Source organism: Arthrobacter sp. TMN-49 (genome assembly GCF_054511095.1).
Window position 1 is genome coordinate 1 of record NZ_JBTNDH010000023.1, and the last position, 57,671, is coordinate 57,671.

49 protein-coding genes and 1 riboswitch (1 of these 50 running past the window's edge) are annotated in these 57,671 nt (G+C 63.1%); of the genes, 23 read left to right on the forward strand and 26 right to left on the reverse strand.

Annotated elements, in window-relative coordinates:
• Nucleotides 1-170: 170 nt before the first annotated feature.
• Entirely contained in the window at nt 171-485 is a 315-nt protein-coding gene (locus ACX80E_RS11625) for a DMT family transporter (protein WP_459302114.1), read from the reverse strand.
• 12 nt (nt 486-497) lie between these two features.
• Nucleotides 498-559, reverse strand: a riboswitch (guanidine-III (ykkC-III) riboswitch).
• Between the two features lie 136 nt (nt 560-695).
• Between ACX80E_RS11625 and ACX80E_RS11630 the strand changes: the two genes are divergently transcribed.
• Nucleotides 696-881: an antitoxin gene (locus tag ACX80E_RS11630; protein WP_459302115.1), complete on the forward strand. Its 186-nt coding sequence runs from the start codon at nt 696-698 to the stop codon at nt 879-881.
• Between the two features lie 86 nt (nt 882-967).
• Here ACX80E_RS11630 and zapE read toward each other — a convergent pair whose 3' ends face one another.
• On the reverse strand, nt 968-2,023 hold the full coding sequence (gene zapE, locus ACX80E_RS11635) for a cell division protein ZapE (protein WP_459302116.1): 1,056 nt from the start codon (nt 2,021-2,023) through the stop codon (nt 968-970).
• Nucleotides 2,024-2,216: 193 nt separating this feature from the next.
• On the opposite strand from zapE, the gene ACX80E_RS11640 reads away from it, so the two are divergent.
• Nucleotides 2,217-3,137, forward strand: coding sequence for a sulfurtransferase (locus tag ACX80E_RS11640; RefSeq protein WP_459302117.1), 921 nt, complete (start codon nt 2,217-2,219; stop codon nt 3,135-3,137).
• A gap of 51 nt (nt 3,138-3,188) precedes the next feature.
• A complete protein-coding gene (locus ACX80E_RS11645; protein WP_459302119.1) occupies nt 3,189-3,647 on the forward strand; it encodes a SufE family protein in 459 nt (152 codons plus the stop codon).
• 21 nt (nt 3,648-3,668) lie between these two features.
• On the opposite strand, the gene ACX80E_RS11650 is transcribed toward ACX80E_RS11645, so the two are convergent.
• Nucleotides 3,669-4,913 carry an alpha/beta hydrolase gene (locus tag ACX80E_RS11650; RefSeq protein ID WP_459302120.1) on the reverse strand — a complete coding sequence of 415 codons (1,245 nt, stop codon included), beginning with the start codon at nt 4,911-4,913 and terminating at the stop codon, nt 3,669-3,671.
• Nucleotides 4,914-5,035: 122 nt separating this feature from the next.
• Between ACX80E_RS11650 and ACX80E_RS11655 the strand changes: the two genes are divergently transcribed.
• The 11 genes from ACX80E_RS11655 to ACX80E_RS11705 all read left to right on the forward strand — a co-directional run bounded on the left by ACX80E_RS11655 (nt 5,036) and on the right by ACX80E_RS11705 (nt 16,161).
• The gene (locus ACX80E_RS11655) at nt 5,036-5,527 is read left to right on the forward strand and encodes a hypothetical protein (RefSeq protein WP_459302121.1); all 492 of its coding nucleotides are present in this window, start codon (nt 5,036-5,038) and stop codon (nt 5,525-5,527) included.
• A gap of 14 nt (nt 5,528-5,541) precedes the next feature.
• Nucleotides 5,542-6,000: a peptide-methionine (R)-S-oxide reductase MsrB gene (gene msrB / locus ACX80E_RS11660; RefSeq protein ID WP_459302122.1), complete on the forward strand. Its 459-nt coding sequence runs from the start codon at nt 5,542-5,544 to the stop codon at nt 5,998-6,000.
• A gap of 115 nt (nt 6,001-6,115) precedes the next feature.
• Nucleotides 6,116-7,489, forward strand: coding sequence for a DUF6421 family protein (locus tag ACX80E_RS11665; RefSeq protein ID WP_459302175.1), 1,374 nt, complete (start codon nt 6,116-6,118; stop codon nt 7,487-7,489).
• An 18-nt stretch (nt 7,490-7,507) separates the two neighbouring features.
• The gene (locus tag ACX80E_RS11670) at nt 7,508-8,245 is read left to right on the forward strand and encodes an SDR family NAD(P)-dependent oxidoreductase (RefSeq protein WP_459302123.1); all 738 of its coding nucleotides are present in this window, start codon (nt 7,508-7,510) and stop codon (nt 8,243-8,245) included.
• A gap of 11 nt (nt 8,246-8,256) precedes the next feature.
• Nucleotides 8,257-9,318, forward strand: a complete 1,062-nt coding sequence (locus ACX80E_RS11675; protein WP_459302124.1) for a threonine aldolase family protein — start codon at nt 8,257-8,259, stop codon at nt 9,316-9,318.
• Between the two features lie 62 nt (nt 9,319-9,380).
• Nucleotides 9,381-9,959 carry a DUF3000 domain-containing protein gene (locus ACX80E_RS11680; protein ID WP_459302125.1) on the forward strand — a complete coding sequence of 193 codons (579 nt, stop codon included), beginning with the start codon at nt 9,381-9,383 and terminating at the stop codon, nt 9,957-9,959.
• 80 nt (nt 9,960-10,039) lie between these two features.
• Nucleotides 10,040-11,467 (forward strand): HRDC domain-containing protein, encoded by a 1,428-nt coding sequence (locus tag ACX80E_RS11685; protein ID WP_459302126.1) that lies wholly within the window; start codon nt 10,040-10,042, stop codon nt 11,465-11,467.
• Between the two features lie 155 nt (nt 11,468-11,622).
• On the forward strand, nt 11,623-12,852 hold the full coding sequence (locus ACX80E_RS11690) for a thiolase family protein (RefSeq protein ID WP_459302127.1): 1,230 nt from the start codon (nt 11,623-11,625) through the stop codon (nt 12,850-12,852).
• A complete protein-coding gene (locus ACX80E_RS11695; protein WP_459302128.1) occupies nt 12,849-14,990 on the forward strand; it encodes a 3-hydroxyacyl-CoA dehydrogenase NAD-binding domain-containing protein in 2,142 nt (713 codons plus the stop codon). The genes ACX80E_RS11690 and ACX80E_RS11695 overlap by 4 nt, the downstream gene beginning before the upstream one ends.
• 162 nt (nt 14,991-15,152) lie before the next feature.
• Nucleotides 15,153-15,605, forward strand: a complete 453-nt coding sequence (locus tag ACX80E_RS11700) for a Rieske (2Fe-2S) protein (protein ID WP_459302129.1) — start codon at nt 15,153-15,155, stop codon at nt 15,603-15,605.
• Nucleotides 15,598-16,161: a GNAT family N-acetyltransferase gene (locus ACX80E_RS11705; RefSeq protein WP_459302130.1), complete on the forward strand. Its 564-nt coding sequence runs from the start codon at nt 15,598-15,600 to the stop codon at nt 16,159-16,161. The genes ACX80E_RS11700 and ACX80E_RS11705 overlap by 8 nt, the downstream gene beginning before the upstream one ends.
• A gap of 96 nt (nt 16,162-16,257) precedes the next feature.
• Here ACX80E_RS11705 and ACX80E_RS11710 read toward each other — a convergent pair whose 3' ends face one another.
• From ACX80E_RS11710 to ACX80E_RS11745, 8 genes are all read right to left on the reverse strand, one after another.
• Entirely contained in the window at nt 16,258-17,247 is a 990-nt protein-coding gene (locus ACX80E_RS11710; protein WP_459302131.1) for an aldo/keto reductase, read from the reverse strand.
• A gap of 159 nt (nt 17,248-17,406) precedes the next feature.
• Nucleotides 17,407-18,066, reverse strand: a complete 660-nt coding sequence (locus ACX80E_RS11715) for a hypothetical protein (RefSeq protein WP_459302132.1) — start codon at nt 18,064-18,066, stop codon at nt 17,407-17,409.
• A complete protein-coding gene (locus ACX80E_RS11720) occupies nt 18,063-18,599 on the reverse strand; it encodes a DUF402 domain-containing protein (RefSeq protein WP_459302133.1) in 537 nt (178 codons plus the stop codon). Before ACX80E_RS11720 ends, ACX80E_RS11715 begins: the two co-directional genes overlap by 4 nt.
• Nucleotides 18,600-18,628: 29 nt before the next feature.
• On the reverse strand, nt 18,629-20,620 hold the full coding sequence (gene dxs / locus ACX80E_RS11725; RefSeq protein ID WP_459302134.1) for a 1-deoxy-D-xylulose-5-phosphate synthase: 1,992 nt from the start codon (nt 20,618-20,620) through the stop codon (nt 18,629-18,631).
• Nucleotides 20,621-20,790: 170 nt separating this feature from the next.
• A complete protein-coding gene (locus tag ACX80E_RS11730) occupies nt 20,791-23,619 on the reverse strand; it encodes an aconitate hydratase (RefSeq protein WP_459302135.1) in 2,829 nt (942 codons plus the stop codon).
• 68 nt (nt 23,620-23,687) lie between these two features.
• Entirely contained in the window at nt 23,688-26,264 is a 2,577-nt protein-coding gene (locus ACX80E_RS11735) for an HAD-IC family P-type ATPase (protein WP_459302136.1), read from the reverse strand.
• A gap of 47 nt (nt 26,265-26,311) precedes the next feature.
• The gene (locus ACX80E_RS11740; protein ID WP_459302137.1) at nt 26,312-27,739 is read right to left on the reverse strand and encodes a class I SAM-dependent RNA methyltransferase; all 1,428 of its coding nucleotides are present in this window, start codon (nt 27,737-27,739) and stop codon (nt 26,312-26,314) included.
• 15 nt (nt 27,740-27,754) lie between these two features.
• Nucleotides 27,755-29,725: an APC family permease gene (locus ACX80E_RS11745; protein WP_459302176.1), complete on the reverse strand. Its 1,971-nt coding sequence runs from the start codon at nt 29,723-29,725 to the stop codon at nt 27,755-27,757.
• 226 nt (nt 29,726-29,951) lie between these two features.
• On the opposite strand from ACX80E_RS11745, the gene ACX80E_RS11750 reads away from it, so the two are divergent.
• Nucleotides 29,952-30,629 carry a potassium channel family protein gene (locus ACX80E_RS11750; RefSeq protein ID WP_459302138.1) on the forward strand — a complete coding sequence of 226 codons (678 nt, stop codon included), beginning with the start codon at nt 29,952-29,954 and terminating at the stop codon, nt 30,627-30,629.
• Nucleotides 30,626-31,294, forward strand: coding sequence for a potassium channel family protein (locus tag ACX80E_RS11755; protein ID WP_459302139.1), 669 nt, complete (start codon nt 30,626-30,628; stop codon nt 31,292-31,294). The genes ACX80E_RS11750 and ACX80E_RS11755 overlap by 4 nt, the downstream gene beginning before the upstream one ends.
• Before the next feature lie 87 nt (nt 31,295-31,381).
• On the opposite strand, the gene ACX80E_RS11760 is transcribed toward ACX80E_RS11755, so the two are convergent.
• From ACX80E_RS11760 to dut, 4 genes are read right to left on the reverse strand one after another with little or no spacing between them, the layout of a single operon-like run.
• Nucleotides 31,382-32,080 carry a DUF3159 domain-containing protein gene (locus ACX80E_RS11760; protein ID WP_459302140.1) on the reverse strand — a complete coding sequence of 233 codons (699 nt, stop codon included), beginning with the start codon at nt 32,078-32,080 and terminating at the stop codon, nt 31,382-31,384.
• Entirely contained in the window at nt 32,081-32,416 is a 336-nt protein-coding gene (locus ACX80E_RS11765) for a single stranded DNA-binding domain-containing protein (protein ID WP_459302141.1), read from the reverse strand.
• A gap of 4 nt (nt 32,417-32,420) precedes the next feature.
• Nucleotides 32,421-33,215: a DUF3710 domain-containing protein gene (locus tag ACX80E_RS11770; RefSeq protein ID WP_459302143.1), complete on the reverse strand. Its 795-nt coding sequence runs from the start codon at nt 33,213-33,215 to the stop codon at nt 32,421-32,423.
• A gap of 36 nt (nt 33,216-33,251) precedes the next feature.
• Nucleotides 33,252-33,785 (reverse strand): dUTP diphosphatase, encoded by a 534-nt coding sequence (gene dut / locus ACX80E_RS11775; protein ID WP_459302144.1) that lies wholly within the window; start codon nt 33,783-33,785, stop codon nt 33,252-33,254.
• Nucleotides 33,786-33,879: 94 nt separating this feature from the next.
• On the opposite strand from dut, the gene ACX80E_RS11780 reads away from it, so the two are divergent.
• Nucleotides 33,880-34,371, forward strand: a complete 492-nt coding sequence (locus tag ACX80E_RS11780) for a DUF3093 domain-containing protein (RefSeq protein WP_459302145.1) — start codon at nt 33,880-33,882, stop codon at nt 34,369-34,371.
• Nucleotides 34,372-34,431: 60 nt separating this feature from the next.
• Here the strand turns inward: ACX80E_RS11780 and ACX80E_RS11785 are convergent, their stop codons facing one another.
• Nucleotides 34,432-34,689: a DUF4193 family protein gene (locus ACX80E_RS11785; RefSeq protein ID WP_459302146.1), complete on the reverse strand. Its 258-nt coding sequence runs from the start codon at nt 34,687-34,689 to the stop codon at nt 34,432-34,434.
• A gap of 277 nt (nt 34,690-34,966) precedes the next feature.
• On the opposite strand from ACX80E_RS11785, the gene sepH reads away from it, so the two are divergent.
• Nucleotides 34,967-36,238 carry a septation protein SepH gene (sepH, locus tag ACX80E_RS11790; RefSeq protein WP_459302147.1) on the forward strand — a complete coding sequence of 424 codons (1,272 nt, stop codon included), beginning with the start codon at nt 34,967-34,969 and terminating at the stop codon, nt 36,236-36,238.
• A 135-nt stretch (nt 36,239-36,373) separates the two neighbouring features.
• On the opposite strand, the gene ACX80E_RS11795 is transcribed toward sepH, so the two are convergent.
• The 3 genes from ACX80E_RS11795 to ACX80E_RS11805 all read right to left on the reverse strand — a co-directional run bounded on the left by ACX80E_RS11795 (nt 36,374) and on the right by ACX80E_RS11805 (nt 41,051).
• Entirely contained in the window at nt 36,374-37,678 is a 1,305-nt protein-coding gene (locus ACX80E_RS11795; protein ID WP_459302148.1) for an alkaline phosphatase family protein, read from the reverse strand.
• Nucleotides 37,608-38,297, reverse strand: coding sequence for a DUF5998 family protein (locus tag ACX80E_RS11800; protein WP_459302149.1), 690 nt, complete (start codon nt 38,295-38,297; stop codon nt 37,608-37,610). The genes ACX80E_RS11795 and ACX80E_RS11800 overlap by 71 nt, the downstream gene beginning before the upstream one ends.
• A gap of 78 nt (nt 38,298-38,375) precedes the next feature.
• Nucleotides 38,376-41,051 carry a bifunctional acetate--CoA ligase family protein/GNAT family N-acetyltransferase gene (locus tag ACX80E_RS11805; protein ID WP_459302150.1) on the reverse strand — a complete coding sequence of 892 codons (2,676 nt, stop codon included), beginning with the start codon at nt 41,049-41,051 and terminating at the stop codon, nt 38,376-38,378.
• A gap of 85 nt (nt 41,052-41,136) precedes the next feature.
• Between ACX80E_RS11805 and ACX80E_RS11810 the strand changes: the two genes are divergently transcribed.
• Together ACX80E_RS11810 and ACX80E_RS11815 are read left to right on the forward strand one after the other, a co-directional pair.
• On the forward strand, nt 41,137-43,806 hold the full coding sequence (locus ACX80E_RS11810) for a DNA gyrase/topoisomerase IV subunit A (RefSeq protein ID WP_459302152.1): 2,670 nt from the start codon (nt 41,137-41,139) through the stop codon (nt 43,804-43,806).
• 145 nt (nt 43,807-43,951) lie between these two features.
• A complete protein-coding gene (locus ACX80E_RS11815) occupies nt 43,952-44,470 on the forward strand; it encodes a DinB family protein (protein ID WP_459302153.1) in 519 nt (172 codons plus the stop codon).
• A 5-nt stretch (nt 44,471-44,475) separates the two neighbouring features.
• On the opposite strand, the gene ACX80E_RS11820 is transcribed toward ACX80E_RS11815, so the two are convergent.
• The 4 genes from ACX80E_RS11820 to ACX80E_RS11835 all read right to left on the reverse strand — a co-directional run bounded on the left by ACX80E_RS11820 (nt 44,476) and on the right by ACX80E_RS11835 (nt 51,591).
• Nucleotides 44,476-45,465, reverse strand: coding sequence for a GNAT family N-acetyltransferase (locus ACX80E_RS11820; protein WP_459302154.1), 990 nt, complete (start codon nt 45,463-45,465; stop codon nt 44,476-44,478).
• Nucleotides 45,462-48,872, reverse strand: a complete 3,411-nt coding sequence (cydC, locus tag ACX80E_RS11825; protein WP_459302155.1) for a thiol reductant ABC exporter subunit CydC — start codon at nt 48,870-48,872, stop codon at nt 45,462-45,464. The genes ACX80E_RS11820 and cydC overlap by 4 nt, the downstream gene beginning before the upstream one ends.
• 1 nt (nt 48,873) lies before the next feature.
• A complete protein-coding gene (gene cydB / locus ACX80E_RS11830) occupies nt 48,874-49,935 on the reverse strand; it encodes a cytochrome d ubiquinol oxidase subunit II (RefSeq protein ID WP_459302178.1) in 1,062 nt (353 codons plus the stop codon).
• 63 nt (nt 49,936-49,998) lie between these two features.
• The gene (locus tag ACX80E_RS11835; protein ID WP_459302157.1) at nt 49,999-51,591 is read right to left on the reverse strand and encodes a cytochrome ubiquinol oxidase subunit I; all 1,593 of its coding nucleotides are present in this window, start codon (nt 51,589-51,591) and stop codon (nt 49,999-50,001) included.
• A gap of 168 nt (nt 51,592-51,759) precedes the next feature.
• On the opposite strand from ACX80E_RS11835, the gene ACX80E_RS11840 reads away from it, so the two are divergent.
• Together ACX80E_RS11840 and ACX80E_RS11845 are read left to right on the forward strand one after the other, a co-directional pair.
• Entirely contained in the window at nt 51,760-52,137 is a 378-nt protein-coding gene (locus tag ACX80E_RS11840; RefSeq protein WP_459302159.1) for a BlaI/MecI/CopY family transcriptional regulator, read from the forward strand.
• A 66-nt stretch (nt 52,138-52,203) separates the two neighbouring features.
• A complete protein-coding gene (locus ACX80E_RS11845) occupies nt 52,204-53,157 on the forward strand; it encodes a M56 family metallopeptidase (protein ID WP_459302161.1) in 954 nt (317 codons plus the stop codon).
• 12 nt (nt 53,158-53,169) lie between these two features.
• Here the strand turns inward: ACX80E_RS11845 and ACX80E_RS11850 are convergent, their stop codons facing one another.
• Nucleotides 53,170-55,281, reverse strand: a complete 2,112-nt coding sequence (locus tag ACX80E_RS11850; protein WP_459302163.1) for a DNA gyrase/topoisomerase IV subunit B — start codon at nt 55,279-55,281, stop codon at nt 53,170-53,172.
• 214 nt (nt 55,282-55,495) lie between these two features.
• Here ACX80E_RS11850 and ACX80E_RS11855 point away from each other — a divergent pair, with 214 nt between their 5' ends.
• The gene (locus ACX80E_RS11855; RefSeq protein WP_459302164.1) at nt 55,496-55,720 is read left to right on the forward strand and encodes a DUF7455 domain-containing protein; all 225 of its coding nucleotides are present in this window, start codon (nt 55,496-55,498) and stop codon (nt 55,718-55,720) included.
• Between the two features lie 203 nt (nt 55,721-55,923).
• On the opposite strand, the gene ACX80E_RS11860 is transcribed toward ACX80E_RS11855, so the two are convergent.
• Both ACX80E_RS11860 and ACX80E_RS11865 read right to left on the reverse strand, forming a co-directional pair.
• Nucleotides 55,924-57,192: an RNA polymerase sigma factor gene (locus ACX80E_RS11860; RefSeq protein ID WP_459302166.1), complete on the reverse strand. Its 1,269-nt coding sequence runs from the start codon at nt 57,190-57,192 to the stop codon at nt 55,924-55,926.
• Nucleotides 57,193-57,529: 337 nt separating this feature from the next.
• Nucleotides 57,530-57,671, reverse strand: partial view of a DUF4192 domain-containing protein gene (locus tag ACX80E_RS11865; RefSeq protein ID WP_459302167.1) — the 3' end only. Its footprint extends 1,136 nt past the window's final position; only the last 142 of its 1,278 coding nucleotides appear in the window; the start codon falls outside the window, past its right edge; it ends in the stop codon at nt 57,530-57,532.

The window sequence follows — 57,671 nt, forward strand, 5'->3', positions numbered from 1 at the left end:
GCCCACGCGCCCGAGGGACCCGCCACGAGCGTGCGAGCGGTGGGAGGGCGCGGGTGGGCCCACGCGCCCGAGGGACCCGCCACGAGCGTGCGAGCGGTGGGAGGGCGCGGGTGGGCCCACGCGCCCGAGGGACCCGCCACGAGCGTGCGAGCGGTGGGAGGGCGCGGGGACTAGTGGGCTAGCTTGAGCCCCACGATGCAGCCAACAAGGCCCAGCAACAGCAGGATCTTCACGACCGAGACGGCTTCTGCGCCGGTGACCATGGCGTAGGTGACGGTGAGTGTGGCACCGATGCCCACCCACACGGCGTACGACGTCCCGATGGGCAGGGTCCGCATGGCCCAGGCAAGCCCGGCCATGCTGGCAATCAGGGCCACCCCAAAAACAATGCTGGGGGTTAGTTTAGTAAAACCTTCACTCTTGCCCAGGGCCGTGGCCCACACAGCTTCGAGCAGTCCCGAGACGATCAAGATAATCCAGGCCATGACAATTTCTCCTAGACGCCGTCTTGTCGCTGGCCGGGTACGGCGCACCTCGTCCGGGTGCCATCTGGCATCTTCCAGTCTGGCACAATCCGCGCAAGGGCAAAAATACGGCAAACTGCCAGCAACAAATACGGTTGACAACATGATCTGAGCTACTAGGCTGAAGAAAGTTGGGGCGCAAAAGACCCCAGGAGCGAAGGGAGGTGCCTATTGTCTATTTTTGACGATATCAAGGGCAAGGCTGAGGGATTTATCAGCGGCAAGGAAGATGCCATCAAGGGTGGCATTGACAAGGTCGGTGATTTTGTCGATGAGAAGACTGGTGACAAGTTCAAGGACCAGATTGACTCAGCACAACAGGCAGCGTCGAGCTTTGTAGACGGCGCAGCAAAGTAACTCACCTTTCGCTCTTGATCGGAGCGTCAAGAAGGCGTCGGTTCCGTCGAGAGACGGAACCGACGCTTTTCGCGTTCAATGAGGACTTAGCCGACGGGCGCGGGCACGCTCAGTTCCTGGGCTTCACGCGCCAACGCCGTCAACCGTGACACTGCACGGAAGTACTTCTTCTGGTAACCACCGCTCATCATCTCGGGTGTGAACAGCTGATCCAGCGGCACCCCGCTGGCCAAGATCGGCACATCCTTGTCGTAGAGCCTGTCCGCCAGCACCACAAAGCGCAACGCCACGGACTGCTCGGTGATGGTGTGCACATTGCGCCACACAACAGCGTCAATGCCCCCCAGCATTTGGCGGTAGCGGGAGGGGTGCACACCGGCCAGATGGTCCACCAGGGTGCCAAAGTCATCCACGGCCACAGTTTGCCCGGCAAAGTCCTGGCGCATCCGCGCGTCCAAATCACTGTTGGCAATGGGCTCAGGCGGGGTGGGCAGGCCGCGATGACGGAAATCCTCACCGTCGATGTGCAGGATCTCAAATTGATCGGCGAGCACCTGAATCTCGCGCTGGAAGTCGACAGCCGCGAAGCGCCCGTCACCTAAGGAACCCGGCAGGGTGTTGGAGGTGGCAGCCAACTTCACTCCGGCGTCGGCCAGTTCACGCATGAGCCGGGACATCAGCACCGTGTCGCCGGGATCGTCCAGCTCAAACTCGTCAATGCAGACCAGCTTGTACGCGCTGAGCGCCTCCACCGTCTTACGGAAAGACAGGGCGCCCACCAGGTTGGTGTACTCCACAAAGGTGCCGATGGCCTTGGGACCCTCCACCTGATGCCACAGCGAGGAGAGCAGGTGGGTCTTGCCCACACCAAAACCGCCGTCGAGGTAGATCCCGGCACGGCCAGTGGCCACCTTGGGCTTTCCGCCGAAGAGTTTCCGCAGCCCCGTGGCCGGCTTATGCGCCGCGCCGGCGGCAAACTCGGCCAGCATTGTCACGGCCTGCGCCTGGGAGGGCTGCGCAGGATCCGGGCGGTAGGTGTCGAAGGAAACGCCGTCAAAGCGCGGCGACGGGACAAACCCCGCCAGCAGTTCCTCCACCGAAACTGCCGGGCGGCGGGTGGAAAGTTGCTCAACGTGTACCAAGGATGTTTCCGATCATCAAGAATTTTCAGGCGTTCGTGCTAAGCGCGGCGCAGCTCACGGGTACAAGAATACCCACGGCATATTGCCTTGCGTTAACGCTCGGGAAGTAAACGGTGCCGCAGCTGGTTACGCTAATAGTCAGGAATAGCTGCTGCGCCTTCAATCCGCGGAGCAGTTTATACGAAGGAGCACCATGCCTGTTGCAGTTGAAACAAATGAAAAGTTCGCAGCCTACGCCCACCCGGAGCGTCTGGTTTCCACGCAGTGGCTCGCCGATGCGCTGGCCCATGGCTCGGCAAACAACGGCAGTCTTGTGGTGGTGGAGTCCGACGAGGACGTGCTGCTGTACGAGACGGGCCACATTCCCGGTTCGGTCAAGATTGACTGGCACACGGACCTGAACGACGACGTCACCCGGGACTACATTGACGGCGCGGCTTTTGCCCTGCTCGCCACGGCCAAGGGCATCTCGCGGGACACAACTGTTGTTGTTTACGGCGACAAGTCCAACTGGTGGGCCGCCTACGCGCTGTGGGTGTTCACCTTGTTCGGCCATGAAGACGTTCGCCTGCTCGACGGCGGCCGCGACAAGTGGATTGCCGAGGGCCGCGAACTGACCACCGAGGCCACGCCCACCACGCCGTCCGACGGCTACCCGGTGGTGGAGCGCAACGACGCACCCATCCGCGCCTACAAGGATGACGTGCTGGCCCATCTGGGCAAGCCGCTCATTGATGTCCGCTCCACCGAGGAGTACACGGGCGAACGCACCCACATGCCCGCCTACCCTCAGGAAGGCACTCTGCGCGGGGGCCACATCCCCACCGCCGCATCCATCCCGTGGGCTCGCGCCGCCGCAGAAGATGGCAGCTACCGTTCCCGGGAAGAACTCGAGGCTCTGTACCTGGGCGAGGCCGGTTTGCTGCCCGGCGACGACGTTGTGGCGTACTGCCGCATCGGTGAGCGCTCCAGCCACACGTGGTTCGCGTTGAAGTACTTGCTCGGCTTTGACACTGTGCGCAACTACGACGGTTCCTGGACCGAGTGGGGCAACGCCGTCCGCGTGCCCATCGCCGTTGGGCCCGACCGTGGCGCACTGCCCAGCGCACCCTGACGTCCTCCCACGAGTTTCCAGGCAACAAGAAAGAATCGTACGATTTAAGCAATGACTACTTCACAAGCACTTCCGCCGGCACTGGCCGAGATCGTCAATGATTTCCAGGAACTTGAGGAGCGCGATCGTTTGACGCTGCTCCTGGAGTTCTCGCGGTCCCTGCCCGACTTGCCCGAACGTCTAACAAACCATCCCGAGCTGCTGGAACAGGTGATGGAATGTCAGTCGCCACTGTTCTTAACTGTTGAGTCCGAAGTGACCGAGCGGGGCGAGGTCATGCGGCTCTTCTTCAAGGCGCCCCGTGAAGCCCCCACAACACGCGGCTTTGCCTCGGTCCTGTTTGAGGGGCTGGATGGTTTGACTGCTGCGGAGATTCTGGCAGTGCCCGATGACATGCCCGAGCAGTTGGGCCTGACACGCGCCATCTCGCCGCTGCGCATGCGCGGCATGTCAGCCATGCTGGGCCGCGTCAAGCGCAAGATCGTAGCCGGGGCTCACCCGGCGGCGTAAACCGGCTGTCAGCCGCCGCGGCTAGGCCTCCGTGGTGGGCCCGGCAGCTGATTCGCGCGGCAGGCCGTGCCGGCCCAGGCGGGGGCGCAGCCAGGTTTCCACCACGTTGACCCACCGTTGCGGATCCACATTCCACTCCTTGGTGTGCCGGGCCTTGCTGAACGGCTCGAACGTGACCATTTCCGGGTTGCGCCTGGCCAGTTCGGCTGTGGGCTCATACGGGACAAAGTCGTCGTCGATGCTGTGCAGAATCAACGACGGCGTCCGCAGCTCGATGGCCCGGGTCACCCAGTCCATGCTCTTGAAATCCATCGGCGCAGCCAACCCGGTGATGCGCCTGCCCAGTGGATGGCTGAGCATGAGTTGGCCATACCGGCCAATGTAGTCCGGGATCCGGTTCATCTGGGCTTGGTGGGCAAGAACGTTGACCCAGCTGATCACCGGGGCATCCAGCACCATGGCCAGCACATGTTTGCGGTTGCGGGCTTGATCGGCCGTTTGCAAACTGATGGCCCCGCCCATGGAATTCCCAAACAAGACCACATCCTTGGCGCCGCGGGAGACGGCATAGTCAATGGCCACCTCCACATCCTGCCACTCGGTGATGCCCAGACCGTACCTGCCGTCGGGCGTTGCCGGGGCGTCGCCGTCGTTCCGATAAGAGATCAACAGCGAGTTCATGCCCAGCTTCTGCGCCGTGGGAACAGCGCGCAAACCCTCGATGCGGGTGGCGCCGCGGCCATGAACCATGATGGCCCAGGTGGGTCCGGGATTCAATGCTGGAATCAGCCAGGCCGGCGCCTGGCCCACCGGCAAATCAAGGGTGACATCCTCATAGGCCAGGTCCATCTGCTCGGGATGCGAGTGAAGGTTGCCCGACCACCAGCCGGCCGTGGCCGTGCGCAGGTCGCCACCGTAGACGGCGATGACCTCGCGGGTGACACTGCCTTCACGCGGCACATAGGAGATGATCGGGCCCACGATGGCATGCGCCGTGCTGCCATTGAAGTACAGCCCGTACGTTCCCTCGATGATGGTGTCAGGCGTTGCCTCAAGCACCACCTGCTGCTGGGGGCCCTTGGCGATGACAGCCAAGATGGCGATGTCGGCAAGACGCTGCTTCTCCGGTGTCACCACCCTGCGGGCAAAATAGGCCGCGAGCCCGGAGGTGGCTGTGACCACCACGGCGGCACCAACGCCCGCCGCACCGGCACCCAGGGCACCCCATTTGAGCCATTTGTTGGACTGCTGTAACGAGGTTGCCATATCACCATTGTCCCAACAGCTGCCGGGTGCGTCGAGCGGCGCACCGGCCGCGTCCGTAACTTTCTTCGCACAACTTGCCCGCGTGGCATTGTTTATAGTCCGCGGAAGCCTAAGCTGGTGCCATGAGCGATACGATCATCATCCTGACAGAAGAACCGCTAACAGCCGTGGACGTGGCCAACATTACTGACCTGTACGGCCCGGACGACGACGTCGAACTGGTGCTGCTGGTGCCGGCCGACACCAAACGGAACTTGTTTGTGGATGTCATTGACCAGCTGACCATGCTGGACTTGCCGGGGGCCCTGCGCGAGCTCCGCGAGAAGCCCGACGCCGACACTGTGCGTGCCGAGGCCAACGAAACCTTGGCGGCGTCCTTGGCCGTGCTGGAAACATCCGGGGCCAAGTTCAGCGGCAGCGTTGCCGTGGGCGACGCCGTTGCCTCCCTGGTGGCCAGGGTCAACGACTCTGGCGCCCGGCAGGCGGTGGTGGTTACCCGCCCCCATGCCGTGGCCGATACGTTCCGACAGGACTGGGCTCATCAGGCACAACGCAAACTCGGTTTGCCAGTTTTGCATTTGTACTCGGGCTCGGGATTTATTGGCGACTCCTAAGCGTTGACATAGTCATGACTACCTCCGAAGGTTCGCCAGAACCGGCAATAGTAAAAACCGATGAGCAATGGCGCAAGGAACTGACACCGCAGGAGTATCAGGTGTTGCGCCAGGCCGGAACCGAAAGGCCCTACACCGGCGAGTATTGGGACGCCACGCAGGAAGGCGTGTACGAATGCCGAGCCTGTGGGGCCGAACTATTCACCTCCAAGGAAAAGTTCTCCGCCCATTGCGGCTGGCCGTCCTTCTTTGCGCCGCTGGCCGAGGGCACTGTGCGTTATTTGCATGACAACACCCTGGGGATGAAACGCGTGGAGGTCAGGTGCACCGCGTGCGACTCGCACCTTGGCCACCTCTTTGAGGGTGAAGGTTACGACACCCCCACGGATCAGCGTTTCTGCATCAACTCGGTGAGCCTGACGTTGCGTGAGAGGCCGCTGGAGCTGTCGCCAGACGCGCCAAAGAACACCTGAGCGCGAGAGTTTCTTATGCTCATGGCATTTTCACATTAGATTTACTGTTCCGTTGCTACGCTCGGGAAAAGCCCCGAACGCACAGTAGTAAAGGACAAATCTCATGACTCTCTCGATGGCACCAGCCGATGTCACCTCCGCCTTTGATTACGGCACACTGGCGGGTCACCCTGCCTGGTTGGCCCTGAAGGGTGCCGCCACCGAGCTGGCGTTGCTGCAGGTTAAGGACGGCTCGGTGCCCGAGCCTGCAGATCATGGCGCCGCCACGGACTTGATCGAAACCATCACGGATTCCATCAAGGACCTGGCGCCGCACTTCCCCCACGACGGCGAGTACCTGCGCCTTTTGGTGCACGACTTCACCACGTGGGTTGAGCGCGGCCTGGGTGTCCCGGACTTCCTGGATTCACTGCTGGCCTTCAACCCGCAGAACCACCGGATTAACGGTCTGGGCCACCTGGTGGTGTTCCCCATGTACACCCAAAACGGCTCAACCTCACGTCTGGTGGAGGCCGTTTTGGTGGAGGTCATCTGGCCCGAATTCATTGGCGAGCTCGAAGCCGGCAGCTACTCCAACAAGCTGTTCGTTCCGCTGCGCTTCATTGACTTCACCCCCGGGTATGACAGCAACTCCGCCGTGCTGTTCCCGGAGAGCGTCGCCGTGCGGGAGACACCGACGTTCACTTGGGGCGCCATCTTCCAGGACCGCGAGGCCGCCCGCTTCCGCCGCGTGGTGCGCGAGGCTGCCCACGTGACCCGGCTGGAATTGCCCGCTGACGCGCTGGAGCTCCTGGAGAATCAGGAACTTACGCAGGAAACCTTCGTCATGTGGGATTTGATCCACGACAGAACCCACATGCGCGGGGACCTGCCCTTTGACCCGTTCATGATCAAACAACGCATGCCGTACTTCCTGTACTCGTTGGAGGAGCTCCGCTGCGACTTGACGGCCTACCGCGAATCGGTGGCGATCGAGCATGACGAAACAGCCTCACCGGAGGCACGCCAGCACGCCAAGCTGGTCCAGTACGCGGTGATCTTTGACCGGATCTTCAGGTTCGCCATCACCGGTTCCCGCGTGCGCAACTACGACGGCCTGGGCGGGCAGCTGCTGTTCGCGTGGCTGCACCAGCACCACGTGCTGCACTGGACAGACACCCGGTTGACCATCGACTGGGACCAGGTCCCCGAGATGGTGATTGCGCTGGGGCGTGAGATCGAGGAGCTGTACTGGCGCTCCATCGACCGGCCCAAGCTGGCGCATTGGCTGGCCGCCTACCAACTGGTGGCAAGCACCGTGACACCCAATCCGGCGTCGACCTGGGCCAAGGGCCCCGACGCCCTGCCCTTGACCGCGCCGCTGCGTGAAATCACCGACCAGGTCATGGATGACGAATTCCCCCTCTCCATGTTTTACGAGGCCCTGAACAAGAAGATGGCCGCCGTCATCGAATCCACCGCCGGCATGACAGGTGCCAGTGCTGCCTAAGTGGGTACTCTAAGGACTATGACAACTCCCCTGGTACTGATTGCCGGCGGCAGCAGCGCAGCGGGCATTGCCGTGGCCGGCGAGCTGCGCCGTGCTGGCATGCGGGTGCTCACCGTGGGCTCCGACGCCGCACGCATCACCGCCGCCGCCCAGCTCACCGCTGGTGCCATCCCTCTGGTGTGTGACCTGGCGGATCCGGCGGCAGTGGCCGCCCTGGCCGACAGCGTCCACGCGGCTCATGGGCCCGTGGACGGGCTCATTCACCTGGTGGGCGGCTGGCGCGGCGGGGCCGATCTTGCCGCGCAGACTGATGCGGATTGGGACTTCCTGCACACCTCGGTGCTGACCACCTTGCGTAACAGCAGCAAGGCGTTCTTCGCCGATCTGGCAGCTTCGCCCGTGGGCCGGTTGGCCATCGTCTCCTCCACCTCCGTCACAGCACCCACGGCTGGCAACGCCAACTACGCGGCCGTCAAGGCTGCGGCCGAAACTTGGGTGCAGGCGGTGTCACAGGGCTTCGAGGCCGAAGCGGCCAAGGAATCCGAGGCCGTGCCCGCACAGGCGGGCGGGACGCCCAACTCCAGCGCCGCCGTCGTACTAGTGGTGAAGGCCCTGGTCGATGACAGCATGCGGGCCCGCTCCCCCGACCGTAAATTTCCCGGCTTCACCGATGTGGGCCTGCTGGGCCGCACCGTGGCGGAGCTGTTTTCCACCAACGCCAGCGAGCTTAACGGCGCGCGAATAATCCTGAGATAGAGAAGGCCCTTGTGATCAAGCAATCCATTCAACTCCACGACCCGTCGGTCACGAGTTTCGCCTCCGATAACTATTCGGGCATCCACCCGGAGGTTCTGGCCGCCGTGGCAGCCGCCAATGGCGGGCACCAGGTGGCCTACGGCGAGGACCAGTACACGGCCCGGCTGCGTCAGGAGATGGGGCTGCTCTTTGGCCGCGACGTTGAGGTTTTCCCGGTTTTCAATGGCACGGGTGCCAACGTGGTGGGGCTGCAGTCGCTCCTGCCTCGGTGGGGTGCTGTGGTGTGTGCGGCAACGGCCCACATCAACATGGATGAGAACGGCGCCCCTGAACGGGTGGGCGGGATGAAGCTGCTGGCGGTGCCCACCCCGAACGGCAAATTGACGCCCGATCTGATCGACAAGGAGGCCTGGGGTTTTGGTGACGAACACCGCGCTCAGCCGCTGGCAGTCTCCATCACCCAAACCACCGAGCTGGGCACCTGCTACACCCCGGCGGAGGTGCGTGCCATCTGCGATCACGCCCATTCCCTGGGCATGAAGGTTCACATGGACGGCGCCCGGCTGGCAAACGCGGCCGCCCACCTGGACGTTCCCGTCCGTGAGTTCACCTCCGACGCCGGAGTGGATGTCCTGTCCTTTGGCGGCACCAAGAACGGGATCATGTTTGGCGAGGCCGTGGTGGCTCTGAACCCTGACGCCACCGACGGGTTGATTTATCTGCGCAAAATGAACATGCAGCTGTCCTCAAAAATGCGTTTCATCTCAGCCCAGTTCCTTGCTCTGTTGACAGACGACCTGTGGCTGCGCTCGGCATCCCACGCCAACACCATGGCGGCACGGTTGCGGGCGGCCGCGGAAGTTTTGCCCGGGGTGCTTTGCACCCAAGCCACCGAATCCAATGGCGTCTTCGCCATTTTGCCCGACGGTGTGGCCGAACGGTTGCGCGAAAAGTTCCGTTTCTACGACTGGGACCAGGCCGCCCGGGAAGTGCGCTGGATGTGCTCCTTTGACACCCAGGAGTCAGATGTTGACGCTTTTGTGGCGGCGCTGCGTGCGGAACTGGCGCGCTAGGCCCGACTCTCAGTGCGGCGCGCCTGCCACGGTTTGGTCCGGCAACGCCATAATCTGCCACTGTGAGTCCTATCCCACAGCTTCCCGCTGACTTCGAAACAGCTTTGACGTCCTTGCGGCAGGCCCACAGCCGCATGGAATTGACGTTGTCAGAGGTCCCGGCCCCGGCGCGCCTGGCGCCCTTTGGCGTGGCGCTCGGGGCCGAGGTCTTGGTGGATGGAGAAGAACTTGCCACGGGCCGCTTCATCTTGCTGCACGATCCCGACGGCTCGGATCTTTGGGACGGCACCTTCCGCATTGTCACCTACATTCGGGCGCGTCTGGAGGCCGACATGGGCAATGATGCGCTGCTGGGCAACGTTGCGTGGGCGTGGCTGATGGAGGCCCTGGCGGAGGAAGGGGCCCGGTACAGCAGCACCGGCGGCACGGCCACCCGCATCCTTTCGGAAAGTTTTGGCACCCTGGTCGCCCGGCCCGACGCCATTGACATTGAGCTCCGCGCCTCGTGGACCCCTGACGGGCCCGACGTGCGTGCCCATCTTCAGGCGTGGAACAACGTGGTCTGCACCTTTGCCGGTTTGCCCCCCGTGCCCGACGGCGTGACCCAACTCGCACAGCGCCGCCCCCATCCCAGCCGGTAAGGGCCATTTTGCGTAGTGGCGCAAGCAATTTCGGCCCCCGCCAAACCTGTCCCTGCACCATTCGGTAGACTAAGGGCATCATGACCAACCCAGAATCTAGCGCACACAGCCGCGCCCGGTCCACAAAGTCCCTCTCGCACCATGGCCCCGGCACCCCGGCCAGCACCCCCGCGGGCGCCGCGACCAGCCTCGACGCCTCCACCACCGCCGTCGAACTGGCTCCCGCCCCGCTGACCTCAGTGGTCATTGACGGGGTCCGGGTGGAACTCGGTGACCTGCCAGAGCTGGTGGTGCTGGACATGCCCCAGGACGGGATTCCCGCCGTCGTGGAAACCCAGCCGGCCCTGGCTCGCTGTGCTGCGGCACTGGCGAGCGGTCACGGCCCGGCAGCTGTTGACACGGAGCGCGCCTCGGGTTTCCGGTATGGCCAGCGCGCCATGTTGGTGCAGATTCGCCGCGAAGGCGCCGGCACCTGGCTCATCGACCCTGAGGCCTTCGATGATTTGAGGATCATCGACGAAGCCCTGCACGGGGTCGAGTGGATACTGCACGCCGCCAGCCAGGATTTGCCGTGTTTGGCAGGTGTCGGCATGTGGCCCAGCTCCCTTTTCGACACTGAATTGGCTGCCCGCCTGGCCGGTCTGCCGCGCGTGGGTTTGGGCGCCGTCGTGGAGTCCTTGCTGGGCTACCATCTGGCCAAGGAGCATTCGGCCGCCGACTGGTCCAAGCGTCCCCTGCCCGAACCGTGGCTGCGTTATGCGGCCCTCGATGTGGAGGTCCTTGTTGACCTGCAGGAGGAGCTCGTGGCGTTGCTGGCCAAGGACGGCAAACTGCAGTACGCCGCCGAGGAGTTCGCGCACCTGGTCAACGCCGGCGTGCCAGCCCCGCGTATTGACCCGTGGCGGCGCACCTCCGGTGCACACACCATCCGCAACCGGGTGCAGCTGGCTGTTGCGCGTGAGCTTTGGTACACCCGGGAGAAACTGGCCGAACACCGTGATATTGCCCCCAGCCGGCTCATCCCCGATTCCGCCATTGTGGCAGCCGCCAAGGGCATGCCAACAACAGTTCCTGAGCTCTTGGGGCTGGCAGGTTTCCACGGACGCGCCGCCAAGCGCGACGCACCCAAGTGGCTCCATGCCATCCAAACGGGTAAGAACAGCACCGAGCCACCGCCCCTGCAGGTCTCCTCCAACACGCCGCCGCCGCCCCGGGTGTGGGCTGAGCGGGATCCCGAGGCTGCCGCCCGGTACGCCACGGCACGCCAACGGCTCTCCGATCTTGCCGAGCAGATCAACATTCCCGGTGAGAACGTGCTGACCCCTGACTTCCTGCGCCGCGTGTGCTGGCGCCCGCCGTCGATCATCACGGTGGAGAGCGTGTCAGCGCAACTGGCGGAACTGGGCGCCCGCCCCTGGCAGATTGAAAAGACTGCCGCCATGCTCGCCGACTCGCTACGTCACCCCGAGCCGCTGCCGCCCAAGGAACCCAAGTCCGTGGACGCCTAGCCTCCCCCTCCAGCAGATCTGCGTGGCAGTTGTTAACCGGGCGGGGCGTTGCAATTTTGACTCTAAGTTACTGGCGGGTAACATGATGTGTGACACAGTCGTCCCCACATCGCTTGGGTTGACGGCATCCGTTGAACGCACGCAAGGAGCAATAGGTGAGCCAGAATCGGCAGATCAGGGACGTGGTCTTTGTTGACGGCGTCCGCACACCCTTTGGACGAGCAGGGGAAAAGGGCATCTACGCCACCACCCGGGCAGATGACCTGGTGGTCAAGTGCATCCGCGAGCTCATGCGCCGCAACCCCTCCCTGCCGCCGGAGCGCATTGACGAGGTTGCCATCGCCGCCACCACACAGACCGGCGATCAGGGTTTGACCATCGGTCGCACGGCGGCACTGCTCGCGGGACTCCCCCAGTCTGTGCCGGGCTTTGCCATCGACAGGATGTGCGCCGGCGCCATGACAGCCGTGACCACCACCGCCTCGGGCATTGGTTTCGGCGCCTACGATGTGGTCCTCGCCGGCGGTGTGGAACACATGGGCCATCACCCCATGGGAGTCGGTGCCGACCCCAATCCGCGGTTCATGTCCGAACGGATCGTTGACCCGGCAGCCCTGAACATGGGCAACACGGCCGAGAACCTGCACGACCGCTTCCCTGCCATCACCAAGGACCGCACCGACGCGTACGCCGTCGCCAGCCAGAACAAGCTGGCCGCCGCCTACGTCAAGGAGCAGATCCAGCCCGACCTGGTGCCCGTGGCCACCCTCAAAGCGGAGCAGGGCTGGACCCTGAACACCGTCGATGAGCCCCCACGCCCCGGCACAACAGTTGCGGACCTCGCCGCGCTCAAGACACCCTTCCGCGCCCACGGCCGGGTCACCGCCGGCAACGCCGCTGGCCTGAACGACGGCGCCACCGTGGCACTGCTGGCCTCCGCAGACGCGGCCGAGGAGCTTGGCCTGCCGGTCAAGATGCGCCTGGTCAACTACGCTTTTGCCGGCGTGGCGGCCGAAGTCATGGGCATCGGCCCCATTCCGGCCACCGAGAAGGCCCTGAAGCTGGCCGGTTTGAGCATCGATGACATTGGCTTGTTCGAGATCAACGAGGCCTTCGCCGTCCAGGTTTTGTCCTTCCTTGACCACTATGGGATCGCCGACGACGACCCAAGGGTCAACAAGTACGGTGGCGCCATCGCCGTGGGTCACCCGCTGGCATCCTCCGGCGTTCGACTCATGACCCAGCTGGCCCGTCAATTCGCCGAAGACCCCTCGGTGCGCTACGGCCTCACCACCATGTGCATCGGCTTGGGCATGGGAGCCACAGTTATCTGGGAAAACCCGCACTTCGTCCCCACCACAGCCACCGAAGGGAGCGCAGCATGAGCGCCCAAGACTTTCACAAACTCGCGTTGCTGTTCCCCGACGAGGTAGTCACACACTCCTATGTCAAGGACATTGCCCTCCCGGGTGTTGACGGGGCTCCGAGCGCCGGCGTCTTTGCCTTGATCACTCTCGACAACGGCCTGGATCACCGCCGCCCCAGCACCCTAGGACCCAACACCTTAGTCGAGTTCGGCACGGTGCTCCAGGAACAACGTGAGCGCGCAGCACGCGGGGAAATTGTTGGCGTTGGCGTCACAGGGAAACCGTACTTCCTGGCCGCCGGCGCGGACCTTTCGGCCATCAAGAGCCTCAAGGACAGGGAAGCGGGGCTGTGGATGGCCCAGCTGGGTCACGACGTCTACTCCACACTGAACGACCTGGGTGTTCCCAGCTTTGTGTTCATCAACGGCCTGGCGCTTGGTGGTGGGCTCGAAATAGCGCTCAACGCCACCTACCGGACAGTCTCCACCGGCGCCGGCGCCCTGGCACTGCCCGAGGCGTTCCTTGGCCTGGTCCCCGGCTGGGGCGGGGTGTACCTGCTGCCCCGTCTGATCGGTCCGGCCAACGCCGTCAAGGTCATGCTGGAGAACCCCCTGAGCAACAACCGCACCCTCAGCGGCCCGGCGGCCTTCAAGCTCGGCATCGCCGATGCCTTGTTCGAACCGGCCGACTTCCTGGAACAGTCACTCGCCTGGGCCGCCCGGGTCATTGGCGGTGCGGACGTCAGCCGCCCCAACGCCGTCTCCGAGCCGCTCAGCGAGGAGAACAGCGCAGCCTGGGACGCCGCCGTCGAACGCGCCAAAACGTTTGTTGAGGCGAAAACCGCCAACGCCGCACCCGCCCCGGCCCGCGTCATCGAGTTGCTGGAGAAGGGCAAGCATTTCACGAAGGCACAATCCTTCGCCGCTGAAGATGAAGCACTTGCCGATCTCATGCAGACGCCCCAGTTCCGCGACACCGTCTACGCCTTCCTGGACCTGGTCCAAAAGCGCGCCAAACGGCCAGCCGGGGCACCCGATGCCAAACTGGCCCGCCCCGTCACGAAGGTTGGTGTGGTTGGCGCCGGGCTGATGGCCGGGCAGTTTGCGCTGCTCTTTGCCCGCCAGCTCAAGGTCCCTGTCGTCATGACTGACATTGATCAGGCGCGCGTGGACAAAGGCGTGTGGTACGTCCATGGCGAGGTGGACAAGCTGCTCGCCAAGGGCCGGCTGAGCCAGGACGCCGCCAACCGCACCAAGGCGCTGGTGACGGGGTCAGTGTCCAAGGAGGCATTCGCCGACGCCGACTTTGTGATTGAGGCAGTGTTTGAGGAACTCAGCGTCAAAAAGGCTGTGTTTGCCGAGGTGGAGGCCATTGTCTCGCCCGAATGCATCCTCGCCACGAACACCTCCTCACTGTCGGTGACGGCCATGGCCGAGGATTTGTTGCACCCCGAACGTCTGGTGGGCTTCCACTTCTTCAACCCCGTGGCAGTCATGCCGCTGCTGGAGATTGTCCGTGCGCCGAAGACCGACGACGCCGTACTGGCCACGGCGTTTGCCACCGCCAAGGCGCTGCGCAAGACAGCTGTGCTGGTCAAGGATGCGGCCGCGTTTGTGGTGAACAGGGTCCTGTTGCGCCTCATGGCTGAAGTCTCGGCGGCCTTCGATGAGGGCACCGACCCGCACGTTGCGGACAACGCCCTGCGTCCCATGGGCCTGCCCATGACGCCGTTCACCTTGCTGGCCATGGTCGGTATCCCGGTGGCGCAACACGTCACTGAATCACTTCACACGGCCTTCGGGGACAGGTTCCACGTCTCAGCCAACCAGCAGGCCCTCATCGACGCCGGCGTCAAGGCGCTGTGGGAGAGCACGCCCGACGGCGGTCTGTCCATCCCGGCGAGCACCCTGGCGTTGCTGAGCTTTGGCAACTCTCCTTCAACGGCTGAGGAGTTGCTGCGCAAAACCCAGGACGCCCTGGCCCAGGAGATCGGGCTGATGCTGGCCGAAGGAGTGGTGGCTGGTCCCGAGGACATCGACTTGTGCATGATTCTAGGGGCCGGCTGGCCCATGCACCTGGGCGGCATCACCCCGTACCTTGACCGGGTGGGCGCCTCGGCACGGGTCAACGGGAAGCCGTTCCACCGCACCGCGTAGCACCCGTCCCGCCGTGAACGGGTCCGTGAACGGGGAGTAGATGTTGATGTTTGCGCTCAACATCGACATCTACTCCCCGTTCACGGAGGTGGGAGGCGGGGAAGTGAGCGGAGGGGGCGCCGCGTTTGGCATTCCCCTCGCCGAAACTGACAGAATGGCTTCATGACTGTTGAACCGGCTTTGACCCGACGCACCGCCCTCCGCGCCACCACGGCAGCCTCCGGCGCCGGCTGCGTTTTGGCCCTGGTGGGCTGCGGCCCCAGTGGCCCGGCCACGCCCAGCAAGGGCAACGTTCCGGCCGCGATCCCCACCGGGGGAACTCCGCACCAGGTGGCCAAGGTCGCAGACCTTCCGGTGGGCAGCACGGCCGCCGGGGTGGCCAATGGGGTGGATGTGATGTTGTTTCGCCCCGATGAAACCACTGTGCTGGCCTACACCAACATTTGCACGCATGCCGGCTGCAAAGTGGCTCCCAACGGCGTGGACTTCAAGTGCCCCTGCCACGGCTCGGTGTTCAACGCCGCCGACGGAACAGTCGAATCCGGCCCGGCCCAGTTGCCGTTGCCCCGCTTTGGCGCAGCGATCGACGGCGAATGGATCACCGTCAGTGTCTGAGTCCCTACAGCCCGCGTCGCCGGGTTCAACGCCGCTCCAAGGTACCGTGCGCATCCGGGCAGTGGACGACGGCGACGCCGACGCACTGGCGGCTGCCCTGACCCGGCACCGCGACTACCTGAAGCCCTGGGAGCCGGTGCGGCCGGAATCCTTCTACACCCTGGACGGCCAGCGGAAGGTGATCGCCGACGCCAAGGAAGCCATGGCGGCCGGGCGCGGCCTCTTCTGGGTGCTGTACGACGGCGCCCAAGTGGTGGGCCGGATTTCACTCGCCGACATAGTGCGCGGGGCCTTCCAAAACGGACACCTTGGTTACTGGATAGCGCAGGACTATCAGGGCCGGGGCCTGGCCACCGCTGCCACCCGCTTCGCCTGCACAGCGGCTGCGGAGTTGGGCCTGCACAGGGTTCAGGCAGGCACCCTGCTTCACAATGTGGCGTCCCGGACAGTCCTTGCCCGTTGCGGATTCACCACGATTGGCGCGGCGGAAAACTATCTCAAGATCAACGGCAGCTGGCAGGACCATGTGCTGTTCCAAAAGATCCTAACCCCGTAACCCACACCGGACGCGCGGCATCCGTGCACGGTGCCGCCGGTGCGCCACGTCGAAAGTGGCGCACCGGCCGTCCCCGGCACTAGATCAGGCGGCGGGCTAGAAAAGCGCCACCTTAGGCGTGCGCGGGAAGATTAGATCCAGCTCGGCCAGGTCCTGCGCCGTTGGTTTCCAGGCCGCCGCCTGGGCATTTTGGCGCACTTGTTCGGGCTTGGTGGCTCCGGCAATGACACTGGCAACACAGGGTTGGGCGGCCAGCCAGGAGAACGCCACCTGCACCTCGGTGAGGCCGCGAGCCGCCGCGAAGGCACCAAACGCCGTAAACTGCTCCTGATCCGCCGCCGAGACTAAATGCTGGCGAGTATGGGAGAGCCGGCTCCCGGCAGGCACCACGCCACCACTGTACTTCCCCGTCAGTAGGCCGTTCGCCAGCGGGAAGTACGGCATGACGCCCAGCCCATACGCCCGCGCAGCCGGTATGACCTCTTGCTCGGCGCGGCGGTCAAGTAAGTTGTAGTGGTTTTGACTGGCCACAAACCGTTCAGTACCCAGGGCGCGGGCGGTGTATTCGGCATCAGCAATCTGCCACCCGGCCAGATTCGAATGCCCAATGTAGCGCACCTTGCCGGCGTGAACCAGGTCATCGAGCGCCGAGAGCGTCTCCGCCATGGGCGTGTGCCCGTCAGGGGTGTGGTAGTAATACAGGTCCAAATAGTCGGTATTCAGCCGGCGCAGGGAGGCCTCCACGGACTGCCGAATGTACGTCCGGGAGCCGCGCCGCCCCCAATCGACGCCATTGGCGCCCTGGGCGTCCATGCCAAATTTGGTGGCCACAATGACGTCCTGGCGGTGCGCACCCAACGCCTTGCCCAGGATGGTTTCGCTGAGGCCCGGCGTCATGCCGTACACGTCAGCCACGTCAAAGTGCGTGATTCCTGCCTCAAGGGCCGCATGCACGACGGCGTCACTGCCCTCCTGCGTGTGTGTCACAGTACCGCTGCGGCCCAGGTTGTTGCACCCCAGACCCACAGTGGAAACGGTCAGTCCGGAACGGCCTACTTCTCGGTACTCAATGTGGTTCTCAGTCATGGTTCAACAATAGCCAGTACCGCCCGCACGCACGCAAACAACCGAAGCCAAAAACGCTCTCGCAGCAATGGCTGGATTTTCTCGAACGCTATCGCAGGTATTGCGAGAGCGTTCGGGAAAATCCAGCCATTGCTGCGAGAGCGTCGGTATGAGAGGCGGTCAGAGGCTGAAGGCGGTGCTGCCGCTGGTGCTGTGCTTGGCTCGCAGTTCCGAAAGCTGATCAGCCGGCGCAACGGCAACACTCAACTTGGTGAAGTCAAGCTTCTCTTCGCGAATACACACCTTGATGTTGGCCACTGCGCGGGCAGGGTCGGGGGCCAGGATGTACACGTTGAGCTTGCCCGTGCTGTGCGGGCCCTTCGTGAATTCAACCTTCTCCACCAGTCCGCTGCCACGCCACGCCAAATGCCCCGTCAGGGCGGCCTTGGCACTTGCTGCCAGCGTTTTGTCCCGGTCGGTGATCCTGTCACTCTTCAAGGCAAATTGGGCCACCACGGTGAACTGCTCTTCACGGCTGAGCACGGAATAACCGTCCTCTGCGCACTGCTCCGCGAAAGCTGCCAGCATGCCACGGGCCTCCTCCAGCGAGGCTGCCGGGGCGTCCTTGGAGGTGCTTTGATGCCCCACGGTGCCGTGGTTGAGCACAAAGAAGACTGCCGCCGACTCGGCGGCGACTGCCTCGCCACCGTTCTCCTGCGGCATCCCGGCGTCAATCCAGGCTTCGCGGAAAGTCCAGGCTCCGGCGTCGTCGCGCTTGTACATGCGCGCAATATTGGGATCGTGGGAATCGGTGCTGTCGTGTACTTCTGTGCTGCTCATGGCAGTGTCCTTCCTAGCGTGAACCAGGCCGCTTCCCGGCCCTCAAAGGGTGCCTGACGGGCCGCGACGGCCTCCATCAAGGCGTCCGCTGATCGTTCCATGCGGGTGCACAGTTCGGGCGGATAATTCATGGTGTTGCTGTGGTGGGCAAACTCGTCTTCGTCATCAACATAGAGGCCCCGCGACTTGGTGCGCACAACATCCAAATCCATGTCGACCAGGTGAAATTCGATGACCGCCGGCCGGATGCGTCGCCAGGCCAGCTCAGTGGCCAGATCTATATAAAGTTCGACGCCGGACGGGTGGCTTTGATCGTAAAACGTCGCCACCCAATCGCCTTCGTGGGGAATTAAGAGCACGGCATCGGATTCCGCATAGAAAGCTGCACCGGGCCGGGACACAAATTCGCCCGTTCCCTGGAACACCCAGTGACCGAAATCGTCGACGCCCAGATAGCGCCCGGGCACCACCCAGTGGGCGGTGCCATCATACTTGCGGTTGCGGGCCACGACCAGATCCCCGGTCTGAGGCATCCCCGCCGACTGCGTGTCAGGAATTGCCGTCACAGGATGGGCAACTGACCTGTGCGGGGCGCCGGCTGCCCAGGCAAGGGGCGGGCAAAAGGTACTTTGGTGCCCAACACCTGCTCCACCACATCTTGTGCCACGCGCTGTGCCGTCAGCCCCACACGCTCGAGCACCTGCGAACGGGAGCCGTGCGCCAGGAACTCCACCGGCAAGCCGACCTCGTTCAGGGCCGTGTCGATCCCGGCCGAGCGCAGTTCCTGTCGGATGCGCGAGCCCACTCCCCCGGCCCGCACACCGTCCTCAATGACAATAACAATCCTGTGCTGTGAGGCCAGTTGCACGATGGAGCGCGGCACGGGCATCACCCAGCGCGGGTCAACCACCGTGGAGCTGATGCCCTGCTGGTCAATGCGCGCGGCAACATCGAGCGCCAATTCGCTCATGGCCCCCACGCTGACTATCAGCACATCCGTCTGCGGGTCCCCGCCAGCCTCGGGCATGTCGTGGTGGGTGCGGGCCAGGACGTCAACGCCGTCGTAGAGGCGCTCAAGGGCCACAATTTCCGGACCTACTGCACCCTTGGAATACCTGACCACGCTGGGCGCATCGGAAATCGCCACCGCTTCACGCAGTTCCTCGCGCAGGCGCACTGCATCGCGCGGGGCGGCCAGGTGCAGGCCCGGCACAATTTGCAGCATGGACATGTCCCACATGCCGTGGTGGCTGGGACCGTCGGGCCCCGTCACACCGGCCCGGTCAAGCACAATTGTCACTCCTGCCTTGTGCAGGGCGACATCCATCAACAACTGGTCAAAGGCCCTGTTCAGGAACGTGGCGTAAATGGCGACCACCGGGTGCAGGCCGCCAAAGGCCATGCCCGCGGCCATGGTGACTGCGTGCTGCTCGGCAATTCCGACGTCGATGACCCGGTCGGGGAACTTTTGCGCAAACTTTGCCAACCCCACAGGTATCAGCATGGCGCCTGTAATGGCCACAATGTCTGTACGTTCCTCGGCGATCTTGGTGATCTCGTCACCAAAAACACCCGTCCAGGACTTGCCGCTGGGCTCCTCCACGGACACTCCAGTCTCAGGGTTGATGACTCCCACAGCGTGGAACTGGTCATCCTTGTGCGCCCGGGCTGGCGCATAGCCGCGGCCCTTCTCGGTGTAGGCGTGCACAATGACCGGGCCGCCATAGTTTTTGGCCAGCAGCAACGCCGATTCCATGGCCTTCTCGTCGTGGCCGTCTACGGGTCCCACATACTTCATGCCCAGGTCGTCAAAGAGCCCCTGGGGAGCCCACCAGTCCTTCACACCCTTTTTGGCGGCGTGCAAGCTCTTGTAGACAAACTGGCCGGCCGCGTTACCGTCCTGCAGGCGTTTCTTACCCCAGGACATGGACGCTTCGTACTTTTTATGCGTACGCACATGGTCAATGGCCGGGCGCAGGGAGGCCAGATACTCGGCCACGCCGCCCACAGTCGGGGCGTAGGAGCGGCCGTTGTCGTTGACAACAATCACCACGCGGCGGTCCTTGTCGGCAGCAATGTTGTTCAACGCCTCCCAGGTCATGCCCCCGGTCAGTGCGCCGTCGCCAATGACAGCCACCACGTAGCGGTCGCCGTCACCGTTAAGTTGGCGTGCCCGGGATATTCCATCAGCCCAGGAAATGGACGACGATGCGTGCGAACTCTGCACAATGTCATGTTCGGATTCGGCCCGCTCAGGGTAGCCCGACAACCCGCCCTGCTGGCGCAGGGTGGAGAAGTCCTGGCGGCCTGTGACGAGTTTGTGCACGTAAGACTGGTGCCCGGTATCGAAGATGATGCTGTCGCGCGGTGAATCAAAAACCCTATGGATGGCCAGCGTCAGCTCAACAACGCCTAAATTGGGGCCGAGGTGGCCACCTGTCTGTGACACGTTGGAGATCAAGAAATCCCTGATCTCTTGGGCTAGGGTTCCCATCTGGCTCAAGCTGAGCTTACTGAGATCGCGCGGATGCGTGATGGTTTCTAAAAGTCCCATTGGTACCTCCCTGGGTCCACTATCAACGTCTAACAATATCGTGTCCAGCAGCCAAAACTGAGCGTATCGCGTGCTTTCGGTGGCGCAAAGCACATTAAACGCCGCAAGGGCGGACTCCCGGTTTCCCGGAAAGCCCGCCCTTGCGGAACGTGTTACACAAAACGGACGTGTTAGCTCGCTGCGGAGATCTGACGCAATACGTACTGCAAGATGCCGCCGTTACGGTAGTAATCGGCTTCACCGGGGGTGTCGATGCGCAGCACGGCGTCGAAGCTGACGGTGGTGCCGTCTTCTGCAACGGCCGTAACCTTCAACGTCTTGGGCGTGGTGCCGTTGTTCAGCACGGTGACGCCTTCCACGGAGAACGTTTCAGTACCTGTCAAGCCCAGCGAAGCAGCGTTCACTCCGGCCGGGTACTGCAGCGGAAGGACGCCCATGCCGATGAGGTTGGAGCGGTGAATACGCTCGTAGCTCTCGGCAACAACAGCCTTCACACCCAACAGCGCGGTACCCTTGGCGGCCCAGTCACGTGAGGATCCTGAACCGTATTCCTTGCCAGCCAAGACAACCAGCGGTGTGCCAGCAGCCTGGTAGTTGACCGAGGCGTCGTAGATGTACGCCTGCGGGCCACCGGCCTGGGTGAAGTCGCGGGTGAAGCCACCCTCGACGTTGTCCAGGACCTGGTTGCGGATGCGGATGTTCGCGAACGTGCCGCGAATCATGACCTCGTGGTTTCCGCGGCGTGAACCGTAGGAGTTGAAATCCTTGCGCTCAACACCGTTGGCCAACAAGTACTGGCCCGCGGGGGTCTCGGACTTGAAGGAACCAGCGGGGCTGATGTGGTCGGTCGTGACCGAATCGCCCAGCTTGAGCAGTACGCGTGCACCGGCAATGTCGGTGACGGGATCCGCTGCGGCCTTCATGCCCTCAAAGTACGGGGGCTTGCGGACGTACGTTGACTTGGGATCCCATTCGAAGGTGTTGCCCTCGGGGGTTTCCAACGACTTCCAGCGATCGTCACCGTCAAAGATGGTGGCGTAGGAGTTGGTGAACATCTCGCGGTCAATCGAGGCGTCCATGACTTCCTGGACCTCCACCGCGTTGGGCCAGATGTCCTTCAAGAAGACGTCGTTGCCGTCGCCGTCCTGACCCAGGGCGTCGGCCTCAAAGTCGAAGTCCATGGTGCCAGCCAGGGCGTAGGCGATGACCAACGGCGGTGAAGCCAGGTAGTTCATCTTCACGTCGGGGTTGATGCGGCCTTCGAAGTTACGGTTACCGGACAGAACGGCTGTCACGGACAGGTCGTTTTCTGCGATGGCCGCGGAGATTTCGGTGTCCAGCGGGCCTGAGTTACCAATGCAGGTAGCGCAACCGTAACCGACCGTGAAGAAGCCCAACGCCTCCAAGAACGGAACAAGTCCTGACTTCTCGTAGTAGTCGGTGACAACCTTCGAGCCCGGGGCAACGGAGGTCTTGACCCACGGCTTGGAGGACAATCCCTTGTTGACGGCGTTGCGGGCCAGCACGGCTGCGGCGAGCATCACTGAAGGGTTGGACGTGTTGGTGCAGGAGGTGATCGAGGCGATGGAAACCGCGCCGTGATCAAGCTCAAACTCAACACCTGATTCGTTCTTCACATGGATCGGTGCTGACGGGCGGCCGTTGGCACCGGTAGCGGCTGATGCGACCACGCGCTCGGTGTCGTGGGTGTGGCTGTCGGCATGGGTGAAAGACGGGGCGTCCGAGGCCGGGAAGGACTCCTCCAAGGACTCATCCACCGTGTTGCCGTCGGCGTGTGCGTCGCCGGCAATGTAGTTCTTCAGATCCGAACGGAACTGCGGCTTGGCGTTGGTCAGCTCAATGCGGTCCTGGGGACGCTTCGGGCCGGAGATCGAGGGAACCACTGTTGAGAGGTCCAACTCCAGGTACTCGGAGAAGGTGATCTCAACGCTGGGATCGTGCCACAGGCCCTGCTCCTTGGCGTACGCCTCAACCAATGCCAGCTGCTCTTCGCTGCGGCCCGTCAGGCGCAGGTAGTCAACGGTGACGCTGTCGATCGGGAACATGGCGGCCGTGGAACCGAACTCCGGGCTCATGTTGCCGATGGTGGCGCGGTTGGCCAACGGCACAGCCGCAACACCTTCGCCGTAGAATTCCACGAACTTGCCGACGACGCCGTGCTTACGCAGCTGCTCGGTGATGGTCAACACCACATCGGTTGCCGTGGCACCGGCCGGGATGGAACCTGTCAGTTTGAAACCGACGACACGCGGGATCAGCATGGAGACAGGCTGGCCCAACATGGCCGCCTCGGCCTCGATGCCGCCAACACCCCAACCCAGCACACCCAGGCCGTTGACCATGGTGGTGTGGGAGTCGGTGCCGACCAGCGTGTCGGGGTAGGCGCGCAAAACGCCGTCGACCGTGCGGGTCATGACGGTGCGGGCCAAGTACTCAATGTTGACCTGGTGCACAATGCCCATGCCCGGGGGAACAACCTTGAAGTCTTCAAAGGCTGTCTGGCCCCAGCGCAGGAACTGGTAACGCTCACCGTTGCGCTGGTATTCGATATCCATGTTTCGTTCGACGGCGTCGGAGTTACCGAACACGTCAATCTGCACCGAGTGGTCAATGACCATCTCGGCAGGAGCCAGTGGGTTCACCCGGCCGGGGTCCCCGCCGAGTTCCTTGACGGCTTCACGCATGGTGGCCAAGTCAACGATGCAGGGGACTCCCGTGAAGTCCTGCATGATGACCCGGGCCGGGGTGAACTGAATTTCGGTGTCGGGCTCCGCAGTGGGATCCCAACCCGCCAACGCACGGACGTGGTCGGCAGTAATATTCGCACCATCTTCGGTGCGCAGGAGGTTCTCAAGCAAAACCTTGAGGCTGAACGGAAGGCTTTTCGCGCCTTCAACCGAGTTCAGTCGGAAAATCTCGTATTCGGTCCCGGCAACATTAAGTACGCCTTTGGAACCAAAACTGTCCACATTAGTCATCGATGGACTCCTCTCGCCACTGCTTTTATCTTTGTCACGCAAGGGCACGGATGCCAGTTAGGCACACCTTACTCGCGCTCGGACACGGCACCCCGCCTCTTCAGGAAACGGTAGAGCAGCTCGATCGCCAAGCACCCTGCGACAGTTACGCCCATCGTAACCGCTAAGAGCGGGCCCGACGGAATATCGAGGGCAAAGAATTCCCGGGCGAACGGAATAGCCATCACCAGGACCAGGCCAAGGACCACGGCACCGACCAGCAGGGCCCGCCATTTGTCGAAGGGCCGGGCCAACGTGCCCAAAACCCACAGGGCAACCAACAGCACTGTCATGGTGGTGGCCGTCTGGGCCACGGTGATGGCTTCCTCGGCGCCCAGGGCAGGGTCCGGGAAGGCCCTGGCGAAGGCGTAGACGGCCATGATGCAGCCAGCCACAATGGTGCCCGAGGGGATGGCAAACATCAGTGTCCGGCGCAGGAAACCGGGCTGGTACCGCCGGGCATTAGGCAATAGCGCCAAGAAAAACGCCGGAATACCAATGGTCATGGAACTGACAATGGACAGCTGGCGCGGCAAGAACGGGTAGCGCCACATCAGCAGCCCGATGACCACCGAAATAATGATGGCGTAGGTGGTTTTTGTCAGGAACAGGTTCGCTACACGCTCCACATTGGCAATCACCCGGCGCCCCTGCGCCACCACCGAGGGGAGATGGCTGAACTGGCCATCGAGAAGCACCAGACGGGAGACGGCCTTGGTGGCTGCCGCGCCGCTGCCCATGGCAATGCCGATGTCGGCGTGCTTGAGCGCTAGGGCGTCATTGACGCCGTCGCCGGTCATGGCCACCACGTGGTCCCGGCTTTGCAGGGCCAGCACGATCGCCTTCTTTTGCTCGGGCGTGACCCTGCCCAGGACGTTTTCGCGTGCCAAAACATCAGCCATTTCGGCCATGTCTTCTGGCAGCTCACGCGCGTCATATCCGTCACCGGTGAACTCAAACCCCACATCCCGGGCCACAGCCGCCACCGTTCTGGGGTTGTCGCCGGAGATTATTTTCAGTTCAACACCCTGCTCACGGAAGTACTGAAGGGTCTGCGCGGCGTCGGGCCGGACCTTCTCGCGGAACAGCAGCAGGGCCACCGGCGTCACACCAGCGACGGAAAACTCCTCGTCCGGGTCCGGCGGTGTCGGCGGTGTCTTTCCACGGTGCGGTGTTTGTAGCGCCCTATGCGCCAGCACCACCGCCCGCATGCCGCGCCCTGCGGCCTCGTACGCGGCCGCCAGCGCCTCACCATGGCTGTGCGGCGCTAAGACCATCTCGGGGGCACCCAGCACCCACTCACCGGCAAGCGCACCGGGACCGAAGGTGACCGCACTGAACTTCCGTGCACTGCTGAAGGGTGTTTCCTGCACGGGCAGCTCCGCCGGCAGCCCCGCATAGCCGCCAGTGAGCGCAGCCGCCGTGGCGTTGGCGTTGGGGTGGGCACCCTGCCAGGCCAGGACCTGTTCCCAGCCGGAGACGGCGGCGAACTCCTTGGTGCTGGCCAGTTCCATCCTGCCCTCGGTGAGCGTCCCGGTCTTGTCCAGGCACACCATGTCCACCCGGGCCAGGCCCTCCACGGCCGGCAATTCCTGCACCAGCACCTGTTGCCGGGCCAGGCTCACGGCCGCCATGCCAAAGGAAATGCTTGTCAGCAGCACCAGGCCTTCGGGGATCATGGCCACAATACTGGCCACGGCACTGACCACGGCAATGCGCCAGTCGCCGGAGGCGATGGCCTGCGCCCAGCCGCCGTGGGCGCTCATCTGGCCGTTGATGACCAGCAAAATAATGGGAATCAAGGCCCACGCAATGTACAAGATGATCCGGTTGATGGAGTTGCGGATCTCCGAGTTGACCAGGGAGAACCGGCGGGCCTCGGCCGTCAGCTGCGATGCGTACGACTCCGCCCCCACCCGGTGCACCCTGGCCGTGCCGTAGCCTGCCACCACGGCAGAGCCCGACAACGTCATATCCCCGGGCAGCTTCGCCACAGGGTCAGACTCCCCCGTCAGCAACGATTCATCAATCTCCAAAGCATCGGCCTCAAGGACCATTGCGTCGGCGGGGATTTGGTCCCCCGTGCGCAACAGCAACACGTCGTCGTACACCACCTCGGCAACCGCCAGCTCAACTGCGCGCCCATCGCGGCGCACATGAGCGCGCGGTGCATGCAGCACCGCCAGCTTGTCCAGGGTCCGCTTGGCCCGGTACTCCTGAACCACACCGATGGCGGCGTTGGCCAGCACAATGAAGCCAAAGAGCGCATCACGCGGGTCCCCCACAACGAGCACCAGCACCAGGCAGCCGCCCAACACCGTGTTGAACAAGGTGAACACATTGGCCCGCACAATAGCCCAAATGCTGCGGCTGCTCTCATGCCGCACAGCATTGCTGAGCTCGGCATCCAGACGTTCGCGCACTTGCCCCGCAGTCAGCCCCGCACGCTCAAGCGCCGCACCATCGACAGGGGCCAGGTTGGCCCGGGCCGCCGCCATGGCCGCCTTGCGATGTTCATCGCGCCGCTCGGCAAGCACCGTGCCTTTGGGCTTGTTCCGTGTCAGATCCCGCCGTTGGGGCCGCACCTTCGGTGGTGTCTGGTTCACGAGTCGTCCTCGAAAGTTAGCTGACGTGCATCTGGGCTCAACGTGCTTTAGCTGGTGGCGATGGCTGCCGCGGGGACTAGCAGGGCCACGGTTTCCACGTGGTGCGTGTGCGGGTACAGGTCAAAGGCGCGCAACTTGGCCAGCCGCCAACCGGCGTTGGCAAAGTACTTCACATCCCTGGCAAACGCTGCCGGATCGCAGGAAACGTAGGCGATGGCCCGGGGCTGAGTGGCCACCAGGGCACGCACAACAGCCTTGCCGGCACCTGCGCGGGGCGGGTCAAGCACGACGGCGTCAAATCGCCTGCGCTGTCCGGCGGCGGACTGCGAGGCCCGCGACTGGGTGCCCAGAATCTTTTCCACCCGGCCCTGCAGGATTTCTACCTGCTCGCTGGCGTGGAGGTTCTTGCGGGCGTCGCGGCTTGTTCCCGGGGAACCTTCCACGGACAAGACACTGCCGTCGGAGCCCACAGCATCAGCCAGGGGCGCGGTGAACAGGCCGGCCCCGGCGTACAGGTCAGCAACGTCGGCGCCGTCGTCGAGGTAGCCGCCCTCAAGCAGGTAGCCTAGGGCAGCGTCGGTGAGAACCTTGGGGGCGTTGCGGTGGATCTGCCAGAACCCGTCCCCTGTCACCCTGAACTCGTGATCGGCAGTGGTTTCCTTGACCCAGCCACGGCCACTGACAACGTCGATGGCGCTGTTCTCGGGGTTCCAGCGGGCCACCGACGGCGGCGTTTCCAGGGCAGCCAGGGCCCGGGCAATCCGCTTGACCGCGTGGCCTGCAGCCTTTTCGCTGAGCCCGGGCGCCGGAGCCAACAGCACCAACACCCCGGAGCCGTTGGCGGGGGCAGCCACTTCAACGCGCTCAATGCCTGTGAAGTCCAGCTCCCAGAGGCGCAAATCGTCGACGGAGGGAACGGCCAGCGGCATCTGGGCGACGGGCAGGACCGTGTGCGAACGGTGGGCGTGCATGCCCAACTTCCCCGCCGGTGTGACGGCAAAGCCAACGCGTGTGCGCCAGCCCAAACCGGCCTGCTGGGCCTGCGTTCCCGAACCGTCCACGTCCTCAACACCTGCGGCGAAAAGCTCATCGAGGCGGTCGGTGGGAACGCCACCGAGCCGTTCCAGCTGCTCACGGACAACGTTCGTTTTGAGCTTCAGCTGGCCAGGACGGGAAATATGCCCAAATTCGGCGCCACCGATGGGCGCTACGCCGCGGGCACCTGCCCGCAGCGCGTCAGCTTCGGGCCAAAAGTGGTTCACGCGCTCGGTTGAGCCCTCCACCACCCGGGTGACATCCGCGCGCCAAAACTTGGCGTCGGCGTCGTTCTCGGTGAGAGCGATCTCCACGGTTTCCCCCGGAATGGCATGGCGGACAAAGATCACGCGGTTATCGTGCCGGGCTACACAGTGGCCGCCGTGGGCCACCGGACCAACCGTGACGGTGAGGCGGGGGGTACTAGTGGGCTCGCTCATATGCTCTATGCTCTTCTATTCTTGGTACTTCTTCGCGTCTGTGGAGGATTTCAGCTGCCAAGGCACACTGGCCACCACAACGCCGGGTTCAAAATGTAGCCGCGTCTTAATGCGCAGGGCAGTCTGGTTGTGCACCAGTTGCTCCCACCATTTTCCCACCACGTATTCCGGGATGTACACCACGATCAAGTCACGCGGGGCGTCCGTGCGCATGGTCTTGATATGGCTGATGAGCGGCGTCAACGTTTCCCTGTACGGGCTCGCCAACACTGTCAACGGTACCGGGATGCTCAGCCGCTCCCAATCCGCAACGGTTTGGGCCGTCTCAGCGGGGTCCAGATCAACCGTGATTGCCTCCAGCGTTGACGGCCGCGAGGCCCGGGCGAAGGCGACGGCGCGCATGACCGGCTTGCGCACATGGGAGACCAAAATCACAGCATGAATCCGGGCAGGAAGGGCCCTGATGGCGAAATCAGACTCAACCTCCAACTCCTTGGCCACCTTGTCATAGTGGGTTTTGATGCTCCACATGATGGCAAAGAGCGCGGCCATGGCCAGCAACGCAATCCAGGCGCCCTGCCCGAACTTGGTCACCAAGACAATCAACAACACCGTCAAGGTCATGCTGAAGCCGATGGTGTTGATGGTCCGGGACCGCTTCATCTTAAATCGGCGCGACTTGTCCTTGACCTTAAGCAATTCCCGGGTCCAATGCCGCATCATGCCGAGCTGACTGGCGGTGAAGGAGATGAAAACGCCCACAATGTAGAGCTGGATGAGCCGGGTAACATCGGCGTCGAAGGCAAAGATGAGCACCAACGCCCCCAACGCCAGCAACAGCACCCCGTTGCTGAAGGCCAGCCTGTCCCCTCGACTGCGCAGTTGGCGGGGCAGGTAGCCATCCCTGGCCAGGATTGAGGCCAGCACCGGGAAGCCGTTGAAGGCTGTGTTGGAGGCAAACACCAAGATGGTGCCGGTGGCGGCAACAATGATGAAGAACGGGATCGAGCCGGCCCCAAAAATTGTCGACGCTATCTGGCTGATCGAGGGGTTCTGCACATAGTCGGTTCCCGGCGCCACCCCGTTGACCAGGAATTCGGTGTGCGGATCGGCCACAATGTGCACGCCGGTAGCGTTCGCCAGGAACAAAATGCTGGCCATCATGCCGGCGGCAATGGCGCCCAACAGCAACAGCGTGGTGGCTGCGTTCTTGCTTTTTGGTTTGCGGAAGTTCGGCACACCGTTGCTGATGGCCTCGACGCCTGTCAGCGCGGCAGCACCGGAGGAGAAGGCGCGCAGCAGCAAGAACGCCCCTGCCAAGCCGACAAGGCCTTGGTTGAAGGCCGCCTCGGGGATTATCTCAAAGTCGGCCGACGGCGCCCGGCCCAACGTTCCCGTGGCGGCCTGAAACAAGCCGGCCACCGTCATGGCGAAGATGCAGAACATGAAAATGTAGGTGGGGACAGCAAAAACAGTCCCGGCCTCCTTGATCCCGCGCAGATTTACCAACGCCAAGATGATCACACCGGCTGCGGCTATGGCGGCCTGTGTCCCGTGCCAGCCCGGGACTGCCGTGGCCAGGTAGTTCGCCGCCGAGGACATGGACACTGCCACTGTCAGCACGTAATCCACCATGAGGGCCGACGCCACAGTCAGACCTGTCCGTTTGCCCAGATTCACCGTGGCAATCTCATAGTCACCGCCGCCGGAAGGGTAGGCGTGCACGTTTTGTCGGTACGAGGCCACCACCGTCAACAACACGACCATGACGGCCAGCCCCACCCAGGGGGAAAGCGCCACAGCCGCCACACCGGCCAGGGCCAGTGTCAACAGAATTTCATCCGGGGCGTAGGCCACCGAGGACAAGGCATCGGAGGCGAACACGGGCAACGCGATGCGTTTAGGGAGGAGCGTATGGGCAAGTTTTTCGTTGCGGAATGGACGTCCCACAAGAACTCGCTTGAACGCGTTGAAGAAGTTCAGCACGCGGGTAACGCTAGCACCACTGGGCGCCACGCGGGTGGCCAACGTCAAAGCCCCCGCCACCATGTCACACTAGGGCTAGAGAAATTGGCGTGACGCGGTACCTGTCCCAACTTGACCGGAGGCCGCAACTATCGTCGAATTAGTACCCGCACCGTATGGCAAAGCATGCGGCACCAGCAGCGGCACACCGAGAATTTTCGGCAATCCGCTATAACAAGGAGCACCAGTGGCACATTTTGTGATCATGGGTTGCGGTCGGGTGGGCGCCACACTGGCCCACACCTTGGAGGACTCCGGTCACTCCGTGGCGATCATTGACCAAGACGAGCGGGCGTTTAGGCGGTTGCGCACAGGTTTCGGCGGACGCAAAATCACAGGTGTCGGCTTTGACCAGGAAACGCTCAAGCAGGCAGACATTGAACACGCCTACGCCTTTGCGGCTGTGTCCAGCGGTGACAACTCCAATATTCTGGCCACCCGGGTGGCCCGCGAAACCTTCCATGTCGAGCACGTGGTGGCGCGCATCTACGACCCCGGACGGGCGGAAATCTACCAGCGCCTGGGCATCCCCACGGTTGCTGCTGTGCGGTGGAGCGCGGACCAGGTGTTACGCCGAATCCTGCCCGAGACAGCCATCAAGGGCGACTTCCGGGAACCCTCCGGCCGTTTGATCCTGACCGAGCTGGCCCTGCACCCGGACTGGATTGGGCATCACATTCTGGATATTGAAGGTGCCACCAAGGTTCGGGTCGCCTATTTGACCCGCTTTGGAGAAGGCATCTTGCCGGGCCCGGACACAAGCTACCAACAAGGGGACACTGTCCACGCCATGATAGTCAGCGCCCAGTTCACCGACGTGGCCCATATTCTTGCAGCCGCCCCCGCGAAGGAGCAATTAACATGATTGTTGTCATCGTGGGTGCCGGCAGCGTGGGTTGTTCCATTGCCAAGGAACTGTTGTCCAACGGCCATGACACCTTGCTCATCGATCCCAAACCCGAAGTCATCGGCAAGAGCGGTTTGCGCGGTGCCCGGTGGCTGGTGGGCGACGCCTGTGAGATCAGTACACTGCGTGAGGCCAAGCTGGAACAGGCCGATGTGGTTGTCTCGGCAACAGGCGATGACAAGGTCAACCTTGTTGTCTCCCTGCTGGCCAAGTCTGAATTTGGTGTGGGTCGCACGGTGGGCCGGGTCAACAATCCCAGGAACGACTGGATGTTTGATGATTCTTGGGGCGTTGACGTTGCCGTGAACACGCCGCGCCTGATGACCGCTTTGGTTGAGGAAGCCGTTGAAATTGGCGACCTGGTGCGCCTGCTGACCCTGCAAACGGGTGTGGCGTCCCTGGTGGAGTTCACTGTCCCGGAGGATTCCCACGTGATTGGGTCCATGGTCAGTGCCATCCAGTGGCCGCAGGATTCAACCCTGGTAGCGATTCTGCGCGATGAAGCACCCATCACCCCCAGCGGTGACGACGTGGTGGAGGCTCATGATGAACTGTTCTTCATCACCACCCTTGCCGCCGAAAACGAGCTGCGCACGCTGCTCACGAACCAGCCCGCAAGCTAATACGAACTGACCCGCAGAAAACGCCGAACATTCACGGTTTTACCGTGTTTTTCGGCGTTTTCTGCGGGTCAGTTCGTATTCCGGGAGTCAGTCTGTTGAGACGGGGCGGCTGACCAGCCACGCGATCCACAATCCAAAAGCATAAAGCGGCACGCCCATGATCAGGCGCATGGCTCCCAGCGCGTCAACCTGCCCGGTAAAGTACAGCGGCAGCTGCACGGCCAGCCGGGCAGCCATGACACCCACCAGGATCAAGGTGGCAACCCGGTAGGCGCGGAGCCGCTCGGGCTCTTGCCGCCAGCGCACGCCTTCGTTGCGCGCATATCCGAACAGCAGTCCCAACACGGGCCAGCGCACAGCGATCGAAACCACCATGGCGAGGATATACCCGGCGTTGGTATAGAAACCCACCGTGTAGTAGTCCTCGGCCTTGCCGGTTTTCATGGCCAGGAACGCTGACAGCGCGACGCCGACTATTCCAGCCAGCGCCTGCGTCAACGGTGTGCGTTGCACCAGCCGGGCAACGAGGAACACTGCCGCCATGGCCACCGAACCCACAAGAGCCACCGTCAGGTCCCGGCTGATGGTGAAGGCCACCAGGAAGACCAGACCGGGCAGGACGCTTTCGGCAATGCCTCTGATCCCCCCTGCGGCGGCCAGTAAGTCGATGTGGCCGTTTTCCTTACGCACCAAAGCGTTCTTGGCGGCCAGTTCCTGGGCGATATCAGCGAAACCGCCTCCGGGCTTGGGTGCCGGGGAGTCTTCTTCGGGGCTCTGCTGGCTCAACTAGCTCTCCTGAATTCCAATAATTTCGTACCGGGGGTTGTACATGGTGGGCAGTCCCTCGCGTTGGGAGACCATGCCCTCAACGCGCAGGCGGGTGCCGGCCACAATGCCCGGAACCCGGCGTCGACCAATCCACACCAGACGCAAACGGTGGTTGCCCGCTGAGGGGTCCATCCTGTGCGACTCACTGTCGGTGACGATGGCCGTGTAGGCCGGTGACGTCGACGCCGGCAAAATTGTCACAGCATCGACAACACCGCTGCACGAGGCACGGCCGCGCATTGGTAGTTCATTGATGGCAACTGCCGGCGGCCACTCACCGTTTCCCACGGGCATTGATCTAGCCGATCGCCGTGATTTCGGGCCCGCGACGGAAGGGTTCCCCGCCTTGGGCCGGTGTTGCATGGTCGGCCGCGACGGCGCCTTCCGGGCTGGTGGCTGCGTCCTTGGGCAGACGCAGCAGCAAAAGGTCGCGCGGGGGCAGTGGTGTTTCGCCACGAACCACCACAACACCGCGGAACAAGTCCTCCAAGTCGGTTGCGGCTTCAGCGTCCACGGCGGCGTTTCCGCCCAAGACACCACGCAGGAACCAGCGCGGGCCGTCGATGCCGATGAACCGGGCAACCCGGAACCCCTTGCTGCCATCGGAGCCGTGGGCCGGAACCTTGGCCAGGACTTCCTTGCCGAAGGCACCATCAAGAATTTCAATCTCGCCGCCCTGCGAACCAACCGACAAGCCGATCTGCTCGCGAATGTCACGCCACAGTTGCTCCGAACGTGAGGCGGCAAAGGCCTGCAATTGGAGACTGGAGCCGTCCAGGTCAAGGGTCACGGCAATGACGCGTGAGGTGCTTTCCTCCACCTCCAGGCGCAACGACAAACCTTCACGCGGGGTGATGAGCAATGCCCCCAAATCAACGTACCCGTCGGTGCCAGCCACCTCGGAAGCATCCAAGGGCCCGTGCAGGGCACGGTCGTAGACAGTGTCGGCGGGATTAGGCGGGAGACTCAACACTGCTGCGCCATCCTCGGGGCCCTGCCCTGCCTCAGCATCATTCTGGGCGGAACTGCCAGCCCCAGCGAGCTGGTCAGTGTCTTCGCTGATCTTCTTTTTCTTACCGAACCCGAAAGCCATGGGATTAAAGACTCCTTGTGAAAGATGAAACGGCAATCAGCCGTTGTTGGCCCCTGAGGCGGGGTTACCGGTCGTGGACTGGGCAAAACCACCGGTGGAGCCGAAGCCGCCGGTGCCGCGCACCGAGTCAGGCAGTTGATCCACAGGAATGAAGTTGGCAATCTCCACACGCTGAATGACCATTTGAGCAATTCTATCGCCCCGGGACAGGGAGATGGAGTGGTGTGAATCCGTATTCAACAGTGTTACAGAAATCTCGCCGCGATATCCGGCATCCACCGTGCCGGGGCTGTTGACAATTGTCAGCCCGTGCTTGGTGGCCAGGCCTGAACGCGGGTGGATCAAGGCCACCAGACCAAAGGGCAGTGCGATACTGACGCCGGTGGGCACCAGGACACGCTCACCGGGTGCCAGCACAACATCTATCCGGGTGCGTAAGTCTGCGCCAGCATCGCCCGGGTGCGCGTAGCTGGGGGGTTCGATCCCGGCGTCGAGCATGCACAATTGCACGCTCACATCCGCGCCGGGCTTGTCCGTCTCAAGGTTTGAGGGAAGAGTCTGATGGGTCACAACAGCCCAGTCTATCCCGAAGCGGTCATCAGGTCCGCGGTGTGTTGGCCGGACGCAACGTGAATTACTGCCGGAAAGATGAAAAGCTACTGACATGTCATCTCAATCGCCGCAAGGCGCCATGCCCCCCGCCGCGGCCAACTACACCGAAAAGCTGTGGCCCACCTTTTGGATTTGGGTCATCGTGGTGGGGCTTTCGGCCTCCGGCATCTTGATCTTCATCCCCATCAGCCCCTTGGCCGGCTATGCGGCATTCGCAGTTTTGCTCGTGTTGCAGGTGGTGCTGTTGCTGACCTCCACCCCCACCATTGCTGTGACGCCGGAGACGCTGCAGGTGGGCCGTGCCCAGATCGACCGCAAGTATGTTGGCGACGTCAGCTACTACCACGGTGATGATGCCACAGCCCAGCGCGGCACCAAGCTCAACGGCCTGGCCTACCTGTGCATTCGCGGCTGGATCAAGCCGGTGGTCAAAATTGAGATCACCGATCCCGACGACAAGACCCCCTACTGGTTGACGTCCTCACGCAACCCCGAGCACCTCGCCGCGGCCCTTGGCGGCGCCGTGCCCACGACAACCAGCTAGCACCACCAACACCGATGGCCACCCCAAGTAACTCCGGGGTGGCCATATTTTTGTTGGCGCCTAGCCTTCGCAGTCGTGGCAGAACTTCAGGCCGTTCTTTTCCCTGACCAGCTGCGAACGATGACGCACCAAGAAACATGACCCGCACGTGAACTCGTCGGCCTGCTGGCCCACAATTTCCAAGGCCAACTCCTCGGGCGAGACTTCACCGCCGGGAAGCTCGTAGAGTTCCGCCAGCTCAGTTTCCGCCACGTCGATCACGGCCGAGGGCGGCGCGGATCGTCCAGCCGTGCGGGGAGCGTGAAAGCTGGTGGTCATCAAAACATCCTTACTTCGCTGCCACGTGCGGCAGATACTAAATACAGCCAATACCCTAAGGCGCAAACGCGTCGCTTGTAATCCTGGCCCGCCCAGAGTTCGCAGCAGGCTTAAGACGGAGGCTCTTCCGCGGCATCCGGGCCGCCTCTTGACGGCTGACACGGCACAAACGAGCATTATTTCCAAGTCATCTCGCGCCACGCCTAGCCGGGTAGTAGGAATTGCCCCCATTCGGTGGCAAAGTTTCGAGGGGAACTAGAAGATTTGGGAGAACGGCATGGCTGATTTGCGGCTGGTGGGTGTCCACGACGACGGCGAACACTTGCTGCTCAGTGGTCCCGGTGGAGAAAACTACCTGCTCCCCCTTGATGAGGCGTTGCGAACGGCCGCGGCCAAGTCCGCAGTTCGCAGCTCTCGGGTGCAGCAAAGCACCACCCGAATGACACCGCGGGAGATTCAAACCCTGATCCGCGGCGGGGCAACAGCAGTCTCGGTGGCGGAACAGTCCTCGCTGTCTTTGGAGCAGGTCCGCCGCTACGAGGGCCCCGTCCTGGCGGAGCGTGAACACATTGCCAATCAGGCCCGCACTGTTGAGGTTGCTGTGCCAACACCTCACAATGACGGCTACCGCTCAGCGTTCGGCGAAAGCCCCACAACGTTGGAAGAAATGGTCATGCACCGGCTGGGTGCCTTCGGCATCGACCCGAAATCGCTGCGCTGGGACGCGTGGCGGGACCATGCCGGCGCCTGGACCATCAGCGCAGATTTTGAGCCCGGCACCCAGTGGGCCGCCAGCAGCATTGGCGAACCACCCCCTGCCCTGTGGCGTTTCCATCCCGGGCGCAAGGCACTGCACAACGCCAACCGTTGGGCCCAGCAACTCAGTGAGCTGGAACCCTTGGACAGTCCGGTGCCTGAACGCCGGCTCAGCGCCGTGCTGGACCAGCCCTTCGACGTTGAGGCGGACTCCGAGGACCAGCCTGAGTCAGATGAGCCCGCAGCTGACCCGCAAACGGACGAGGTTGAGAACTACCCCGGTGACGGTTTGTTGGACATGCTCCGGTCACGGCGCGGCGTCCGCCTGGGCCTCGATGAAACCGGCGACGACGAGCTGGCAGCCATGCTGGGCACCCACGTCCCCGGCGCGCACCCGCGCGATGAGGCCCTGTACTCCCCCACCGCCGAACCTGCCGAGACGCCGCCTGCCACCGATACTCAAAAGCCCAGTGCCAAGGACAGGCTCCGTGCCATGCCGCTGTTGTCACTGGCACCTAGCCTGGACGCCCAGCACCATCACGAGCTGGACAGTGTTGCCGAAGTCAGCACCGAAACCCGTGAAGTGGTACTGTCCGGTGAACCCGCCACACCGTCGCGCCCGGCACAGGCCCCAACTGCCGTCTCAGCCGAAGCTGGCCTGGATGATACCGATGACAGCGGTCCCAGCGACAGCGAAGTCGCTGCCCGACTGGAACGCAAGGCTGCCTCCAAGCCCAAACGCTCAAGCGTCCCGAGCTGGGACGAGATCGTGTTTGGCACCAAGGGCGACTAAACCCCGCCGCAACTGACTCGACCGCTGCTGCAACTGACCGAACCGCCGCATCTGACCCGCAGAAAACGCCGAAAATCGCGCTAAAAGCGCGTATTTTCGGCGTTTTCTGCGGGTCAGATGCGGCGAGGGGCGCAGTTAGCGGCGTTTACCCTTGACCGTCTTGGCCGTGACGGGGATGCGCAGCAGCGGAACCTCGCGCTCAGCCTTGGTGATGGAGCCGTGCTGGCCCACCACGTCCATGGCCTGGGCACGGACCCTGCGCAGATCGTAAAACGCTATGGATTCGCGGGCAAGAATCAAAACGTCGCCAATGCGGGCGGCCACAGTCTCGCTGACGGCACCAAAGTATCCTGCCGCAATGGCCTGTTGGCGGCTCACGACCCACGCCTTCCTGCCAAACGCCTCCACCCAGGCAGCCATCAGCCGGTCCCGGGATTCCGCTGTGGCCTCCGGTTCCAGGTATAAGTGCACCATCCGTGGCTCACCGGCTGTGTGGCGGACACCGGCAACCAGTTCGGGGAACACCGAGTAGTCAATCCGGGCCGAACGTGGCACGTCAACCATGCCATGATCGGCCGTGAGGAGGATCAAGGTATCTGCCGGGACACGTGCCGCCAGGCGTTTCATCCCGGCGTCGAGCTCCTCCAGTTGGTGCTCCCACTGGGCGGAATCGGTGCCGTGGGCGTGCCCGGCCTTGTCCAGTTCGCTCCAGTACAGGTAGACCAACGCCGTGGGCGTGGCGGCCAAGGCCACGGCTGCCTCCTCTACCCGGGAGTGGACGTTGCTGGCGCCGACGAACGTGCTGCCACGCAGCGCAGCCCGGGTCATGGGCGAACTGGCAAAGTGCGGCAGGCTCACGGTGGTGCAGGGCACGTCCGCGGCGATTTGTTCAAACACCGTGGGGAAAGGCTGCCAACGCAAGGGGTCCACGCCAGGGTCCCATTGGCCCAGCAGATTCACCACCTTGTCCTGCCGCGGATCCAGCACGTCGTAACCCACCATGCCGTGCTGGCCGGGGGCGACACCTGTGCCCAAGCCGGTCAGTGAGGTGGCGGTGGTGCTGGGGAACGATGCGTGAAGGGTGCGCGGATGCTCGCCGGAGGAATCCTGGGCTTGCACGCCGCGCAAGAATGGTGCGTGGCCGGAGCGTTGCTTGAGCAACGCCTTGCCCAGGCCGTCAACCAACACCACGCAGATCCGCGGGGCAGCCGGCAACTTCAACACATTGTTAAATGCCTCCACACCCAGTGCGGCCGCAGCGCTGGTAAACACGTCGCCGATGCTGGCCCGGCCATAGGAGGGGGCCGCTGGCAGTTCGGCCTGGTTGAACCCCAGCAGCGTGACAGCGGGGCCTTGCTCGCCCACGGCGTTAGCGGCGGTGATGTGAGCGGCCCAGCCGTGCGCCAAAGGCAGGAAACTTTGAGCTTCCCAGCTCTGCATGGGTGGGGGTCGCCGTGCCGGTGTTGATCGCCCGCAGGGCGCGCGCAAACGCCTTGGCGTCGGCCACGGCCTGCAAGCCCTCCGCTTCGGCGCTGATGCGCAGGGCGATGTCCTCCTGCACAATGGTGCCCGAGTAGCCGTGGTCGGAGTCGCAGTTCGGATCCCCGCACGACGTCGGACCCATCTCCACCCGCTGCCCACCAGACCAGGCGATGGACAACGTCAATTCTCGGGCAGGATCCGAGGGCTTGTAGTCCTGCGGCTGGGAGTAGATGTAGCTGAGCACAACAGACTTGATCTGGCTGGCCGGGACCGACTCGGTGGACACCTGGGCCACCATCTGGTCCCCCGACTCATCGAGCTGGTGATCATCCACATGGGTGATGACAAGCATCTCGGCGGTCAGCACCAGAACTGTGATGTGCCGGTGCACTTCAGTCCTGTCAAAGTGGGTTTCCAGATGCACCAGATGGGCCAGGCTTTCCTGGCCGTCCAGGGCATCATTAACTACATCGGCAACAAGGCGGGGATAAAAACCTGACCGCTGGAGCGCGGATTCCAAATCGCGGCCCTTGGTATTGGCCGGGGCGCCGGCTCCGAAGCTGTTCATAGGCTCCATTTTTGCACTTTGGCGCCACCGTTGCGAACTGGGCGCACCTAGGGCGCACGGCGGGGATGCGGGACCGGGCAGGAATCCCTAGGAGATCATGGCCCGGCGTGCGCTGTCCGTGCGTTGGGCGGGGTTGCCAATGCGCAGTTCGGCGGACAGCACGCTCACGGTGGTGGGGCCCACCAAAATGGGGTTGAATTCCATCCACGCAATCTCCGGGTGCTCCTCCTTGAGCATGGCAACACGGGCCACCAAGTCCTCCAGGGCCTGGACGTTGCCCGCTGGCAAGCCCTCATAGCCGAAGAGTTTTACCGCCGCCCTGGGTGAGCGCACCAGGTCAGCGGTGTCAGCCACCGACAACGGGGGCACCCGGTGAGCCCAGTCATCCAAAAGATTGACGGCATCCCCGGACAGACCGAAGGAGACCACAGGGCCCAACAACGGGTCTTCAATGGCCCGCAAGGTACAGGATTGACCCACCTCGGCCATGGCCTGCACCTCCAATTCCTTGCTCCCGTAGGGCTGGAGGAGTTTACGCATCTGGGCAATATCGCGCCGCAGGGACTGGGCGTTTTCAATGTTGATCCGGACACCGCCAAGATCGAGCCGGTGCCGCAACGTCGGGTCAAGGGTCTTGATGGCAACCGGCCAACCCAACCGTTCGGCCGCCGCGACAGCCTCGTCGTCGCTGCCAAACGGCACGGACTCCAAAACGGCTATGCCGTAGTGCCCCAACAACTCCCTGACTTGAGCCGCATCAAGGGTGGTCAGTTCTGCGGTGGGGACCCCCTCCAGCCAAGAGTCCAACAGGGCCGCGGCCGCCTCCGGGTGCACACCAGCGGGAGCTTCAAAGAGTGGAGTTTCCAGGGTGAGCCAGTGCGCATATCGGCTCACAGCCGCCAAGGCAGCGACGGCAGCACCCGGGCTTGAATAGGCGGGCAGCGTTCGTTCCGCGGACATTTGCCGGTTGACGTGGATCCGGGGATCAACAATGCCGGTAAAAACCGCCAGCACGGGCTTGCCTGACGCTTCGGAGCACTCCTGCAGCGTTACGGCGATGGTCTCCACCGGCAAGCCAATGACCGGCAACAGCGTGACAATCACGGAATCGGTGCCCGCCAACGCATCCAGCACGGTCTTTTTCAGCAGCGGCAACGCCTTGGACTGGCCAGTGTCAAGCAACAGATTTGCTTGCACTTCAGACACCGTCAACCCCAGCTGCTCGGCGGCGTCGGCCACCACGGCACCCAACGCCGCCGAGTTGCCAACAATCGCCAGCCCGGACCCCCGGGGCAGGGGTTGGCCCACCACGAGCTGCGCGACGTCGGAGAGCTCTTCAATGGTGTTCACCCGCACCACACCGGATTGGCGCAGCATGGCATCGAGCGCGCCGGCCGGCGCCTGGGTGGTTCGTACTGCGTGGCCGGGGGGCAGCCGCAGCCCCATGGAGTCCGATTTGGCCACAATGACGGGTTTGCTGCGGGCCAGGCGCCGCGAGATGCGGGCAAACTTGCGCGGATTGCCGATCGATTCCAGGTACAGCGCGCACGCCGTGGTGTTGGCGTCATCTTCCCAAAACTGCATCATGTCATTGCCTGACACATCCGCCCGGTTGCCCGCCGAGAGTGCGGTGGAAATGCCCACGTCCCGGCGGCTGAGCGAGGCGAACAGTGACACACCCAAGGCGGCCGACTGGGTAAAAATGCCCAGGCCACCCTGCTGCGGCAGGTCCGGGGCCATGGAGGCGTTCAGCGAGACTGCCGGGTCCGTATTGGCCAACCCCAACGACGCCGGACCCACCAGCCGCATGCCGTTCGCCCGGGCTTGACGCACCAAGGCGCGCTGCCGCACCAAGCCGCGGTCGCCGTCGTCGGCAAAACCTGCTGTGGCGACAATCAGGCCCTTCACCCCTGCCCGACCACACTGCTCCACCACTGCCGGGACCTGGGCGAAAGGGACGGCGATGATGGCCAAATCCACCGGCCCGGGCACTTCGACAATGCTGGCGTAGGGCATCATGCCCGAAACTTCCAGGGCCTCCTGATTGACGGCGTACACGGCCCCGGTGAACTTGCCTTCCACCACGTGCTCGAGCAGCTGCTGGCCAATACTCCCCCACGCCCGGCTGGCCCCAATGACAGCCACCGAAGCCGGCGCCACCAGGCCGGCAACGCTGCGGGCCTCCGCCCTGTGCTCGCGGGACTCCATCACGGCACGGGACTTCTCTGTGGGGTCAATATCAAAGTGCAAGGAGATGACGCCGTCGTCAAAGCGCCGGTGCACCTCGTACCCGGCCTCGGAGAAAACTTGAATCATTTTGCGATTCTCGGGCAGGACCTCGGCGGAGAACTTGTCAATCCCGTTCTCCCGCGCGGCCGCCGCCAAGTGTTCCAATAGGATTGAGCCAAGACCACGGCCTTGATGGGCGTCGGAAACGTTGAAGGCCACCTCGGCTTCGGTGGGATCGTTCAACCTGTCGTAGCGGCCAATACCAATAATTTCAGCGCCCCGGGTTATAACAAAAGCCACACGGTCCCGGTAGTCCAGTTCGGTGAAGCGGCGCAATTCCTTGGCCGTCAGTTTTGATTTGTAGGTGAAGAAACGCATGTAGATGGAATTCTGCGACTGCGCCATGTGAAAGGTCTGCACGGCATCGGCGTCGGCGGGCGTCATGGGGCGCAAATGGCCCGTTCCACCGTCACGGAGCACAACATCGGCTTCCCAATGGGCCGGATATTCGGGCGCGAGCTCTAGCTTCACCATAGAATCACTGTACCGACATGATTAGTTCTTTTGCGTCTATGTCTGCCCGCAACACACTTAACAAAGAAAAGGAATCATCTCCATCATGGCCAAGCGCCAACGCCCCACCGACGGCACCGTAGCTGAGGACTTCGTCGAAAACATTGTTGATATTGATGTTTCCACGGAGATGGAAGGCTCGTTCCTGGAGTACGCCTATTCGGTGATTTACTCCCGGGCACTGCCTGATGCCCGCGACGGACTCAAGCCCGTGCAACGGCGCATCCTGTACATGATGAATGAGATGGGCTTGCGCCCCGAGAAGGGCCACGTCAAGAGCGCCCGCGTGGTGGGCGAGGTCATGGGCAAGCTGCACCCGCACGGCGACTCGGCCATTTACGACACCATGGTGCGCATGGCCCAGGACTGGACATTGCGTCTGCCCCTCATTGACGGTCACGGAAACTTTGGCTCGCTCGACGACGGCCCGGCAGCCCCCCGTTACACCGAGGCCCGCCTTGCAGCGGCCGCGTTGGAGCTGACCGGGAACCTGGATGAGAACGTTGTGGACTTCATCCCCAACTATGACAACCAGATGATGCAGCCCTCGGTGCTGCCGGCCGCCTACCCAAACTTGTTAGTCAACGGTGCCAGCGGTATAGCCGTGGGCATGGCCACGAATATGGCTCCGCACAACCTGGGCGAAGTCATTGCCGCCGCCCAGCACCTGATTGCCAACCCGCACGCCACCCTTGAGGACATCATGGCGTACGTGCCGGGCCCCGACTTGCCCTCCGGCGGGCGCATCGTGGGGTTGCAGGGCGTCCGGGACGCGTACGCCAACGGCCGCGGCTCCTTCAAGACCCGCGCCAAGATAACCGTTGAACAGCTCACCCCGCGTCGCATGGGCCTTGTCGTCACGGAGCTGCCATATCTGGTGGGCCCGGAGAAGGTCAGGGAAAAACTCAAGGATGCCCTGAACAACAACAAAATTGTGGGTATCGCCGACTTTGTTGACCTCTCCGACCTGAAAAACGGTTTGCGCCTGGTCATTGAACTTAAAAACGGCTTCAACCCGGCAGCCGTCATGGAACAGCTGTACAGGTACACGCCGCTGGAGGAATCCTTCGGCATCAACAACGTCTGCCTGGTGGACGGGCAGCCACAGACCCTTGGCCTGCTTCCCCTGCTGCAGGTGTTCGTCACGCACCGCATTGACGTGGTCCGGCGCAGGACCGCCTTTAGATTGGGCAAGAAGCAAGACCGCCTGCACCTGGTTGAGGGTTTGCTCATAGCCATTGTGGACATTGATGAGGTCATCCAAATCATCAGAACCTCGGATGAGGTGGCGGCCGCGCGTGATCGGCTCATGACCATTTACGATCTCTCCGAGATCCAGGCCAACTACATCCTGGACCTGCAGCTGCGCCAGCTCACCCGCTTCTCGATGGTGAAGTTGGAAGCCGAACGCGATGACTTGCGCCGTGAAATCGCCGCGCTTGAGGCGATTCTGGCCTCGGAGGAGTTGCTGCGCCAGCTTGTCACCGATGAGCTGGGCGAAGTGGGGCGCAAGTACGCCACGCCGCGCCGCACAGTGCTGCTGGAATCGGAAGCGCTGGCGCCCTCGGTGGCCAAGGCACTTGCCGCCGGGACTTCCGGAAAGGCTGCCCCCTTGGCCCTGGAAATAGCTGACGACCCCTGCTGGGTGCTGCTGAGCGCCACCGGCCAGATCGCCCGGACCAGCACGGCGGATCCGCTCGTGGAATCCGGGGGGCGGAGCAAGCACGACGTGTTTTCCTCGGTGCTGAAAACAAGTGCCCGGGCCGAGATTGGCGCGCTGACCTCGCTGGGACGCATGCTGCGTTTGCAAGTGGTGGACATGCCCGTGCTGCCACCCACCGCCGCGTTGCCCAACTTGGCCGGGGGTGTGGCCGCCAAGGACTTCATCACCTTGACCAAGGGCGAAACCCTTGTAGGTTTTGTGCCGCTTAATACTGTCTTTGCCGTGGGCACCGCCGCCGGGGTGGTCAAGCGGGTCACCCCCGAGTACCCGTTGAACCGCGACGACTGGGAGTACATCGCCCTCAAACCCAAGGATGTTGTGGTGGGTGCGGGCGTTGCCACGGACGACGACGATCTTGTCTTCCTCACGCAGGGCGCCCAGCTGCTTCGGTACAGTGCCGCCAATGTGCGTCCGCAGGGGCGCACGGCAGGTGGCATGGCCGGCATCAAATTGGGCTCGGGCGATGAGGTGATCAGCTTCAACATTGTCTCCCCCCACGATCCGGAGGCTGTTGTTGTCACCATCTCCGGCGGACAGGACGCCCTGCCGGGCACCCCGCAGGGCTCCGCCAAGGTGACGGCCCTGAGCGAGTACCCGGCCAAGGGCAGGGCCACAGGTGGGGTCCGTGCCCACCGCTTCCTCAAGGGTGAGGCCGCCTTGCTGGCCGCGTGGGCCGGACACGGACCCGCCAAGGCATCCTCGAGTACAGGGGTTGCGCGGTCCCTGCCGGTGGAGCACGGGCACCGTGACGGCTCAGGGGTGGCGCTGGGCGCAAGTATCGAACTGATTGGTCCCAGCGTGACCGGGCACGGCGCACCCGGGACTGTGGGCCCCAGCAGTGCCGGCGACAGTGTGGGCAACAGCAACGCGGGCACCAGCAACGGCGCCAACAACGGCGCCGCTGCCGCGCACGGCGCACCGCCTGCACCGGCCACGGATCCGGCTCCGATCCCGGCCAGCATGCAGGAGGCGTTCGAGCTGCCCACCGAGTAGCCCGCATTCTTGCAGCTGCACGGGCCGCACGCTCGGTGCGGAGGCCGTTGTGGACATCGGATGCTGGCCGACCAGCATCCGATGTCCACAACGGCCTGCGCGTCGTAAAACGCAGTGTTGGGAGCCTCAGGCATAGACTAAACGCATGGCTATTGTTGCTGATGATAAGGACTGGACCTGGGTTTTGCACAAGCCGTGCCCCGAGTGCGGCTTCAATGCCCAGGAAGTCACCCCGGCCACCGTGGCAACGACAATTCCGGCTCTTTTACCGCGCTGGCAGGCGGCGCTGAGACGACCCAATGTTGAGGAGCGTCCCCATCCCGGCACCTGGTCGGTGCTGGAGTACGGCGCACACGTCAGGGACGTATTTGACGTATTCACGTCCCGGCTGGAGCTCATGCTCAGCCAGGACAACCCCCACTTTGCCAACTGGGATCAAGATCTGGCGGCAATTGAAGGCAGTTACTCGCAGCTGGATCCCGATGAGGTGTCCGGCGATCTGGTGCAAAACGGTCTTGACGCTGCGTCGGCCTTTGGCGCTGTTCCGCTGGCGGCATGGCAGCGGCGGGGGCTGCGCAGCAATGGCTCAAACTTCACGGTGGTGACGCTCTCGGGCTATTTCCTGCACGACGTGATCCACCACCTGCACGACATCAACGCCTAAAACGTCTAGAGTTTTTTGTCCCACGCGATGGTGACACGCCCAGGCATGGCTGTGTAGCCCAGGTTCTTGTAGAGCGCCAAGGCGCCGCTGGGGTTTTCGGTGTCCACATCCAAGGTTGCGCTGTTCATTCCGGCAGCCTTGTAGCGGTGCATGGCGTCAGCCAGCAGTGCCGGCGCGATACCGCGTCCCCGCCATGGCCTTCGCACGCCAAGAACCTCGGTGTAGCCGGCGCGCCGGCCGTCATCGGCACCATCCTGCGGATCAAACTTGGACATTTGGTAGCCGGCCACCTCCCGGGTCATCTCATCGAGGGCCACCGCGGACAAGTCAGGGCGGAAACTTTCATGGTTGAGGAAGAACCGCCACTTTTCCGCCGTGTACGATTCGAGTCCCCAATGATCGGCAAACGCTTCGTTGTGGGCCACGCGCACAGCCTCACTTAGCGAGGGGGTGAACGGCACCAGCACGACGCCGGGTGGCGTGGTGTGGGGCGCAAGCTCCGTGAGTGGCCGTTCCATCTCGGTAAAACTGCGCACCATGGCGAAGCCGGCGGCGGTGAGCAGCGCAATGTGCGCCACGTTTTCGTGGCGCGAGAAGCAGCGTACCGTCCCCTGGGTGAGGCCGTCGGCGGCAAAGCGCTCCCGCGCCGTACCCTGCTGCCACGCCAACACGGCCGAGCCTATCCCCCGCCGCTGCCAGAGCGGATCCACGCCACCAGCGGCAATCGCCACATCCTCCCCAGGATCCTTGCTCACATAGCCATAGGCGCGTGGCACACCTTGGACATCCAGGCCAACAACAGTGTTCTCCGGCGCCGGATTGGCTGCCGATTCCAGCACCTCCATCAGCTCCGACAGTTGCTCGGGCCAGGGCGATCCCTCAGCCGTGGCAATTCGCACCACCAGGGCCAGCCACGCGTCAGCATCTCCCACGGCCAGTGGCCGGAATCTCAGCCCGGCGACGTCGGGCACGGGCACACGCCGGCGCACTGTCATGCCCCCACTGCCACGCCGTGCGAGGCGCCCAGACGAAGCCGGCTGTCGGCGCTGTGAGCTAGTTCGTCGTCGTGTGTCACCACCACGACGGCGGCATCCTCAAGGGCGCCACACAAGTCCCGCACCAGCGCCCCCGCCTCGTCCTGGCCCAGGTGGGCTGTGGGTTCATCTAGCAGCACGACGTCGGCCCCGGCCACCAGCGTCCTGGCCACCGACACGCGCGTGCGCTGCCCGCCGGAGAGATGATGCCCGCCAGGTCCCACGCGCGTATCAAGTCCGTGCGGCAACGAGGAGAACCAGGGGCCAAGGCCCACCGTGTCCAGGGCCTGCATCAGGTCATCCTCCGAGGGGGCGTCGGCGGCCGGCTTGGCCAGGGCAAGGTTGGCGCGCAAGGTGGAATTGAAGAGGTAGGCATCCTGCGGGCACCAGGCAATGCGGGCTAAGGTGGCCGGTGTGGCGGGGGCGGCGTTGAGCTTGTAGCGTCCGGCCTCGGGCCGCAAGAACCCCAATAGCACTGCCAGGAGCGTTGATTTTCCGGACCCGGAGGGACCGCTCACGCTCCACCACTGGCCGCGCTGAACCCGGCCGCTGACACCCGTGAACACCGGCTCGTCAGCGTGCGGGTAACGCGCCGCAACGGCCTCCACCGCCAGCGCGGTGACGGGGGTTGCCGTTGCCGCGGTAGCAGCCTGCTGGATCTCGTCCTGCTCGGCAACCACCGTGGCGGGAACATCAAGCAGCGGCAAGGTGCGGCGCATGAGCGTTGCCAGTGCCGGCAGCGCGGAGACGGCGTCAATGAACTGGGACAGTGGTTCCGACAACGCCAACATGAGCAACGCGGCCACGGCTGCCGCGCGCGGATCCACGCCAGCGCCGATGGCGGTCACTGTGACGGCCACCGCCGCCACAGCAGTCAACACTGTCACGGCGCTTTGGCCAAAGCCGTCAGCCCAGGCAAGACGGCGCAGTGGTTTGGCGACCTGCGCATCTTGGGCCGCGAACCGTGCGGTTTGAACGCCGCCAACACCATTGGCGCCGAGTTGGTCAGCTGCCGCCAGCAACGTTGTGACGCGCCCTGACAGCCAAACTCGGTGGACTGCTGCAGCCGAGGACGCCCTGCGCTGGGCCGCCAAGACCAGTAGGGGCAGCACCACGAAGCTCAGTACGCCCACAATGATGACAAGGCCCGCCACCTCCGGCACCATCAAGAACATGGTGAGCAGCACGGCACCGTACGACAGCATGGCTGCCGGGATGGGGACCACGGCCCGGGGTACTGCATCACGGAGTTCGTCCACATCCGCCACCAGGGTTCCCAGGGCGCCGCCGGAACGGGTCAGCTTGCCCCAGTGAATAACTGAGGAACCCATAGAATCCCAGAGCTTGAGCCGGAGCTCGCTGGCCCAACGGAAGACGGCGTCGTGTACCAGGAGCCGTTCGCAGTACCGCAGGACTGCACGGCCAATACCAAACGTTCGCACCCCAACTATCAACGTCATCAGATGAAGCATGGGTGGTTGATCGGCCGCCCACACAATAAGCCAGCCAGAAATCCCCGACAACGCCGCAGCACTCAAGGTGGCCAGCACCGAGACCAATACTCCTGCGGCAAAGCGCGGTGAGCGCAAGGGCAGGTGCCGCAGAAGGCGCCACGTGAGCGGCGGTAAGGTCGCTGATGCTTCGGGTTCGGCGGACCGCGCAGCATCCCCCTGTGCAGACTGAGGTGCCCGCGCGGGGCTCACCAGCTGCGTTGAGGTGGTTCCGGTGTCTACGACCTCGCTGTGAGCAGAGCCCAAGAGGCCCGCCAACAGGACGTCGTGCGTGGCCACCACCACGGCCACGGACCCTTGCAGCGCCGCAAGTTGCCGGCGCACAGCCCCTGCTGATGCCGGGTCAAGATGCGCCGTTGGTTCATCAAAGAGCGCCAGCTCCACTGCGGGATCGGCGGCAATTCGTGCCAGTGCGCGGGCAACCGCCACACGGCGAAGCTCCCCGGGGCTGCAATCCACAACGGTTCTGTGCGCCAAATGGGCGGCGTTGACGTGCGTCAAGGCCTGCATGAGCGCGGCCTCGCCCACCTCGCGCGCCGCGGGTCCCCCAGCATAGAGTGCAAGTTCGGCCAACACGGTATCCTCAGTGAAGAGGGGGTGCTGGGAGACGAAAACCACTGCCTCGGGCGCCGGCAGCTCGAGGGTCCCGCTCACGGTTGCCGCGCCGTCGCCGTTGGTGGGCAGGACTCCCGCCAGGGCGGCCAAAACTGTTGTTTTTCCGGTGCCGCTGGCCGTGCTGAGAACCAGGGCGTGACCCGGAGCCGCGGATGCTGTGAAGTCCTCCACGGCCGGGGTGCTCCGGCCCGGATAGCGCACAGTGAGGTCTTGCGCCCACATGACAGATGCGGGCCGATCCTGGCAGGCAGGTGCGGCACGGTCCGGGCCGGTAAGCCCATTCACGTGTTCGGCAGCAACAGGGGCGTTGAGAATGTCAGTGACACGGCGCAACGCTTCCACGCCGTCCTCGCTGCCGTGGTGAGCGGCACCCAGATCTCGCAGCGGCCTGAAACACTCCGGCGCCAGCATCAGGGCCAAGAGTCCCGCTTCCAAGGGCATGCCCCCGTAGACCAGACGGACGCCAATGAACACGGCCACCACGGCCACCGAGATGGTGCTGATAAGTTCCAACGCCATGGAGGACATGAATGCGGTGCGCAAGGTGGCCATGGTTGATTTGCGGTAGGCCTCGCACACATCGCCCAACGCCCTGCGTTGGGCCGTTGCCCGGCGCAGTCCCACAAGAACCGGCAGTCCGCGGGCCAGCTCCAGCAGATGGTTGGAGAGCCTGTCCAATCCGCTGGCAGCCAACTCCACCCGCTCCTGGGTGTGGAAGCCAATCAAGATCATGAAGACAGGCACCAAGGGGACCGTCAGCACCACGATCAAGGCGCTGACCCAATCGGACACCAGGATCTGCACGCCCACCATCATGGGCAGAACGGCACAGGTGACTAGCGCCGGAAGGTAGGCGCTGAAGTAGTTATCCAGCCCGTCAAGGCCGCGGCTGGCCAGCATGCCCTCGGCACCCACCGACCCGCCGCTGTTGTGGCTGGTCCGGGAGCTCAACCTGTGGGCCACCAGTTTGGCCCGCAGTTCTTCCTTGGTGCCTAGAGCCGCGCGTCGGGCCAGGATCTGCTGACCCCAGACAGCAGCACCCAAGAGACCCGCCCCCAAGCCACCCTGGACCAGCAATTTCACGCTGTCCAGCGAGGCACCGCCGGCCCACTGTCCCAGTGCATGAGCCAGGGCACCCAGGAGCAGGACAAGCGAAACGGCTTTGAGCGCCGCCAGACCGGCGAGGCCTGCCAGTGCCAGCCGGGTTGAACTGCCTTCGGGAAGAACGAGGCGGGGACTCATGTTAGGTGTTACCGCCCACGGCTGCTGCCTTCTCCTCAGCGCCCACGGCCGCGGTAAAGTCCACCGCTGCCGGCAGGTGGTCAACGCTGATGCGCTTGCGAAAGACCCAGTACGTCCAGGCCTGGTAGGCCAGAACCAGCGGGACACCCACCGCCGCCACAATGGACATCAGCCCCAGGGTGTAGCTTGAGGACGACGCGTTGTCCACCGTCAGGTTCCAGAGCGGATCCAGTGTTGAGGGCAGGACCACGGGGTAGACGGCACTGAAGATGGCTGCCGCGCCGCTCAACAGGAAAACGCCCATGGCGAGGAAGCTGTAACCCTCACGATCCACACGGTTGGCCACCCAGGAGGCCACGGCAGCAACAACGGCCACGGCAATCAATATCCAGCTGAACCACTTGCCGTGCTGCCACGCCACCAGGATCGCCCAGAGCGCCAGTGGCAACAGACCCACAGGCATCCAACGACCCACCAGACGGCGGGCACGGTGGCGGATGTCGCCGTCGGTCTTCAAGGCCACAAACGCGGCAGCATGAATCACGGCAAAACCAACCACGGCCAGACCGCCAAGCACCGCGAACCAGCTAAACCAGGCGAAGGGGCCGCCAACCCTGTCACCATTGGCGTTCAGGGGTAGTCCCGTGGTTGTCAGCGCCAGCAGGGCACCAATGCCGAAGGCGGCAACAAAGGAGCCAAGGGCGATGGCCCAGTCCCAGACTTTGCGCCAGGTATCGGAGTGGATCTTGCCGCGGTATTCAAACGCGACGGCGCGGAAAATCAGGGCTAGCAGCACAAAGACCAAGGGGAGGTAGAGGGCCGAGAAGAGCGACGCGTACCAGAACGGGAACGCCGCAAAGGTGGCGCCGCCGGCCGTGAGCAGCCACACTTCGTTGCCGTCCCACACAGGCCCCACGGTGTTCAGCAGCACGCGGCGTTCCTTCTCGCCGCGGGCAAACGTCTTCATGAGCATGCCAACGCCCAGGTCGAATCCTTCAAGGAATAGGTAGCCGACCCAGAGCACGGCAATGAGTATGAACCATAAAGTAGGCAGAAAATCCATCATTAGTCCTTTAGCTCCAGCAACTCGAGAAGGGCAATCGCACGGTGGTGTGAACGGGTGTGGTTAGTAGGCAAACGCAAGGACATCGTCGTCTCCCTCCCCGCCCGGGCTGGTGCCGCCGTCGTCCATCTTGGACGCCCGGGTTTGGTCCAGCTCCGGCATGGCAGAGACCACGCCGCCGCGGATGTATTTGGTCAGCAACGACACCTCCACCACCAACAACACCGCGTAGACAGTCGTCAGGGCCACCAGGGAGAAGATCATCTCCCCCGCCGACACGCCCGGAGAGACGGCCGAGGCGGTGAACATGAAGACCTGGTCTATGCCGCTCATGGCCGGGTTCGGGGCCACCACGAAGGGTTGACGGCCCATTTCGGTGAAGATCCAGCCGGCCGCGTTGGCACCGAACGGCGCCAGAATACCTATCAGGGCCAGACGCATCAGGCCCTTGGAGCGCGGCACGGTGCCCTTGCGAGTGAGCCACAGGGCGACGCCGGCAGCCATTGCGGCGAGCCCGCCGAAGCCGATCATCATCCTGAAGCCCCAGTAGGTGACAGCCATGATGGGCACGTAGTTGATTTCGGCCCCCGCACGGGATCCGTACATGGGGTCATCGGGCAGGTGGGTGCCGAAGCTCTCCTGATACTCGGGCACCAGGGTGTTGACGCCCCTGACCTCCGTGGTGAAGTCGCCGTTGGCCAGGAAGGAGAGCAGGCCGGGGATTTCCATGACGGCCACAACATCTGAACAGTCGCGGCTGCCGAGGTCGCCAACGGAGAGGATGGAGAAGCCCGTGCCGTCGTGGCAGGCGGCCTCGGCGGCTGCCATCTTCATGGGCTGCTGTTCGAACATCAGCTTCGCCTGGACGTCACCGGAGATGGCTGTTCCGGCGAAGGCGATCATGGCCACCACCGCCCCAATCCGCAGCGACTTGATCCAGACTGCGTGGTCTTTCTTGTCGCGGCCCGGGATGCTGGCCGACTCCCCCACAATGACACGGCCTGTTGCATCAACTGTGTCGATGCCGTCCTTGCGCCTGCGCCACAGCTGGTACCAGGAGATGCCCAGCAAGAAACCACCGGCCACTGCCAGGGCACCTGTGATGGTGTGGAAGAACGCCACAATGGCCGTGTTGTTCGTGAACACTGCCCAGGCGTCCACCATTTGGGGCCGCCCGTCGATCATTTCAACACCCACCGGGTGCTGCATCCAGGAGTTCGCCACCAGGATGAAGTAGGCCGAAACAATGGACCCAGCCACAGCAATCCACAGGCAGGCCAAGTGAACCCTGGGAGGCAGCTTCTTCCAGCCAAAGATCCACAAGCCTAGGAAGGTGGACTCCACGAAGAAGGCAAGCAGCGCCTCCATGGCCAGCGGAGCACCGAACACGTCGCCCACAAAGCGGCTGTATTCACTCCACGCCATGCCGAATTGAAATTCTTGAACAATGCCTGTGGCCACGCCCATGATGAAGTTGATGAGGAACAACTTGCCCCAGAACTTCGTCATGCGCAGGTACTCTTCTTTGCCTGTTTGGTGCCAGCGTGTCTGTAGAATCGCTACCAGCGTGCCAAGGCCGATGGTGAGCGGCACCATCAGGAAGTGATATACCGTCACAATCCCAAATTGCCACCGCGCTATGTCCAGAGCGTCCACTAGCTTCCCCTCATCCGTGAAAAATGCAGAACCAAGACTTATTTCTACAACATGTAGAACTACCAGTTCTACCCTGTGTAGAACTTTGCTGTCAAAGGCTGTAGAGTTAAGTGGATGGTACGTGTTGTGTGTGCCACACTATTTGGCCGCTGTGACTTAAGGAAGTAAATGGCAACACTTGGAGACCTCGAAAGGGCCGTCATGGACCTCTTGTGGGAGCATCAGGAAGCCATCACGGCCAACACCCTGCGCGACCTGCTTTCACAGCGCCCCTCCGTGAATGACAGCGCAACAGAGTCCCGCCCCCTGGCCGTCACAACCGTCTTGACGGTTCTGTCACGGCTGGAGAAGAAGGGTTTGGTGGAGCGCGAACGCATTTCACGCCCCCACCGCTACCGCGCCGTCACCAGCCGGGCCGATCACACCGCCGAGCTCATGCTGGAAGTTTTGGGCTCAGCAACGGACCGTGAAGCTGTTTTGGCACGCTTCATTGGCACTGTCAGCGACGGCGAAGCCGAAACGCTGCGCAAGCTTCTGGGCCGCTAGCAACCACTCACACACCCGTGGTTGCTAGCGGTCTTTCCGCCGCGCAGACACTGTAGGTTATTAAGCATGTATTGGACTTCCTGGTTCCTCGCCGCCTTGGCAGTTGTCTTGGCCTGGCCGGTTCCCGTATTCCTGGCCCGCGCAACCTGGCCCGCGCGTGCGCCCTTTGCCGCCATGGTGCTCTGGCAATCCATTGCCTTGGCGGGCGGATTGTCAATGATCGGCGCCATGCTTTGCTACGGGCTGGTCCCGCTGGGCGAGAACTTGGCCAGCGGTTTGCACGGCCTGTTCCGGATCTTTCTGGGCAACGAATCCCTGGACACTCTGGGCCTGCTGCACGCCTTTGCACTGAGCGCTGCGGCCCTGCTGTCGGCACATTTGGTTTTCACCTTGTGGCTGACATATTTCCGCATCCGGCAACAACGACGCCGGCACCGGGACTTGTTGAATCTGCTCAGCTCACCGGCCAGCGACCGCCCGGGCACAGTTGTCATCAATCACCAGGCCCCCGTAGCTTATTGCCTGCCGGGGGGATCGCGCTCGGTCACGGTGCTCTCCGACGGCCTCCTGGAGCTGCTCTCCCCCGAAGAATTGCGCGCTGTCTTGTTGCATGAACAAACACATTTGACCCAGCACCACCACCTGCTGCTCTGGGCTTTCGCCGCATGGCGCTCCGCCCTGCCGTGGCTGCCCACCTCGAAGCTGGCGCAGCGGGCCGTGTCGTCGCTGATTGAGATCATGGCCGACGACGTGGCCTTGCGTTCGGTGAGCAAGTCCACCCTGGTCACGGCCATCGCCTTGGTGGCCAGTGGTTCAGCGCAGCTTCCGGCCGACGTGCTGGTGGCAGACAGCGCCACCCAGATTGACACCCCCGCCACCACGTCGGCCCGGCTCAGCAGGCTGTTGACACCGGCACCGAGTCTGGACGCGGGCCGCCAGGCGCTGATCGTTGGGGGCGCGCTGCTGCTGCTGGCAGTCCCCACGGCCCTGCTGGTGGTACCGGGCATCCTGCCGCAGTAGGCGCTTAGGGCGCTAAGCGTCGATGCGGCCCCGGTCCAGGTATTCGCTCCCGGCCACAATGAACTCCTTGCGGGGAGCGACGTCCTGGCCCATCAACAGCTCAAAGGTGTGCTCGGCCCTGTCGGCATCGGCACTTGTCACCCGGCGCAGCATTCTGTGCCGCGGATCCATGGTTGTTTCTGCCAGCTGCTCGGCATCCATTTCACCCAAACCCTTGTAGCGCTGGATCGGGATCTTGTGCTTCTTGTTGGCCTTCTCCAGCTTGGCCAGAACAATGTGCAACTCCTTCTCGGAGTACGTGTAAATCATCTCGTTGGCCTTAGCTCCGGCGTTGATGACCTCCACCCGGTGCAGCGGCGGGACGGCGGCGTAGACGTTCCCGGCGTCGATCATGGGGCGCATGTAACGGAAGAACAAGGTCAGCAGGAGGGTGCGGATGTGGGCGCCGTCAACGTCGGCGTCGGTCATCAAAATGACCTTGCCGTAGCGGGCGGCTGAGACGTCAAAGCTCCTGCCCGAACCTGCCCCGACCACCTGGATGAGCGCTGCACATTCGGCGTTCGCGAGCATGTCCCCCACCGACGCTTTTTGGACGTTGAGGATCTTGCCGCGGATGGGCAGCAACGCTTGGAAGTCCGAGGACCGGGCCAGTTTTGCCGTACCCAGGGCGCTGTCACCTTCGACGATGAACAGTTCTGTCTTGGCCACGTCATTGCTGCGGCAATCGGCCAGCTTGGTGGGCAAGGAGGACGTTTCCAGGGCCGTCTTGCGGCGTTGGGTTTCCTTGTGGACGCGGGCGGAGATGCGTGACTTCATCTCCGAGACGACTTTTTCCAGCAAGGTGGCGGCTTGAATCTTTTCGCCACGCGCCGTGGAGTTAAGCTTTTCCTTCAGCTCTTTTTCCACAACCCTGGCCACAATGTTCTTCACCGCTGGTGTGCCCAGGATCTCTTTGGTTTGGCCTTCGAATTGCGGCTCGGCCAGCCGCACCGTGAGGACGGCCGTGAGCCCGGCCATGACATCGTCCTTTTCGACCTTGTCGTTGCCGGCCTTGAGTCTGCGGGCGTTGGTTTCGATGACCTTGCGGAAAGTTTTCAGGAGGGCCTGTTCAAAACCTTCCTGATGCCGGCCACCCTTGGGGGTAGCAATGATGTTGACGAAACTGCGCATGGTGGTGTCGTAGCCGATCCCCCAGCGCAGGGCGATGTCCACCTCGCAGTCACGCTCCACGGCTGTGCTTTCCAGCCGGCCCTCGGCGTTGAGCACCGGAACTGTTTCGGTGAAGGTGCCGTGGCCTTGCAGGCGCCAAATGTCTGTGACGGGACCACCGACGGCGAGGAAGTCCACAAACTCCGACAGCCCGCCGTCGTGGTGGAAGACCTCTTCATGGGTGGCATATTCGCCCGGCGTTCCCGGCACTCGCCGCTCGTCAACAACCCTGATTCTTAGCCCGGGAACCAGGAAGGATGTTTGCCGGGCACGGGAGACAAGCTCCTCGTAGGAGAATTTCGCGTCCTTGGTGAAGATCTGCGGATCAGCCCAATACCTGATGCGGGTACCTGTCACGCCGCGCTTGGTGGTGCCCACAATGTCCAGCCCGGATTTTTCGGTGAACGGCTCAAAGGGCACATCGGGGCTCAGCGACTTGCTCACGTCCTTGAAGTGTCCCGGTTCACCGCGCCGAAAACTCATCTGATAGGTCTTGCCGCCACGGTCCACTTGGGCGTCCATCCGCGAGGACAGCGCATTGACCACACTGGCGCCCACACCGTGCAGACCACCGGAAGCGGCGTAGGAGGTGCCGCCAAACTTTCCGCCGGCGTGCAGCTTGGTCAGCACCACTTCGACGCCGCTGAGTCCTGTTTTCGGTTCCACATCAACAGGGATGCCGCGGCCGTCGTCGTGCACCTCCACCGAGCTGTCCTTGTGCAGGATGACTGTGATGTGTTGGCCGTAACCGGCCAGGGCCTCGTCCACGGAGTTGTCGATGATCTCCCACAGGCAGTGCATCAACCCGCGGGAGTCGGTCGATCCGATGTACATTCCGGGGCGCTTCCGTACAGCCTCCAATCCCTCCAGCACGGAGAGATGGCGGGCGCTGTAATCGGAACTTTGGCGTGCCACGGTGGACTGACTCCTTTTTAAGATATTGCGGAAAAGCCGCAAACTGCCTCGTGCGCTAAATGCGCCTACTCGAGTTTAACTGCTACCGGGCACTCCTGATGGCAGGCTGGCCGCCCGGTGATGGCTACGCGGTGAGCGAAAGTGGAACCATCTAGGGACTGTCCGGCTACGAATAATGGTTATATAAGTATCAGGATCTATGAAGGAGGCCATCATGACTACCACCGTCATTGCCAGCCAGGAGCTGAGCACCCTTGACCGCTGCGACCGTTGCGGCGCCCAAGCGTATGTACGCGTCGTGCTGGAATCCTCCGGCGGCGAGCTGCTCTTTTGCGGCCACCACGCCCGCGCAGTTGAAGCAACGTTGAAGCCGCTGTCATCCCAGTGGCACGACGAGACCGGCCGGCTGCACGAAAAGGCGCCTGTCTCGGTCGACTAGACACTAGACACTAGACACTAGACACACACGCAACAAGGAAGGGCCCCGAACCTGGTTCGGGGCCCTTCCTCTTGCCCTGATTCACAACTCACGCCGCCCAGCAAGTGACGCCCCACCCACAACTGGCCCGCAGAAAACGCCGAAAATACGCGTTGTAGACGCGATTTTCGGCGTTTTCTGCGGGCCAGTTTGTCGGTGAGAGATTAATCCAGGTAGTCGCGCAGAACCTGTGAACGCGACGGGTGACGCAGCTTGGACATCGTCTTGGATTCGATCTGGCGGATACGCTCACGCGTAACACCGTAGACCTTGCCGATTTCGTCTAACGTCTTCGGCTGGCCATCGGTCAACCCGAAACGCATGGCGACGACGCCGGCTTCACGCTCGGACAGGGTGTCCAAGACGGAGTGAAGCTGTTCCTGCAACAGGGTGAAGGACACTGCGTCGGCCGGTACAACGGCTTCGGAGTCCTCAATCAAGTCACCGAACTCGGAGTCACCGTCTTCACCCAGCGGGGTGTGGAGGGAGATGGGTTCGCGGCCGTACTTTTGAACCTCAACAACCTTCTCCGGGGTCATGTCCAATTCCTTGGCCAATTCCTCCGGTGTTGGTTCGCGGCCTAGGTCCTGAAGCATCTGACGCTGCACACGTGCCAGCTTATTGATGACCTCGACCATGTGGACGGGGATACGGATGGTGCGCGCCTGGTCAGCCATGGCACGGGTAATGGCCTGACGGATCCACCAGGTGGCGTAGGTGGAGAACTTGAAGCCCTTAGTGTAGTCGAACTTCTCCACTGCGCGGATCAGACCCAGGTTGCCTTCCTGGATCAAGTCCAAGAAGAGCATGCCGCGGCCGGTGTAGCGCTTTGCCAGCGAAACAACCAGACGGAGGTTGGCCTCGAGCAGGTGGTTCTTGGCGCGCTTGCCATCATGCACGATGCGGACCAAGTCGCGTCGCAGCTGATCGTCCATGGCGTCGCCGCCGGATACGAGCTTCTCGTTGGCGAAAAGGCCAGCCTCAATGCGCAAGGCAAGGTCGACTTCCTGCTCGGCGTTGAGCAGGGCAACCTTACCGATCTGCTTCAAATAATCCTTGACGGGGTCGGCTGTGGCACCTGCCGACATGACCTGCTGGACGGGGGCGTCATCGTCATCGGAGTCCGAGTAAACAAAGCCTGTTCCGGTGGCGACGGGACGCTCCGGGGCAGGATCGTCGTTCTCCTCGTCCTCAGGCACGGCAGGCTCGGTTGGTACCTCTTCTTCGACCTTGGCTTTGCCTCGACGCGTGGCAGCCTTTTTGGGGGCAGCCTTAGCTGCGGCGGGGGTCCCGTCGCCGGCGGCTGCGGCAGCCTTCTTGGCGGCGATCGTGGCAGCCCGCTTCTCTGCTGGAGTCAGCGGCACGGTCGCTGAGGACGCGGGGTCCTCGATCTCCTTGGTTGTGGAGACTTTGCTCTTGGCAGTAGCAGACACAGAAAACCTTTCTTACGGCGGTCTGTGGAGTTACCTTGGGGCAACACCACTATGACCCTGTCAAGTCCGTGTTGCTTATCGCATCACCGTTGCTTGGAGGGTCACAAGGTATAACTCCTTGTAGCGCGGGGTTGTTCCCACCGCCCCGGAAAAAAATCTTCCAGGCCTTTTGTCCAAACACTGCAAATACGTCAACACGAAACCAACCGGGTCTCGGCTTATAGTGTCTCATGTTTTAGCGCCTGCTCAGTGCCGCGCGGAACCGTTTTGGGGTCAGAACATGCACCAATTCTCATGGCGGCAACTATTGTTGGCCGAAAGTGGTGCCCGCCGAGGATTAGGCTGCGTCCTCCCGCACATCACCGTCGTTCTGGTAGCCGTGCCAGGCTGTTTCGGGGTTCTTGGCACATTCGGCGACGTAGCCGGCGGCGAGTAGTTGGTCCAGCATGTTCGCCAATTTGTAGCCGGGCTGATGCGCC

Excerpts from the sequence above, each read along its gene's own strand:
- ACX80E_RS11625 (WP_459302114.1), bottom strand. The coding sequence starts at position 485 with ATGGCCTGGATTATCTTGATCGTCTCGGGACTGCTCGAAGCTGTGTGG.
- ACX80E_RS11640 (WP_459302117.1), top strand. The coding sequence starts at position 2,217 with ATGCCTGTTGCAGTTGAAACAAATGAAAAGTTCGCAGCCTACGCCCAC.
- ACX80E_RS11645 (WP_459302119.1), top strand. The coding sequence starts at position 3,189 with ATGACTACTTCACAAGCACTTCCGCCGGCACTGGCCGAGATCGTCAAT.
- ACX80E_RS11650 (WP_459302120.1), bottom strand. The coding sequence starts at position 4,913 with ATGGCAACCTCGTTACAGCAGTCCAACAAATGGCTCAAATGGGGTGCC.
- ACX80E_RS11655 (WP_459302121.1), top strand. The coding sequence starts at position 5,036 with ATGAGCGATACGATCATCATCCTGACAGAAGAACCGCTAACAGCCGTG.
- msrB (WP_459302122.1), top strand. The coding sequence starts at position 5,542 with ATGACTACCTCCGAAGGTTCGCCAGAACCGGCAATAGTAAAAACCGAT.
- ACX80E_RS11665 (WP_459302175.1), top strand. The coding sequence starts at position 6,116 with ATGGCACCAGCCGATGTCACCTCCGCCTTTGATTACGGCACACTGGCG.
- ACX80E_RS11670 (WP_459302123.1), top strand. The coding sequence starts at position 7,508 with ATGACAACTCCCCTGGTACTGATTGCCGGCGGCAGCAGCGCAGCGGGC.
- ACX80E_RS11685 (WP_459302126.1), top strand. The coding sequence starts at position 10,040 with ATGACCAACCCAGAATCTAGCGCACACAGCCGCGCCCGGTCCACAAAG.
- ACX80E_RS11695 (WP_459302128.1), top strand. The coding sequence starts at position 12,849 with ATGAGCGCCCAAGACTTTCACAAACTCGCGTTGCTGTTCCCCGACGAG.
- ACX80E_RS11700 (WP_459302129.1), top strand. The coding sequence starts at position 15,153 with ATGACTGTTGAACCGGCTTTGACCCGACGCACCGCCCTCCGCGCCACC.
- ACX80E_RS11710 (WP_459302131.1), bottom strand. The coding sequence starts at position 17,247 with ATGACTGAGAACCACATTGAGTACCGAGAAGTAGGCCGTTCCGGACTG.
- ACX80E_RS11715 (WP_459302132.1), bottom strand. The coding sequence starts at position 18,066 with ATGAGCAGCACAGAAGTACACGACAGCACCGATTCCCACGATCCCAAT.
- ACX80E_RS11720 (WP_459302133.1), bottom strand. The coding sequence starts at position 18,599 with ATGCCTCAGACCGGGGATCTGGTCGTGGCCCGCAACCGCAAGTATGAT.
- dxs (WP_459302134.1), bottom strand. The coding sequence starts at position 20,620 with ATGGGACTTTTAGAAACCATCACGCATCCGCGCGATCTCAGTAAGCTC.
- ACX80E_RS11730 (WP_459302135.1), bottom strand. The coding sequence starts at position 23,619 with ATGACTAATGTGGACAGTTTTGGTTCCAAAGGCGTACTTAATGTTGCC.
- ACX80E_RS11740 (WP_459302137.1), bottom strand. The coding sequence starts at position 27,739 with ATGAGCGAGCCCACTAGTACCCCCCGCCTCACCGTCACGGTTGGTCCG.
- ACX80E_RS11755 (WP_459302139.1), top strand. The coding sequence starts at position 30,626 with ATGATTGTTGTCATCGTGGGTGCCGGCAGCGTGGGTTGTTCCATTGCC.
- ACX80E_RS11765 (WP_459302141.1), bottom strand. The coding sequence starts at position 32,416 with ATGCCCGTGGGAAACGGTGAGTGGCCGCCGGCAGTTGCCATCAATGAA.
- ACX80E_RS11770 (WP_459302143.1), bottom strand. The coding sequence starts at position 33,215 with ATGGCTTTCGGGTTCGGTAAGAAAAAGAAGATCAGCGAAGACACTGAC.
- ACX80E_RS11780 (WP_459302145.1), top strand. The coding sequence starts at position 33,880 with ATGTCATCTCAATCGCCGCAAGGCGCCATGCCCCCCGCCGCGGCCAAC.
- ACX80E_RS11785 (WP_459302146.1), bottom strand. The coding sequence starts at position 34,689 with ATGACCACCAGCTTTCACGCTCCCCGCACGGCTGGACGATCCGCGCCG.
- sepH (WP_459302147.1), top strand. The coding sequence starts at position 34,967 with ATGGCTGATTTGCGGCTGGTGGGTGTCCACGACGACGGCGAACACTTG.
- ACX80E_RS11795 (WP_459302148.1), bottom strand. The coding sequence starts at position 37,678 with ATGCAGAGCTGGGAAGCTCAAAGTTTCCTGCCTTTGGCGCACGGCTGG.
- ACX80E_RS11800 (WP_459302149.1), bottom strand. The coding sequence starts at position 38,297 with ATGGAGCCTATGAACAGCTTCGGAGCCGGCGCCCCGGCCAATACCAAG.
- ACX80E_RS11805 (WP_459302150.1), bottom strand. The coding sequence starts at position 41,051 with ATGGTGAAGCTAGAGCTCGCGCCCGAATATCCGGCCCATTGGGAAGCC.
- ACX80E_RS11810 (WP_459302152.1), top strand. The coding sequence starts at position 41,137 with ATGGCCAAGCGCCAACGCCCCACCGACGGCACCGTAGCTGAGGACTTC.
- ACX80E_RS11815 (WP_459302153.1), top strand. The coding sequence starts at position 43,952 with ATGGCTATTGTTGCTGATGATAAGGACTGGACCTGGGTTTTGCACAAG.
- ACX80E_RS11820 (WP_459302154.1), bottom strand. The coding sequence starts at position 45,465 with ATGACAGTGCGCCGGCGTGTGCCCGTGCCCGACGTCGCCGGGCTGAGA.
- cydC (WP_459302155.1), bottom strand. The coding sequence starts at position 48,872 with ATGAGTCCCCGCCTCGTTCTTCCCGAAGGCAGTTCAACCCGGCTGGCA.
- cydB (WP_459302178.1), bottom strand. The coding sequence starts at position 49,935 with ATGGATTTTCTGCCTACTTTATGGTTCATACTCATTGCCGTGCTCTGG.
- ACX80E_RS11840 (WP_459302159.1), top strand. The coding sequence starts at position 51,760 with ATGGCAACACTTGGAGACCTCGAAAGGGCCGTCATGGACCTCTTGTGG.
- ACX80E_RS11845 (WP_459302161.1), top strand. The coding sequence starts at position 52,204 with ATGTATTGGACTTCCTGGTTCCTCGCCGCCTTGGCAGTTGTCTTGGCC.
- ACX80E_RS11855 (WP_459302164.1), top strand. The coding sequence starts at position 55,496 with ATGACTACCACCGTCATTGCCAGCCAGGAGCTGAGCACCCTTGACCGC.